At 69.3% G+C, this 57,671-nt stretch carries 48 protein-coding genes (1 of these 48 only partly in view); 24 read left to right on the top strand and 24 right to left on the bottom strand.

Annotation, left to right across the window (positions count from 1 at the left end; all coding sequences use genetic code 11):
- On the top strand, positions 1 to 135 hold the end of the coding sequence (locus IT359_04665) for a hypothetical protein (protein ID MCC6928269.1). The gene continues 1,077 nt to the left of window position 1, outside the view; only the last 135 of its 1,212 coding nucleotides appear in the window; the start codon falls outside the window, past its left edge; it ends in the stop codon at positions 133 to 135.
- Between the two features lie 3 nt (positions 136 to 138).
- Positions 139 to 1,758 carry a PDZ domain-containing protein gene (locus IT359_04660; protein MCC6928268.1) on the top strand — a complete coding sequence of 540 codons (1,620 nt, stop codon included), beginning with the start codon at positions 139 to 141 and terminating at the stop codon, positions 1,756 to 1,758.
- 63 nt (positions 1,759 to 1,821) lie between these two features.
- Here the strand turns inward: IT359_04660 and argH are convergent, their stop codons facing one another.
- Both argH and IT359_04650 read right to left on the bottom strand, forming a co-directional pair.
- Positions 1,822 to 3,144, bottom strand: a complete 1,323-nt coding sequence (argH, locus tag IT359_04655) for an argininosuccinate lyase (protein MCC6928267.1) — start codon at positions 3,142 to 3,144, stop codon at positions 1,822 to 1,824.
- Positions 3,145 to 3,525: 381 nt separating this feature from the next.
- Entirely contained in the window at positions 3,526 to 3,984 is a 459-nt protein-coding gene (locus IT359_04650; protein ID MCC6928266.1) for an arginine repressor, read from the bottom strand.
- Positions 3,985 to 4,113: 129 nt separating this feature from the next.
- Here IT359_04650 and IT359_04645 point away from each other — a divergent pair, with 129 nt between their 5' ends.
- The 3 genes from IT359_04645 to IT359_04635 all read left to right on the top strand — a co-directional run bounded on the left by IT359_04645 (position 4,114) and on the right by IT359_04635 (position 7,111).
- Positions 4,114 to 5,073 (top strand): N-acetyl-gamma-glutamyl-phosphate reductase, encoded by a 960-nt coding sequence (locus IT359_04645; GenBank protein MCC6928265.1) that lies wholly within the window; start codon positions 4,114 to 4,116, stop codon positions 5,071 to 5,073.
- Positions 5,070 to 5,849 carry an acetylglutamate kinase gene (gene argB, locus IT359_04640; protein MCC6928264.1) on the top strand — a complete coding sequence of 260 codons (780 nt, stop codon included), beginning with the start codon at positions 5,070 to 5,072 and terminating at the stop codon, positions 5,847 to 5,849. The genes IT359_04645 and argB overlap by 4 nt, the downstream gene beginning before the upstream one ends.
- Before the next feature lie 77 nt (positions 5,850 to 5,926).
- Positions 5,927 to 7,111 carry an acetylornithine transaminase gene (locus IT359_04635; GenBank protein MCC6928263.1) on the top strand — a complete coding sequence of 395 codons (1,185 nt, stop codon included), beginning with the start codon at positions 5,927 to 5,929 and terminating at the stop codon, positions 7,109 to 7,111.
- A 153-nt stretch (positions 7,112 to 7,264) separates the two neighbouring features.
- On the opposite strand, the gene IT359_04630 is transcribed toward IT359_04635, so the two are convergent.
- A complete protein-coding gene (locus tag IT359_04630) occupies positions 7,265 to 7,978 on the bottom strand; it encodes a hypothetical protein (protein ID MCC6928262.1) in 714 nt (237 codons plus the stop codon).
- 130 nt (positions 7,979 to 8,108) lie between these two features.
- On the opposite strand from IT359_04630, the gene IT359_04625 reads away from it, so the two are divergent.
- From IT359_04625 to IT359_04615, 3 genes are read left to right on the top strand one after another with little or no spacing between them, the layout of a single operon-like run.
- Entirely contained in the window at positions 8,109 to 9,701 is a 1,593-nt protein-coding gene (locus IT359_04625; GenBank protein MCC6928261.1) for an alkaline phosphatase family protein, read from the top strand.
- Between the two features lie 2 nt (positions 9,702 to 9,703).
- A complete protein-coding gene (locus IT359_04620) occupies positions 9,704 to 10,327 on the top strand; it encodes a Smr/MutS family protein (GenBank protein ID MCC6928260.1) in 624 nt (207 codons plus the stop codon).
- A gap of 51 nt (positions 10,328 to 10,378) precedes the next feature.
- Positions 10,379 to 12,547, top strand: a complete 2,169-nt coding sequence (locus IT359_04615; protein MCC6928259.1) for a M20/M25/M40 family metallo-hydrolase — start codon at positions 10,379 to 10,381, stop codon at positions 12,545 to 12,547.
- Positions 12,548 to 12,567: 20 nt separating this feature from the next.
- Here the strand turns inward: IT359_04615 and IT359_04610 are convergent, their stop codons facing one another.
- On the bottom strand, positions 12,568 to 14,760 hold the full coding sequence (locus IT359_04610) for a hypothetical protein (protein MCC6928258.1): 2,193 nt from the start codon (positions 14,758 to 14,760) through the stop codon (positions 12,568 to 12,570).
- A 393-nt stretch (positions 14,761 to 15,153) separates the two neighbouring features.
- Here IT359_04610 and IT359_04605 point away from each other — a divergent pair, with 393 nt between their 5' ends.
- The 5 genes from IT359_04605 to IT359_04585 all read left to right on the top strand — a co-directional run bounded on the left by IT359_04605 (position 15,154) and on the right by IT359_04585 (position 20,271).
- Positions 15,154 to 16,056 (top strand): alpha/beta fold hydrolase, encoded by a 903-nt coding sequence (locus IT359_04605; protein ID MCC6928257.1) that lies wholly within the window; start codon positions 15,154 to 15,156, stop codon positions 16,054 to 16,056.
- Between the two features lie 476 nt (positions 16,057 to 16,532).
- Entirely contained in the window at positions 16,533 to 17,123 is a 591-nt protein-coding gene (locus IT359_04600) for a hypothetical protein (GenBank protein ID MCC6928256.1), read from the top strand.
- Between the two features lie 88 nt (positions 17,124 to 17,211).
- A complete protein-coding gene (locus tag IT359_04595; GenBank protein ID MCC6928255.1) occupies positions 17,212 to 17,970 on the top strand; it encodes a hypothetical protein in 759 nt (252 codons plus the stop codon).
- Positions 17,971 to 17,980: 10 nt separating this feature from the next.
- The gene (locus IT359_04590; protein ID MCC6928254.1) at positions 17,981 to 18,625 is read left to right on the top strand and encodes a hypothetical protein; all 645 of its coding nucleotides are present in this window, start codon (positions 17,981 to 17,983) and stop codon (positions 18,623 to 18,625) included.
- A 5-nt stretch (positions 18,626 to 18,630) separates the two neighbouring features.
- Positions 18,631 to 20,271: a hypothetical protein gene (locus IT359_04585; protein ID MCC6928253.1), complete on the top strand. Its 1,641-nt coding sequence runs from the start codon at positions 18,631 to 18,633 to the stop codon at positions 20,269 to 20,271.
- A 32-nt stretch (positions 20,272 to 20,303) separates the two neighbouring features.
- Here IT359_04585 and IT359_04580 read toward each other — a convergent pair whose 3' ends face one another.
- Entirely contained in the window at positions 20,304 to 20,867 is a 564-nt protein-coding gene (locus IT359_04580) for a hypothetical protein (GenBank protein MCC6928252.1), read from the bottom strand.
- A 289-nt stretch (positions 20,868 to 21,156) separates the two neighbouring features.
- Between IT359_04580 and IT359_04575 the strand changes: the two genes are divergently transcribed.
- The 4 genes from IT359_04575 (at position 21,157) to IT359_04560 (ending at position 24,854) form a co-directional block, all read left to right on the top strand.
- The gene (locus tag IT359_04575; protein MCC6928251.1) at positions 21,157 to 21,435 is read left to right on the top strand and encodes an oxidative damage protection protein; all 279 of its coding nucleotides are present in this window, start codon (positions 21,157 to 21,159) and stop codon (positions 21,433 to 21,435) included.
- 158 nt (positions 21,436 to 21,593) lie between these two features.
- Entirely contained in the window at positions 21,594 to 23,501 is a 1,908-nt protein-coding gene (locus IT359_04570; GenBank protein ID MCC6928250.1) for a hypothetical protein, read from the top strand.
- Positions 23,502 to 23,681: 180 nt separating this feature from the next.
- A complete protein-coding gene (locus IT359_04565; protein ID MCC6928249.1) occupies positions 23,682 to 24,311 on the top strand; it encodes an NUDIX domain-containing protein in 630 nt (209 codons plus the stop codon).
- A gap of 195 nt (positions 24,312 to 24,506) precedes the next feature.
- The gene (locus tag IT359_04560) at positions 24,507 to 24,854 is read left to right on the top strand and encodes a hypothetical protein (protein MCC6928248.1); all 348 of its coding nucleotides are present in this window, start codon (positions 24,507 to 24,509) and stop codon (positions 24,852 to 24,854) included.
- Between the two features lie 144 nt (positions 24,855 to 24,998).
- Here the strand turns inward: IT359_04560 and IT359_04555 are convergent, their stop codons facing one another.
- The 15 genes from IT359_04555 to IT359_04485 all read right to left on the bottom strand — a co-directional run bounded on the left by IT359_04555 (position 24,999) and on the right by IT359_04485 (position 41,925).
- On the bottom strand, positions 24,999 to 25,286 hold the full coding sequence (locus IT359_04555) for a hypothetical protein (GenBank protein MCC6928247.1): 288 nt from the start codon (positions 25,284 to 25,286) through the stop codon (positions 24,999 to 25,001).
- A 286-nt stretch (positions 25,287 to 25,572) separates the two neighbouring features.
- Entirely contained in the window at positions 25,573 to 25,779 is a 207-nt protein-coding gene (locus IT359_04550; protein ID MCC6928246.1) for a cold-shock protein, read from the bottom strand.
- 778 nt (positions 25,780 to 26,557) lie between these two features.
- Positions 26,558 to 27,541 carry an HD domain-containing protein gene (locus tag IT359_04545; protein MCC6928245.1) on the bottom strand — a complete coding sequence of 328 codons (984 nt, stop codon included), beginning with the start codon at positions 27,539 to 27,541 and terminating at the stop codon, positions 26,558 to 26,560.
- Positions 27,542 to 27,575: 34 nt separating this feature from the next.
- On the bottom strand, positions 27,576 to 27,797 hold the full coding sequence (locus IT359_04540) for a hypothetical protein (GenBank protein ID MCC6928244.1): 222 nt from the start codon (positions 27,795 to 27,797) through the stop codon (positions 27,576 to 27,578).
- A 6-nt stretch (positions 27,798 to 27,803) separates the two neighbouring features.
- Positions 27,804 to 28,853 carry an SPFH/Band 7/PHB domain protein gene (locus tag IT359_04535; GenBank protein ID MCC6928243.1) on the bottom strand — a complete coding sequence of 350 codons (1,050 nt, stop codon included), beginning with the start codon at positions 28,851 to 28,853 and terminating at the stop codon, positions 27,804 to 27,806.
- A 195-nt stretch (positions 28,854 to 29,048) separates the two neighbouring features.
- Positions 29,049 to 30,164, bottom strand: coding sequence for a PD40 domain-containing protein (locus IT359_04530; GenBank protein MCC6928242.1), 1,116 nt, complete (start codon positions 30,162 to 30,164; stop codon positions 29,049 to 29,051).
- A 101-nt stretch (positions 30,165 to 30,265) separates the two neighbouring features.
- Positions 30,266 to 31,849, bottom strand: a complete 1,584-nt coding sequence (locus IT359_04525; protein MCC6928241.1) for a S41 family peptidase — start codon at positions 31,847 to 31,849, stop codon at positions 30,266 to 30,268.
- A gap of 214 nt (positions 31,850 to 32,063) precedes the next feature.
- Positions 32,064 to 32,945, bottom strand: coding sequence for a replication initiator protein A (locus IT359_04520; protein MCC6928240.1), 882 nt, complete (start codon positions 32,943 to 32,945; stop codon positions 32,064 to 32,066).
- Positions 32,946 to 33,016: 71 nt separating this feature from the next.
- A complete protein-coding gene (locus IT359_04515) occupies positions 33,017 to 33,757 on the bottom strand; it encodes an SDR family oxidoreductase (GenBank protein ID MCC6928239.1) in 741 nt (246 codons plus the stop codon).
- Entirely contained in the window at positions 33,754 to 34,194 is a 441-nt protein-coding gene (locus tag IT359_04510) for a hypothetical protein (protein MCC6928238.1), read from the bottom strand. Before IT359_04510 ends, IT359_04515 begins: the two co-directional genes overlap by 4 nt.
- A 234-nt stretch (positions 34,195 to 34,428) precedes the next feature.
- Complete coding sequence (locus IT359_04505) at positions 34,429 to 34,851, bottom strand: response regulator (GenBank protein MCC6928237.1); 423 nt, start codon at positions 34,849 to 34,851, stop codon at positions 34,429 to 34,431.
- A gap of 158 nt (positions 34,852 to 35,009) precedes the next feature.
- A complete protein-coding gene (locus tag IT359_04500; protein MCC6928236.1) occupies positions 35,010 to 35,801 on the bottom strand; it encodes a hypothetical protein in 792 nt (263 codons plus the stop codon).
- A 345-nt stretch (positions 35,802 to 36,146) separates the two neighbouring features.
- A complete protein-coding gene (locus tag IT359_04495; protein MCC6928235.1) occupies positions 36,147 to 37,241 on the bottom strand; it encodes a response regulator in 1,095 nt (364 codons plus the stop codon).
- Positions 37,238 to 40,852, bottom strand: coding sequence for a GAF domain-containing protein (locus tag IT359_04490; protein MCC6928234.1), 3,615 nt, complete (start codon positions 40,850 to 40,852; stop codon positions 37,238 to 37,240). The genes IT359_04495 and IT359_04490 overlap by 4 nt, the downstream gene beginning before the upstream one ends.
- Before the next feature lie 206 nt (positions 40,853 to 41,058).
- Complete coding sequence (locus tag IT359_04485; protein MCC6928233.1) at positions 41,059 to 41,925, bottom strand: zinc ribbon domain-containing protein; 867 nt, start codon at positions 41,923 to 41,925, stop codon at positions 41,059 to 41,061.
- 151 nt (positions 41,926 to 42,076) lie between these two features.
- Here IT359_04485 and glnA point away from each other — a divergent pair, with 151 nt between their 5' ends.
- Entirely contained in the window at positions 42,077 to 43,420 is a 1,344-nt protein-coding gene (gene glnA / locus IT359_04480) for a type I glutamate--ammonia ligase (GenBank protein MCC6928232.1), read from the top strand.
- Between the two features lie 69 nt (positions 43,421 to 43,489).
- Here the strand turns inward: glnA and IT359_04475 are convergent, their stop codons facing one another.
- On the bottom strand, positions 43,490 to 44,980 hold the full coding sequence (locus IT359_04475) for a L,D-transpeptidase family protein (protein ID MCC6928231.1): 1,491 nt from the start codon (positions 44,978 to 44,980) through the stop codon (positions 43,490 to 43,492).
- 212 nt (positions 44,981 to 45,192) lie between these two features.
- Here IT359_04475 and IT359_04470 point away from each other — a divergent pair, with 212 nt between their 5' ends.
- On the top strand, positions 45,193 to 46,206 hold the full coding sequence (locus tag IT359_04470; protein ID MCC6928230.1) for a threonine/serine dehydratase: 1,014 nt from the start codon (positions 45,193 to 45,195) through the stop codon (positions 46,204 to 46,206).
- Between the two features lie 67 nt (positions 46,207 to 46,273).
- Here the strand turns inward: IT359_04470 and IT359_04465 are convergent, their stop codons facing one another.
- The 3 genes from IT359_04465 to IT359_04455 all read right to left on the bottom strand — a co-directional run bounded on the left by IT359_04465 (position 46,274) and on the right by IT359_04455 (position 52,095).
- A complete protein-coding gene (locus IT359_04465; GenBank protein ID MCC6928229.1) occupies positions 46,274 to 47,797 on the bottom strand; it encodes a hypothetical protein in 1,524 nt (507 codons plus the stop codon).
- A gap of 333 nt (positions 47,798 to 48,130) precedes the next feature.
- On the bottom strand, positions 48,131 to 50,350 hold the full coding sequence (locus IT359_04460) for a glutamine synthetase III (protein MCC6928228.1): 2,220 nt from the start codon (positions 50,348 to 50,350) through the stop codon (positions 48,131 to 48,133).
- 260 nt (positions 50,351 to 50,610) lie between these two features.
- Positions 50,611 to 52,095, bottom strand: a complete 1,485-nt coding sequence (locus IT359_04455) for a response regulator (protein ID MCC6928227.1) — start codon at positions 52,093 to 52,095, stop codon at positions 50,611 to 50,613.
- A 160-nt stretch (positions 52,096 to 52,255) separates the two neighbouring features.
- On the opposite strand from IT359_04455, the gene IT359_04450 reads away from it, so the two are divergent.
- The 5 genes from IT359_04450 (at position 52,256) to IT359_04430 (ending at position 57,648) form a co-directional block, all read left to right on the top strand.
- Positions 52,256 to 53,359: a hypothetical protein gene (locus tag IT359_04450; protein MCC6928226.1), complete on the top strand. Its 1,104-nt coding sequence runs from the start codon at positions 52,256 to 52,258 to the stop codon at positions 53,357 to 53,359.
- 98 nt (positions 53,360 to 53,457) lie between these two features.
- On the top strand, positions 53,458 to 54,801 hold the full coding sequence (locus tag IT359_04445; GenBank protein MCC6928225.1) for an amidohydrolase family protein: 1,344 nt from the start codon (positions 53,458 to 53,460) through the stop codon (positions 54,799 to 54,801).
- Between the two features lie 18 nt (positions 54,802 to 54,819).
- The gene (locus IT359_04440; GenBank protein ID MCC6928224.1) at positions 54,820 to 55,575 is read left to right on the top strand and encodes a (Fe-S)-binding protein; all 756 of its coding nucleotides are present in this window, start codon (positions 54,820 to 54,822) and stop codon (positions 55,573 to 55,575) included.
- Between the two features lies 1 nt (position 55,576).
- The gene (locus IT359_04435; protein MCC6928223.1) at positions 55,577 to 57,004 is read left to right on the top strand and encodes a lactate utilization protein; all 1,428 of its coding nucleotides are present in this window, start codon (positions 55,577 to 55,579) and stop codon (positions 57,002 to 57,004) included.
- On the top strand, positions 57,001 to 57,648 hold the full coding sequence (locus IT359_04430) for an LUD domain-containing protein (protein ID MCC6928222.1): 648 nt from the start codon (positions 57,001 to 57,003) through the stop codon (positions 57,646 to 57,648). Before IT359_04435 ends, IT359_04430 begins: the two co-directional genes overlap by 4 nt.
- Positions 57,649 to 57,671: the final 23 nt, after the last annotated feature.

The raw sequence follows: 57,671 nt of genomic DNA, 5'->3' as shown, positions 1-57,671 counted from the left end.
GTGAAGCACGATGCCGCCAAGGCGGCGAGTGCCCTGGAGCGCTTCCTCGCCCTGGCGAGCCAGTACGATCCCCAGCGCCCCGCCATGCAGGCGAAGCTCGCGGAGATGAAGGAGTACCTCAAGCAGGACAACTGAGCGATGCGACGCCTCACGCTCATTGCCGGGCGCGTGCGACCTTCGATCGTGGCCATGGCGTGGCTGCTCGTGCTCATGCGTCCGCCCGCGGTGTCCGCCCAGGATTCACTGCGCGCGCCCACCCGTCCGCGCACCACGGCCGAGGACCTGCAGCTCTTCAGCCAGGTCTTCAACCAGCTGCGCGTCAACCATCCGGACTCGCTCGACGCGCATGCGTTGATCATGGCGGCGGTCCGCGGCATGGTACGCGCCGCCGATCCGCACTCGTACGTCATGACGGCCGTGCGCCTCTCGCCCGAGCTCGAGGAGCTGCAACGCAAGGGGAAGCTCACGCCACTCCCGGTCGTCTTCACCTTCGTGGGGGGAAGCCCCGTCGTGGTGTCGATCGCGCCAGGGACCAAAGCGGCGCAGCAGGACATCGTGGTGGGAGACGAACTGGTGGCGGTCGATGGCCGCGACGTGACGGCTGAGTCGAGCGAGGAGCTCGACCTCGTCCTGAGCGGGGGCCCGGGGAGCGCCGCCACGCTCACGCTCGATCGGCGTCGCGCCGATGGAACGCGCGCCCGGCTGGAGCGGCGCATCGTGCGACAACACGTCGACGACGAGACGGCGGTGCCCGTGGCGACGATGCTCGAGCCGACCACCGGCTACGTGCGTGTCACGACCTTCGCCAATACGAAGGTGGCCGAGGACCTGCACGATGCCCTTGGGCGACTCGAGGAACGAGGCATGAAGCGGCTCGTCCTCGACTTGCGCGACAACGGCGGCGGCATCATCTCGCAAGCCGCCAAGGTCGCCGGGGAGTTCCTTCCGGCAGGCACTGTGGTCTATACCTCGGCCGGACGAAAGAAGGAGATCATCGACACAGGACGCGTGAAGCGCTCGTTCTGGCGATCCGAACGCCGCTATCCGATCGTCGTGATGGTGAACCCGGGAACGGCGAGCGCGTCGGAGCTCGTGGCGGGGGCATTGCAAGACCACGACCGTGCACTGATCGTCGGACGTCCGACGTTTGGAAAGGCGCTGCTCATGCAAGGGCTCCCACTCTCGGACGGCTCGCTCATGATGCTCGTCGTGGGGCAGGTGCACACGCCGTGCGGGCGCGTCGTGCAACGGGCCTATCGCGCACTCACGACCCGCAACTACTACCGCCTGGCCGGCGAGGCGCGCGACACGGTGGGGCGCCCCTCCTGCAAGACCGACAACGGACGACAGGTCTACGGCGGCGGCGGCGTCTTTCCGGATGTGGTACTTCCGCCGCCAGGTGATCCTCCCAGCTGGATGTCACGCCTCAATGAGGGCGACGTCTGGCTCGAGTGGCTTGGCAGCTTCCTCCCTGGTGAAGGGGCGCGCCTGACGACGCTCGAGGCGTTCCTGGCCGACGATCGTCCATCGGCGACGGCGATCGCCTCGTTTCGCGCGCTGGCCGCTCGCCACCAGGTCGATATCCCGGGCGCCGCCGATGAACAGTTGTGGCGCGCGATGCGCGGTGTGATCGCTGGCGCGAAATGGGGCGAGGGTGGCGCGCTCACCGTGCGCGCGTACGCCGACAGCCAGGTGCGCGCCGCGCTCGAGAGCTTCACGCGCGCGGCGGCGCTGCTGGGCCCCGAACACAAGGAGTAGAACGACGAACGGCCCGCCGAGGAGGAAGGCCGTTCGCCGTGTGACACCTGCTGCCGTGCGCGCCTAACCAGCCAGCGCCGCCCTCGCTCGCGCAAGCTGCGCCTTCACTGCATTCGGCCCGGTTCCCCCTTCCACCTCGCGTCGCGCCAGTGAGCGCTCGGGCGACAGCGCCTCGTAGACGTCATCGCCAAACGCCGCGTGCGCCTGCGCGTATGCCGTGCGCGGGAGCGCGTGCAACTCCAGTCCCGTCGCCTCGCTCTCACGGACCACCGCGCCAACCGCCTTGTGCGCCTCGCGGAAGGGGATCCCCTTCCCGACGAGGTAGTCGGCCAGGTCGGTTGCCATCATGGCGCTCGAGACCGACGCCCGCATGCGCGCGCTGTCGAAGGTCAGCTCCGCCACCGCCCCAGCCACGGCCGGGAGGACGAGCAGCATCGTGTCGACGGCGCCGAACATGGCCCGCTTGTCGTCCTGCAAGTCCTTGTTGTACCCGCTCGGCAGTCCCTTGAGCGTCGTGAGCAGCGACACCAGGTCGCCGAGCAGGCGTCCCGCCGAGCCACGGGTGATCTCCAGCGCGTCCGGGTTCCGCTTCTGCGGCATCATGCTCGACCCGGTGCTGTAGCCGTCGCCGAACTTGACGAAGGCAAACTCGCTCGAGCCGAAGAGGATGAGGTCCTCGGCCAGCTTCGAGAGGTGCGTCGCCATCATCGTGCACGTGAAGACGATCTCCACACAGAAGTCGCGATCGGCGACGGCGTCGATCGAGTTGGGCGATACCGTCTCGAAGCCCAGCGCGTCGCGCAGGAAGTCGCGCGGCACCGGGAAGGCGCACCCGGCAACCGCACCCGAGCCTAACGGGAGCGTCGCCGTATGGCGCGCCGCAGCCGCCAGGCGCTGGCGGTCACGCTCGAGCGGCCAGAAGTGCGAGAGCATCCAGTGCGCCGCCGAGACCGGGATGGCGCGCTGCATGTGCGTGTACGCGGGGAGGATCGCCTCCTGCAGCGACACGGCTTGGGTGACGAAGACCTGCTGCACCTCGCGCAGCGCCGCGTCGAGCCGTGCACAGGCATCCATCGCCCACAGCCGTGAGGCCGTCGCTACCTGGTCGTTGCGCGAGCGGCCGGTGTGGAGCTTGGACGCGGGGGCGCCGGCCTCCTCGTGCAGGAGGCGGTCGATCATCGTGTGAATGTCCTCGTCCGAGTCGATCGGCGACTCGCCAGCCGCAAGACGCGCCGCGACCTTGTCGAGCCCAGTTCCGATCGCGCTCGCCTCACCCTCGGTGAGGACACCGGCCCGCGCCAAGGCGAGCGCCCACGCCTTGGAGAGCCGCACGTCGAACGGCCAGAGCCGGAAATCGACGCCGATAGAGCGGTTGACCGCATCCATGATCGCCGCCGACTTGGCGTTGAAGCGCCCGCCCCAGAGACGGTGCCCACCTGCGGCCGCTCCACCCGCCAACGGCACCGCCGGCGCCTCGCCAGGATTCGCCCCCTGACTCACGCGCGCACTCGCGAGGGCTTTCTCGCCTCCCTCGCGCTCCCCTTCAGCTCCCCTCTCCCCGTTCCGGGGAGCGCGGCCCTGGCGGCTGCGCGTGGATCCAACGTCACACGAACACAGGTCTCGGTCATTGAGTCGTCAGTCCCGCCAGGCTTGGCACGGGTACAAGTCTGCATGGTTAGCGGAGGGCGCGAGATATTCTACCACTCGCGCTGCATAATCTACCAAGCCGAATAGGCGAGTCAATCGCGCTCGGGGGTGAGCGCCCGCCTATGCATCCGCGGAGAGTTTCTGGATTCGCTTGTGCAGCCGCTCGCGCGCGTCGTTGGACCGGCAGATGATGAGCACCGTGTTCTCGCCGCCGATGGTACCGACGACTTCGCTCCAGCCGGCTGAGTCGATCGCCTCGGCCACCGGCTGGGCGCCTCCGTAGATCGTCTTCACCACCAGGAGCTCGCTCACGCCATCGACCGAATCGACGAACTGCGGCAGGACGTCTTCGACGAGCGTTCGTTCGTCCTCGCCTGCCAGCGACTCGGGAGACGCGTACCGCGGCCCGTCGGGTGTGGGGATGCGAACGAGGCGCATCTCGCGAAGGTCGCGCGACAGCGTCGACTGCGTCACGTCCCAGTCGCGCTCCTTGAGGAGCTGGCGCAACTCCTCCTGGCTCCCCACCGGCTGCGCGGCGACGAGTTCGCGAATGGCGGCGTGACGGTCGCGTTTGTTCACGAAAGGGTGGGGTGAAGGGTGCGCCGCAGATTTAGCACCGGCTGAGCGCGACAACCACCCCCGCACCCGGCGCCTTCCGGATTCGGCCCACCAATTGACACGCAGCGAGTGGGTAAGTATGCATTATGTGTGCATAGAATCCCTGTTGGCGTCTTTGGCGCGAGCGGATATGCGGGGCGCGAGCTCTGCCGTCTGGTCAATGCGCATCCCCAGTTCGAGTTGGCCTACGCCACCGCGAACGCGCAGCGAGGCGAGCGCGCCTTCCTTGGCGGGCGCGAGGTGACCTTCGTGGCGCCCGATGATGCGAACATCAAGGAGGCGGAGCTCGTCTTCAGCGCCCTCCCGCACGGGGCGTCGGCCGCCTGGATCGCGCGCGCGCGCGACGAGGGGGTGCGCGCGATCGACCTGTCGAGCGACCTGCGCCCGGGGCACAGTGCGCAGCACGTTCCCTACGGCCTCACCGAAGTGGCGCGCGAGGAGCTGCGCGGCGCCGAGGTGATCGCCAATCCCGGGTGCTACCCAACCGCCATCCTGCTGTCGCTCGTCCCGCTGCTCGAGCGTGGCCTCATCGCGACGGCGTCCACGATTGTCGTGGACGCGGCGAGTGGCGTCACCGGCGCGGGCAACTCGCCCAAGCCGGAGCTCTTGTTCGGCGAGGTCACCGAGAACTACCGCGCCTATGGCGTGGGGAACGAACATCGGCACCTCCCGGAGATGCGCTCGCTGGTGGCGCGGTACGAGCGCGACGTGGACCTGCTCTTCACGCCGCACCTGCTCCCGGTGGCGCGCGGGATCCTGGCCACCGTCACCGTGCAGCTGACGGAAGACGTGGACCAACCGCTCGCGCTCTGGCACGAACACTATGCGGGCGAGCGCTTCATCGAGATCACCGAGCAGCTTCCGGCGCTGCGCGACGTGGTGCATCGCAACGCGGTGCGCATCACGGTGCGCAAGGCCGCCGGGCTTCGCACGCCGACGCTCATCATCCTGTCGGCGATCGACAACCTGGTGAAGGGTGCGGCGGGACAGGCGTTGCAGAATGCGAACGTCTCGCTCGGGCTTCCCGAGGCCATGGGGCTCCCGCTGTGAGCCGTGCGTCGCTTACCCGTGTCATCAAGCTGGGCGGGCGTGCGCAGGGCGACCCGGCGCTCCCGGCGGCGATCGCCGGCGCGGTGCGCACCGGCGCGCGCGTGGTCGTGGTGCATGGCGGCGGCGACGAGGTCACGCAGCTGCAACGCCGCATGGGCGTCGAGCCCACCTTTCACAACGGGCGGCGCGTCACCACCGAGGGCGACCTCGCCATGGTGCGCATGGTCCTGTCCGGGCTGGTGAACAAGCGGCTCGTGGGCGCCTTTGCCAGCGCGGGCGTGAAGGCCGTCGGCATTTCCGGGGAGGATGGCGGGCTCCTCACGTGCCGGCTCTTTGGTGACGGGAGCCTCGGCGTGGTGGGGGAGCCCGACGCGGTGGAACCGGCGGTGCTCACGGCGCTTCTCGACCGCGGATTCACGCCGGTCGTCTCGCCGCTCGGGCGCTTCGCCGATGGCCAGGGGTGCAACGTGAATGGCGACGATGCGGCGGCGGCGATCGCTGTCGCGTTAGGCGCCGACGAACTTCTCCTCGTGGCCGACGTCCCGGGCGTCCTCGCCGTGGATGGCGAGCGCATTCCGCGGTTGGACGGTGACGGCATGTCGGCGCTCATCGCCAGCGGCGCGGCCACGGGGGGAATGATCGCCAAGCTGGAATCGGCGCGCCTCACGCTCGAGCGCGGCGTGGCCTGCGTCCGCATCGGCGACTTTGCCGCCATTGGCGACGCGTCGGCCGGCACCACGCTTCACCTCGCCCCCGCCGAGCGACGATCCCGCTAGCGCGCGCAACGCGCGCACGCCACTCCGCTCCTCCCTCGTCATCTCGTCTTTCCGTTCTCTCGTCTTCCGAGGTTCCCATGGCCACCACCCTCGCCACCACCGTCACCGAGTCGCTGCTCCCAGTCTACAAGCGCGCACCGATGGAGCTGGTGCGAGGCGAAGGGGTCGAGCTCATCGACGCCGAGGGGAAGCGCTACCTCGACTTCACGAGCGGCATTGCCGTCAACGCGCTTGGCTATGGCGATGCGGGGCTGGCCGATGCCATCAAGCACGCGGCCGATGGATTGATCCACACGTCCAACCTCTTTCGCACACAGCCGGGAGAGCAGCTGGCGGACAAGTTCGTGGCGTCGTCATTTGCCGATCGCGTCTTCTTCTGCAACTCGGGCGCCGAGGCCAACGAAGGGGCCTTCAAGTTCGCGCGTCGCTGGGCGCGCTCGATTGGCGGCGCGGCCAAGCACGAGATCTTCTCGCTGCGCGGGGCGTTCCACGGTCGCCTCTTCGGCACCGTTGCCGCCACCGACCGTCCACAGTATCGCATGCCGTTCCGCCCGCTGGCGGGTGGAATCTCCATCCTCGAACGCGATCTGGACGACCTCGACATCTCGCTCAACGCGGAGACGACGGCGGCGCTTATCCTCGAGCCGATCCAGGGCGAGGGTGGCGTGCGAGTCCTCGACCCGGGGTTCGTGCGGGCGGTGCGCGAGCTCACGCGGGAACGTCGCATCGCGCTCATCTTCGACGAGATCCAATGCGGGCTGGGGCGCACCGGCTACCTGTACGCCTATGAACGTTTAGGGGTCACGCCCGACATCCTCACCCTGGCGAAGCCGATTGCCGCAGGGCTCCCGATGGGAGCGATCCTGGCGACGAACGAGATTGCCGCGGCCATGCAGCCGGGCGATCACGGAACGACGTTCGGCGGAGGGCCCTTCGTCGCCTCGGTGGCGTTGCACGTGTTCGACCGCCTGTCGGATCCGCAGATGCTGTCGCACGTGCGCGAACTGGGGGGGTGGTTCTCCGACCAGCTGCACGGCATCGCGTCGCGCACCGGGAGGATTCGCGCCATTCGCGGGGCGGGGCTCATGTGGGGGGTGGACACGGTGGAGCCGGCGGCCGAGCTCATCGCCCGCGCGCGTGAGGCGGGGCTCCTGCTCGTCTCGGCAGGAGAGCACACCGTGCGCATCCTGCCGCCACTCGTCATCACGCAGGACGACCTGGGGCGCGGGCTGACCATCCTGGAGCACGTCCTGTCGGCCTGACGGCGGTCGTCGGTGCTCGTCGGTGCTCGCCGGTGCTCGCCGGTGCTCTCCGGCGCTCGCGCCCGCCCGACCAACGAACAGCGAGGCGGGGCGCGACACGGCGGTCGCATCCCGTTGTTGTAGCTGACGGAAGCGCCTCGCGGCGCCGCGCGATCAGAACACCACGCCGATCGTGAGGGGGGCGAGCTGCGCGTCGCTGAAGTACGCCCGCCCCGCCTCGATCGAGAAGCGCTGCAGTCGAGCCTCGACAAACCCTTCCACACGGCCGAGCCGGGTGCGCCACCCGAGTCCGCCCCCGTACGCGAGGGCGTTGGCGTTGAGCGCATCCCCTGTCGTGGCGTCGGTCGTGCGCACGCGTGAAAGTCCCACGCCGCCGATGAGGTAGCTCCCGCGGGCCAGTGGCAACTCGACGTTCGCCAGCGCCGTGACGAGTGCCGTGTGGCGAGGTTCGGTGGCGACGTCGCGCGCCACCACGGCGGCCCCCGCCGAGCGTCCCTTTGCCCGTGCTTCGAGTGGGCTCACCGCGAGCGGATCGACGTTGCCGGCGCCCGTCCTCTCGAGGCGGAAACGCGCGTAGCTCACCTCGGGACGAAAGCGCATTCGCTGGCCGGCAAGACGCACGAGAAGCGAGGCCGTCCCCTGCGTCCCCTGCCCGTGCGTATCGCCAAACTCACCCGTCGGGAGGGCAATGCCACCACCGACCGCCAGCGCGAACGGTCGCTCGCTGCGCTGTGCCTGCAAGCTCGCGGCAGGGAGCGCGCCGAGGGACGCGATGGCCAGGGCGGCCATGACGACGCGGGCGCCGCTGCCGCGCGGCGCGCGACGGCCGCCGAAGAGTTTCTCCGGGAGAAAGCAGTGCCGGCTCATGACGCGATGACGAAGGTGAGGCGCACACGGATGCACACTCGAGGCGCCACGTGCAGAATGCACGAACGCCCGACGGGCCGCCACCATGCCGGGGGTGTACATTCTGCGTCGCCCTAGCCGACTCCACACCATGCGCCGCCACCTCCTCGTCCTCGCTCTCGCCTCGCTCGCGCCCGCCTGTCGCGGGGCCACGGCCCAGCCGCCGTCCAAGCCATTTCGCCCGACGCTCGTCGTGCACCTGGCGGTGGACCAGCTGCGGCCCGACTACCTCGAGCTCTATCGGTCGCAGTTTACCGGTGGACTGGCCCGGTTGATGAACGGTGGCGCCTACTTCCCCAACGGGTACCAGGATCACGGGATCACCGAGACGGCGCCGGGGCACTCCACCATGATGGCGGGGCGCTTTCCGCGTGGCACCGGGATCGTCGCCAACGACGCCGGTGTGCTCGATCCGCAGATGCCGCTCATCGGCACGCCCGGCGATCCGGCGTCTCCCTTCCGCTTTCGCGGCACGGTGCTGGGGGACTGGCTGCGCTTCAACGATGTGCGCTCGCGCCTGGTCGGGGTGTCGCGCAAGGACCGCTCGGCCATCCTCCCGTTAGGCAGAGCCAAGGGCGAGGCCTACTGGTACGCCCCCAGGTCGGGCTTCTTCACGACGAGCCGCTACTACGCCGACACGCTCCCCGAGTGGGTCCAGCGCTTCAATGCACGGCGACTCCCGCAGGCGCAGTTCGGCACCACGTGGGACCTTCTCCTTCCGCCATCGGCGTATGCCGAGGCCGACAGCGTGGAGGCGGAGTCGAAGGGGAAGGACTTCACCTTCCCGCATCACGTGCCGACCGACCCGGCCATCGCCAACGAAGGCTTGAAGGACTTCCCGGTGATGGACCAGATCATCGCGGCGCTGGCGCTGGAGGCGGTGAACGTGCGCGAACTCGGCAAGGACCCGACGCGCACCGACTTCCTGTCCGTGTCGTTCTCCACCACGGATGCCATCGGACATCGCTACGGCCCGGATTCGCGCGAGATCCATGACCAGATCGTGCGCCTCGATCGGACGCTCGGCGCCTTTCTCGATTCGCTGTACAAGTTGCGCGACTCGTCGTCGGTGATCTTCTCGCTGACCGCCGATCACGGCGTGGGGCCCTTTCCCGGCAAGGACCTCGTGACGCGCTACCGGACCACGGCGGCCGGCCGCTTGAATCCGCGTCCGGTGGTGAGTGCTCTCACCGAGTCGCTCACCAAGGCTGGCGTTGATCCGGCCGGCTTCCTGTGGGACATGGGGGTGCTGTACCTGGATCCCGTGTACTTCAAGCGCGCGCGTGTGAATCGCGACTCGGTCGCGCGCTCGTTTGCGCGCGCGATGGCAAAGCTCGACGGCGTCATGCGCGCCGACGTGTACACCGACCTCGTGAAGCGTGGACCCAAGGCCGACGACATCACGCGCCGTTGGCTGCAGATGTTTCCCGAGGACGTCCCGGTGGCGGTGGTGGTGACGATGCGCCCGTTCTGGTACTGGCAGTTCCAGGTGGACGCGTTGCACGGCACGCCGCACGACTACGACGCGCGCGTTCCGGTCATCTTCTACGGCGCCGGAATCAAGCCGGGGCGCCACACGGACAAGGTGCGCGTGGTCGACATCGCGCCCACGCTGGCTGCGGCGCTCTCCATTCGACCGATGGAGAAGCTCGACGGCCGCGTCCTGACGGCTGCCCTTCGTTAGGGATGGCCATCCGGCGTCGCCCGGAGGTCCAGCGTGCCTTCGACGAGGTCCGCTTCGGGGCGACGCGCATCCTGAATGTGCGCGACGCCCTCCTCTCGGGGGCGGAGGCGGTCCGGCGTGTCGACGGATGGATTCGCGCCAAGCAGGTCGAGCAGGCCGACGAGGTGCTCGTGATCACCGGGCGCGGGAACCAGAGCGTGGGACAGGTGGCGGTGGTGCGCGAGGAGGTGCGCAAGCTCCTCAATCGCCTGCGCCGCGCGGGCGTGGTGTCGTCCATCAACGAACACACCGCCGGATCGTTCGCCGTCACATTGGCCTCGCTCCGCGCCATGTTCGATGCCCCGCCGCGCTCGCGCGACGGCCACACGGGGCGCCAACGCCACCCGCCACGCGGCAACCCGCAGGCGCTCGCCGGACTGGATGAGGAGACGCTGGAACTGCTGCGGCGCGTGGCCCTGCACTCGCTCGACTCGTTAGGAATGCCCGACCCTGACGAGCCCTTCATCCTGGGCGAGATGGAGCGCAACTTCTCGCTCCTCGCGCGGGCGCTGGGCGCTGCCCCGTCGGAGGTGGCGCTGCGCACCGCGATTGCCCGCGCCCTGGCCGAGTACGAAGACGCCGACTGACGCCGCCCGCCACACCTGCTGACCGTGCGCGCCCCTTTCCATCCCCTGCCCATGCCCGTGCTCCCACACCCGCTTCCCGACACCTCTCCTGCGCGCGCATCGCGCTCAACGCGCGCGGCGATCGCCTTGCTGCTCGCCTGCACGGCGCGCCCGCTGGCTGGGCAGGGCCTCACCGGCTTCTCGCGCGCCAACGGTGAGCGCCAGCGCCTGCTCGAGCGCGCGGCGGTTGCGATTCCAGCGCCGGCGCGCGCCGAGGCGCATTCGCGCGTCTTGTCGGCCGAACCGCACGTCGCCGGAACCGCCGCCCAGGCGCGCACGCGCGACTACGTGATCGAGCAGATGAAGGCGCTGGGGATGGAGACGGAGGTACGGAGCTACGACATCTGGATGCCGCACCCGACGAGCGTCCGGGCGTGGCGCGTGGATGGTGCGGCGCGCGAGCTCGACCTGCGCGAGGGGAGCGTTCCCGGAGATTCAACGTTAGGCACGACCGGCGAGGTCCTCCCCATCAATGGCTACGCGGGGAGCGGCGACGTGACGGGCGATGTGGTCTTCGTGAACTACGGGCTCATCGAGGACTACCAGCAGCTCGCGAAGCTGGGTGTCTCCGTGCGCGGCAAGGTTGCCATCGCGCGCTACGGCCGTTCGTTCCGCGGCATCAAGGCGCGCGAGGCGGAGAAGAACGGCGCGGTGGCGCTCATCATCTACTCCGATCCGCAGGACGATGGCTACGTGCGCGGCGATGTCTATCCCGAGGGACCGATGCGCCCGCCGCAGGGGATCCAGCGCGGTGGCGTGGCCAACGGAAACGGCGACCCCACCACGCCAGGGTGGGCGAGCCGTACCGGCGCCACGCGCATTGCAGCTGCCGAGGCGAACGTTCCGCACATTCCGGTCGTCCCGATGGGGTACGGGAACGCGGCGTTGCTGCTGGCGGATCTGCGCGGGACACCCATTCCGCCGGGCTGGCAAGGGGCGCTCCCGTTTCGGTATCACGTGGGCCCGGGGCCGGTAAAGGCGCGCGTCGCCATCGCGACCGACACCGCCACGCGTCCGCTCAAGACCATCTGGAACACCTTCGGCATCATTCGTGGGCGCGAGCTGCCCGACGAGATGGTCATCGTGGGCGCGCACCGCGACTCGTGGGGACCTGGGGCCGCCGACAACGTCAGCGGGACCGTGAGCGTCCTCGAGGCCGCGCGCGCCGCGATGGAGCTGGTGAAGAAGGGAGATCGTCCGCGTCGCACGATGGTGTTCGCCACGTGGGATGCCGAGGAGTGGGGGCTGATCGGGTCGACCGAGTACGTCGAGGATGATTCGCTTCGCCTCCTTCGCGGCGCGGTGGGCTACCTCAATCAGGACGTGTCGGCGCAGGGGAGCGCGTTCGGGGGCGGTGGATCGCCGAGCCTGCGAGCCCTGCTGCGAGATGTCGCGAAGCAGATCGATGACCCGCGCGGTGGGAGCGTGTACGAGCGATGGCGCGCCGCGGCGAAGCTGGCGAGCGACTCCCTGGAGCCGCCGATGGGCGATCCCGGTGGCGGCTCGGACTTCGCGGGCTTCTACAATCACCTGGGGATCCCGCACGCCGACTGGGGGTTCGGGGGTGGCGGCGGCGTGTACCACTCCGCCTACGACTCGTTTGCCTGGATGAGTCGCTTCGGCGACCCCGGCTTCACCTACCACGCGATGGCGGCGCGAGTCGGGGCGGCCATGATGCTTCGATTGGCCAACGCCGATGTCCTGCCCTACGACTACGTGGAGTACGCGCGCACCATGCGCCGCTACCTCCCCTCGCTGGATCGTGCCATTGCAGCTGCCGGCGGCGGCGTTGACGTCGCGCCGCTCGCGGCTGCCTTCAAGCGCATGGAGCGCTCGGCGCGAACCTTTGCCGCCGCGCGCGATGCGGCGTTGGCGGGGACTCAGCGCGGTGCGCCCGCGCCCGCCACGTTGCGTGCCGCCAATTCGGCGCTCCTCGGCGTCGAGCGTGCGCTCACCCGACCGGAAGGGCTGCGGACCCGCCCCTGGTTCCGCAACCTCATCTACGCCGCCGATGAAGACAACGGCTATGCGACCATCGTCTTCCCGTCCATCAATGAGGCGCTGCGCCGTGGCGACCTGACACTCGCGCGCGCCGAGCTGGCCGACCTCGCGGCGCGATTCGATGCCGCCAGCCGCAAACTGGACGAGGCGCGGACGGCGCTGCAGGGAGGCGCCCCGTAGGATTATCTGCCTGACCGCGCCTACCAGGGCGCGGTCGGGGCCCGGAGAAAGACGATCGCCAGCACGACGAGCAGCGCCACCACTGCGATCGCCAGCGCAACGAAGCGCAGGAGTGAGCCAAGCGAGCGTCGCTCGCGCGGTGGCGGAACCTCGCGCGCCACGATGCGCGGCGGCTGCGATGCTCGTTGCAGCTGGGCGTGCCGTCGCAACCTCGCCAGCGCTTCCTCGCCGGTCAGCAAGTCCAATGGTGGGGCTGCAAACGCAGGCGGCATCGGCGGTCTTGCCGGCGCGGGCGGCGCCTCGGGCGCGAGCACCTCGCGCGCGACACCCATCGGCGCGTTGTCGACCGTCGTGAGCTCCCCCTTCACCGTCGCGGGCTCTACCGGCGCTACCTCATGCGGCGGGAGCTCACGCGGCGCTACTTCACTCGGCGCGAGCTCACTCGGCGCGAGCTCACTCGGCGCGAGCTCCTCCGGCGACACCTCCAGCGCCGTCTCCTCCCCCAACGCGCCTTCGACATTCACCAGCTCCGCCGACACCACCTCCACCACCTCCGCCACCACCTCCACCTCCACCTCCAACGCCACCTCTACAGGCGAGAGCGCTCCCGCAGGCTCCGTCTCCACCGGCGGAGCGCTCGACTCCACAACGACGGGAAGCAGGAGCTCCGACTCCTCGACCGACACGACCTCGGTCGGGCGCACTCCAACCGGCGTGTGCCGGATATAGGCGCGGGGGAGTGTCCTCCCTCCAGACTGTGCACGAGGATGCGAGCTGGCGCGTGAGAGGTGGAAGCGCTGCGGCACGCCGCCCCGCCGCCCCGCCTGCCGCACCTCCGGCTCGATCGAGACCGGCTCCACGACCTCGCTGTCGTGGGGCGCCGGACTCTCAGGCGGCCCGTGAGCGCTCACGGGAGTTGGGGCTGCGCGCTCGAGCGAGGACGGCATCCCGAGTTCCGCATACGTCCCGGCTCTGGTGACGAACGGATGAAGCTCGGGCGCCGAGAGCGCAGGGTTACGCGCAATGGTCGCTGCCGGCGTACGGAGCGATGGTCCCGCTGGCGGCTCCAACGGCGCGGAAGAGGTGAGCGGCGGCGCGGACGGCGTGACCGATGGCGCGGACGGCGTGACCGATGGCGCTTCAGCCTTGCGCGGTGGCGCCGGCTCCACCGAAGGTGTGCGCCCGCTCGCTGGCGAATCGACCGCAGGGGAACGCGCGGGCATTGCGGCTGGCGGCGTGATGGCGATGCGCCGCCTCTCGCCCCGCTCCTCGGCGCGGGCTCGGGCTTCCGCGATTGGCGAGGCGCCGGGCAGCCGAATGGTCTCCGGTGTCGCGCGCCCTCCGTGCGCGGGGCGACTCCCCGGCAGGGGAAGCTCCGGCCGCGCCGACGGGTCGGTCGGCGCCACGTCGACCGACACTTCGATTTCCAGGTCGATGACCGGCGTGCGCGCGCGCGGTGGTTCGAGAAGAAGGATCTCGTCACGACCCGACGGGCCCCAATGGTCCCCCGTCGGCGGGCCGCCGCAGCAGGTGCAACCAAGGCGCGGCGACAGGTCGATGAGCACGTTCTCGCCGCTAAGCAGCAGCTCGGCGAGGTCGGTCGAGAAGGCGTCGTCGGTGATCGTGACCAGGCGCCGGTCGGGGGCGCGCGTCACGAGCGCCTTGGGGGCGGGACATCCCCCCGGAAGGGAGAAGTAGCGGCGCCGGTCGGGCGGGAGCACGGAGTCGAAGACAGCTGGCTGGCGCGTGAGCGACACGCCGCGATTGACGAGCAGGCGCAGGAAGTCGTGCGCCCCGATCCTCGTGTCGATCGAATCGTCACGTGCGCTGGGGCAGCCGCCAATCGTCGTGATGCGAAGCGGTGCCCCCGCATGCAGCGCGCGCAGGTAACGTGCGGCCGCGACCGCGGGAGACACCACGGAGATCAGGTACGGCGCCAGTTCGTTCCCCGCCGCCAGGAGACGCGCCCGCAGCGCCGGGCAGGCGCAGAAGATGGCGGGAGCGCTCCCGCGCGCCGCGATCGCGCGCAGCGTATGCTCGGCCAACACCTCCTCTCCCCAACTGACGGGCACGACAAGGTCGTACCCACACGCGAGAATCGCGTGGGCCAGCTGGATCGGACGCGCCGGAAGTGCTGCCAGGACGGCGTCGTTACCGACGATTGCGACTTCGAATGGTCGCGGAGGGGTGTCGACCGTGGCGCGGTGCGACATCGGGGGGAGGGACTGCGAAACGAGCTCAGCGATTCGGGAAAGGAAGGTGAAAATGCAGAGCCTGTCCAGACAAGTCTCCCGGTACTTTCTGCCCATGGGCTCGCTTCGCTGGTCAGCCACCCGTGTGGCGCAAGGAACCGATCCACCGCGGCCGCACTTTGATGGTCGGGAGCAGGGCGTCTGACCCTGATTTCTGAGACGGCCGTAACCTCAACATGCGCAATGGCTTGCACACTGATGATCCTGGTGGTCGTGGCGCAGCACCTTCTCACGGTGGCTGACTCACCGCCCTTCGCTCCCGCCGGGCCTTGGCCGGGGAAGTTGTCGGCGGGCGTTAACCGCGGCGCGGCGGCTGGGGATCCGTCGCTCGCACACGGCTGAGTCGGGCGACACATGGGGACGCCGTTGGTCGCCTTGTGGGCCACGATCGCGGCGCTGGCGGCCGCGGTGGCGGCGCTCGCCGTTAGGCAGATCGGCAGCCGACGCGCGCTCCGGGCGCGCGACGTCCGGTGGTGTCAGGCGCACCCCGTCGGTCCCGACGGGATCCTCGATGGTGCGGCACCGATCGCGCTCGATGCCGCCGGCTCGCGCGCCTGCCTCCTCCTGCATGGCTTCGGCGACACACCGCAGTCGCTGTCACGGCTGGCGCACGCGTTGCACGCGGCGGGATGGACGGTGCGTGCGCCACTGCTTCAGGGGCATGGCCGAACGCTTTCGGCTTTCAACGACACCGATGCGGAAGACTGGGACGGGACGGCCCGGCAGGCGTACGCGGCGCTCCGGGGGACGCACCGCACGGTGGCACTCGTGGGCCTCTCGATGGGTGGCGCGCTCGCCACGAGACTTTCGGTCGACGGTCAGGCGCCGGCGGCGCTCGTGCTGCTGGCTCCCTATCTCCAGGTCTCCCGCCGAGCGCGTCTCCTCACCGCGGTGTGGCCGCTGTGGGCCCTCGTGCGCCCCTGGGTGCCCGGTGATTCCGATGCCTCCATCCGCGACCCCGAGGCGCGGCGAGCGTCGTTAGGCTACGGCGGCGCAACACCGCGCCTCCTGCGCGAACTCCGCCGGGTGGTCGATGGTGCCACCGCGGCATCCGCTCGGGTGACAGCTCCCACGCTGGTCATCTTCTCGAAGCACGACTACCGCATCCCCATAGAAGCAGCGCGCGCGGCGTTCGATCGACTGGGCGCGCCGGTCAAGGAAGTGCACTGGGTCGAACGCTCGGGGCACGTGATCACCGCCGACTACGACGCGGACGCCGTCGGCGAGCGCGTCGTGGAGTGGCTGGAGGGTCGATAGTCGGCGCCACAAGAGCGCCCTCCGCGTCCCCCGCGCCCGCACATCCAGAAATCTCCGCCGTTTTGTCGCGTCATCGGAGAAGCGACGGATGGCGCACGGCTGCAAGCGACAGGCACTCGTGGCAAATCGCCTCAGGTGCGCTTGGCGGCACGAGAGCACCGTCGGCTGCAGCGCGGGCGCCAGTATCGGCATTACCTCCGGCGAACTGAAGCGTCTGGATTGCAGCGGGTTAGGGTAACAAGGCCGGCGGCTGTTCCGGGTGTCGATATTCGAGGCAGCTCCGACGTCGACTCCACGCCGCGGCAGTGAGAAGTCGAAGATATGTGGCGTTTTGCGGCAGTCGTGACGCGGATGTCCGCGGTACCGTCAAGAAACGTGGCACTGTGCAAGGTCGTGACGGCTATAGGGATCGCTCGTCGAATCGGCGGACAGCTGGCATCACCTCACTTCCGTCTCCTCCGTCCGAGGCTTCCACCATGCGCACCCTTCGAACTGTCGTCGTCGCCCGCTCGATCCGCCGCGCCGCCCTCCTGCTCGCCGTCACGGCGGGCGCTGCACAGGCGCAGTCCGGTCTTCTCTCCAACACGGCCACGGTCACGATCAACGCGACCAAACAGGCTGCGCTCACGATCGCGATCAACTCCGGTGGCACCCAGACGATGAGCAACCTGAGTGACAACGCCGTCAACAGCTTCTCCACGCCGGTGAACATCACCACCACGTGGGACATCAACCCCTCGGCGGCGTCGGTGGTGCTCGTCGGCTACTTCAGCAACCCGTCGCAGGCGCTCGCGAACGGCACCGACTTCATCGCGTCGTCGCTCGTGAAGGGGCGCATCGGGACGAGCGGTGCCTTCAACCCCTTCAGCGGCGCCGTCGTGACCGGTGGCGCAAGCTCTGTCGGCGTCGCGGGTGGCACGCTCTCGCTCTTCTCCCAGGCCATCACTGGCGCCAACAAGAAGTCGAGCCGCACCGACGACCTGTACCTGCAAATCGACCTCACCGGTCAGTCGGTGACCGCCGGTACGTACAACGGGACGCTCAACCTCCGCGCCATCACGCAGTAGCGCCCACCCACCACGCGCCCGTCGTTCCCGGCATGTGGCGACGGCGCGTTCGGTGTCTCGTTCGCCTCCCCGAGTCCATCCAGCCTCCATGCCCCCGCTCCGCCAGTTCCTCGACACCGTGATGGTCGCCTCGCTGGCCGTGGCCAGCGTGGCGGGGCTCGCCCCGCGTGCAGCGCAGGGGCAGAGTGTGCGGCCGTCCGTCGTGGAGTACCCGGTGCAGGGGCGCGGCCGGTTCGAGTTGGTGAACGAGACGCTCTTTCCCCTCACGGTGGTGCTGGAGCCGCGCGGCTTCTCGGTCGACGAGCAGGGGAATCTCACCGACCTTCCGTTGGACACGACCAACGTCGAGTTGCGGCTGTCGGCCATGTCATTCCGGATTCCGCCGTTAGGCACGTACACGGTCTCGTATGAGGCGCGGGCGCGGCAGCTCCCCGCCTGGTTCATGGTTCTCGCGGCGATGACCGGGGCGCGCACCAGCACCGGGCTGAACGTCCGCCTCGAACTGCCGCACGTGGTCTACCTGCTGCAGAAGGACCCGCTGGCGCGTTCCGCCGTCGCCGTGCGCTCGTTCGACTTCGATAGCGCGGGCAGGAAGGCCGTCCTCGAACTCGAGAACACGAGCGACGCGCTGGGGCGCGTCCTCGCCTCGGAACTGAGCGTCGACGGAAAGCATGGCGCCCCGTTCGGCGGCTTCCCGCTCTTCCCGCGCAGCCGTCGCCGGGTGGAGGTGCCGTGGGATGGCAGCGGACAGCCGGACCGCGTCGTGCTTCGCTTCGCGCGGTTCACGCTCGACGAGCACCGTCCGGTGATCGCCGCCGACGAGCGCCGCGCCGGCGCCCAGCGTTAGGCTCCCTTCCATGCGGCGCGTTGCACGCGTGACCGGCGCCTGGCGCACCCGCCTTGCATCTGTCGTGGGGGGCGCCGGCGTCGTGGTCGCGCCCTGGTGCACGGCGCTGGCGCAGGTGAGCACGGTGACCACGGCCACGCCCGCACTCTCGCCGGTGGGGCTGTGGCAGACGGCGGCGGCGGGGAGCGGCCCTGCCGCCGCCGCCAACACGCTCTCGCTGCGCATCAACAGCGGCGCCGTCCAATCGCTCCCGTCCATCGCCGACAACGCGCTCAACACCTTCCCGTCGCCGGTGAGCATCACCACGCAGTGGGATGTGTCGATGATCATCGGGTATGTCGACCTGGTCGGCTACTTCGCCACACCGACCGCGGCGCTCACCGGACCCGCCGCCACCCTCCCGTCGAGCCGCGTGCTGGGCCGCATGTCCACCGGGCGCGCAACGGCGTTCACCGGGTTCACCGGGAGCGCCGTGAACGGCGTCGGGACCGCGGGCGCGTCGTTGCACCTGTACCGCCAACTCATCATCGGCCCGTTCAACGGCGTCGGCCAGCGCACCGACAATCTCGAGTTGCAGCTGGACCTGCGCGGATTGCTGAACCTCGCCGCCGGGACGTACACCGGGACGCTGACGCTGCGCGCGATCGCGTACTGACCGCCATGTGCCCGCGCCGCTCCCCCGCCTGCGTCCTTGCCGCCCTCGGCGCGGTGCTCGCGGCCGCCGCGCCCCCCGCCGGTGCCCAGGTCTTCCAGCTGCAGGGCGGCGGGTCGTCGCTGTTCGAGGGCTACGGCGGGGTCGTGAACGTGTGGGGCAACGGCTACGAGGCGTCGTTAGGCGTGGGATACCTCGATGGTCTGCGCCTTGGCTGGTCGGCGCGTCGCCTCCTGTCTGGGCGCGACACCCTCCGCCTGGGCAACGATGCCCTTCCCTTCGTGCTCGAGACCGACGTGTTCGGTGGGGGGAGCGCCATCCTGGCCCAGGGCGCCTCGGTGCAACGGCGCCGCGGACGCACCACGCTGCAGGCCTTTGCCGGTGCGAGCGCCAACGCCGTCGCTGCCCCGTACTTCGCCTCCAACACCCCGTCGCGGGCGATGGCGTACCTGCGCACCACCTACGACATCCGCCGGTCGCTCTCCTTCGTTGGGCATGCCGTTGCCACCAACCGGCAGACGCTCCTCGGGTCGCTGCGCTGGACACCAGCGTTAGGCGTGACGACGAGCGCCACGGCGGGCGTCGGGAGCGACCGTCCCTACGGTGCCCTGTCGATCGACGCGCGCTCCAGCCGCCTCGACGTGAAGGGCGTCTATGCCGCCATGTCAGGCGGCTTCCGTCGCGCCTCGGCCCCGATGCCGCTGCAAAGCGAACTGGAACGCGAGAACGTCCTCGTCACCTGGCGAGCCACGCAGGCGCTCACCCTCTCCGCGGGACGCCAGCACTTCCGGCAGGACTCGGCCTTCCAGGGCCTCCCGCAACGTGCAACGCTCAACCAGGTCTCGGCCAATGCCCGACTCCTCGGCGCGACCATCTCCACCGGGCTCTTCTCGTCGCAGGCCGGAGGGGTGCGCAACCTGAGTTCGTCGTTCAGCGCGCGTCGCGACCTCACGACACGCCTGCAGGCCGAGTTGTACCTGCTGCAGGTGTGGCGCCCCACGCCGTCGCGCGTAACCACCCCGGTCCTCCTCCTGCGCGAAACCATCAACTCGCGGCTCTCGCTCCTGCAGGTCATCACGCGTGAGCACGGGCGAACGGCAGTGAGCGTTGGCGGTACCGTCGCGACAGGGCTCACGTCGCTCTCGCTCGACTACCAGGTGGCGCATTCGCCGTACCTGACACGCAATCCCTTCGTGCAGTCGATCGGCCTCAACGCGCGCGTGCAGCTTGGCAACTACGGCTTCACCGTCGGCAGCTTCGTCACGCCGGACGGCAAGGTGCACTACTCCGCGCAAGGCAGCACGTTCGTCTATCGCGGGATGGGCCATGCGATGGGGCCGCTGGCGGGGAATCCCGGGGGGCGTGTCGACCGTTTCGTGCTGAACGGACGCGTGGTGGATGAGGTGGGTGCCCCCGTGGAGGGCGCCGCGGTGGACGTGGGTGGGGAGGTCGTCTACACCGACTCGCGCGGGCGCTTCTTCGTGCGTCGCCCCGTGGGGAAGGCGCTCGCGCTACGCGTGGTGCTCGACGATTTCCTCGTGGCGGGAACGTTCGAGGTTGTGCAGGCGCCTCGCGCCGTGACGCCGGTCCGCGACGAGCGCGCCGCGCCAGTCACCATCGTCGTGCGTCGCGTCCCCATCGTTCGCTAGCAGCCGGCGCACGACGGGCGGCGCGCGGCGCGCTATCGCCGATCGGGGACAACCAGGGCGACGCTCCGCTCCACCTGCCCGCCAGCTGCATCGGCCGACGCGACGCGGAGTCGAATGCGCCATGTGCCCGCGTCGAGCGGCGCCCCTCCCAGCGACGCGAGGCGAACGCCGATCGTTCCATCGCTGGACCTCGGTGCGGCTGAGACCCAACCGTCACCCAAGGGAACGAACGAACCATCGGTGCCTCGCAGCGCGAGCGTGCCGTCGCCCCCTCCCGACTGCTCCAGCCGGGCGGTGACGAGCGATGCGCCCCACGGGGCCGCTGGCACGGGAATCCGGAAGTCCGCGACCGATTCTCCCACGCGCTCCGCGGTGACGGCGCCGCCCTCCGTAACGCCCATCGCACGCGGCGGTGCCGTGACGCGAAGCGTGACCGCCACCTCGCGCGAACGCACCCCCTGTGCGCCGGCCAATCGCGGCAGGATGAGCATCAACGCCAGCGTGCCTAACGCGACGAGCCACCAGCGCCGGGCGCCGTCCCATGCGGCGGTCCGCGCGCTGCGCCGCCCGCGCTGCTGAGGGGTCCGCGGCGGCACGCGTCGCCCGCGTACACCCGCAATGGGAATCCCGGCGCCTGGTCCCCCGCTCCACGATGCATGTCGGTCCATACCCCAGATTCTCGGTCGCGCAGGGGGTGGAACTTGACCGCGCCGCACGAGCGTGGGGAAGGCGGCCATTCGCGCTCCGTGGTTGGTTGGCGGGGGTCCCGACGCTCCTTACATTCCGGGTTCGCCACCCTGGGGCCGCATCGCTCCAGATGGTGCGCGCGCGGGGCGCCACGCGCCCGCCCGCCGCGCTGCGCCGGCGCTCCCACCAGAGGTTGCCATGCCCGACATCACCTGTTCCCGCTGCGGCCAGACGCGCGCCGGTTTCGAGCGTCCCCCATTTCCAGGCGCCATCGGTTCGCGCATCGTGGCCGAGACGTGCCAGACCTGCTGGGGCGACTGGCTCAAGCAGCAGACGATGCTCATCAATCACTACGGACTGAACGTGATGGACCCGCAGGCCCGCTCGTTCCTCACCAAGAACATGCAGGCCTTCCTGTTCAAGGCGGGACAGGGTGAGGACGTCGACACGACGAAGAAGGGAACCATCGAGTGGTAGCACGCAGTGCCGCGAGGCGCCTCGTGCGAGCTGCGGCGCATGGCCTGACGCGGTCGCTCTCGCGGTCGCTCGCGTGGTCGCCCTGGTGTTGGATGTTGCTGCTGGCGGGATGCGGAGGAGCGCAGGCGCCCACTCCAGCGCCGCGAACAGATAACCGCATGGCGGCACCGGCCGCCACACCGGCCGCCACACCGGCCCCCACACCGGCCGCCGCGACAGTCGCCACGACAGCCGCCGCGGCACCGACGCATGCGGCCGCAACGCCCGTCCCCGCCGCGAGCCCGGCTTCGCCAGCTGCGATTTCACTTCGCGCGCGCGAGGATACAGGGCTCGCCGCCACATCGCCACCGCAACGCCTCCCCGCGGAGCGCGCCGACCTCGCCTGGGCCGACTCGGTGATGTTCACCCTCCCGCTGCGCGACAAGGTCGCGCAGCTCGTGTGGCCGTGGATCCTCGGTGACTACGTCGCCGAATCCACGGCAGAATGGCGCCGGATCACCGCGCTGGTGACGGAGCAGCGCGTGGGTGGCATCATCGTCTCCGTGGGGTCGCCGACGGACGTTGCAGTGAAGCTCAACGCGCTACAGCGCCAGAGCGCACTCCCGCTGCTGGTCAGCGCGGACCTGGAGACGGGGGCGGGTTTCCGCTTCCGCGGTGCGTATTTCCTCCCCAATGCGATCGATCTCGGTGGTGCCACGACCTTCCCGTGGCAGATGGCGCTTGGCGCGATTGGCGACACGGCACTCGCCTACGACGTCGGACGCGTCACCGCCGAGGAGTCGCGCGCGCTGGGGATCCACGTGGCGTACGCCCCCGTTCTCGACGTCAACAACAACCCGGCCAACCCGGTCATCGGCTCGCGCTCGTTCAGCGAGGATGCGTCGCTTGCGGCGCGCCTGGGGGCGGCGATGGTGCGCGGGATCCAGGACCACGGGATGCTCGCGACCGGCAAGCACTTCCCCGGACACGGTGACACCGAGACCAACTCGCACCTGGCGCTGGCCGCCGTCACTGCATCGCGTGCGCGTCTGGATTCGGTCGAGCTGGTCCCGTTCAAGGCGGCGATCGCCTCCGGGATCGGCGCGATCATGACCTTCCACGGCTTCCTTCCGGCGCTCGACTCGACGCCCGTCCCCGCCACGCTCTCGCCCGTGGTGATGACGACATTGCTGCGCGGTGAACTCGGATTCGACGGGCTCCTCGTCTCCGACGCGATGGATATGGCGGGCGTGGTGCAGCGCTTCGGGGCCGCCGAAGCGGCGAAGCGCGCCATCGCGGCGGGGAACGACGTACTCCTGATGCCCGCCGACGTGGCCGGGGCAATCGACGCCGTGGTTGCCGGTGTCGCCGAGGGTCGCTACGACGAGCGGCGCATCGACGCGTCCGTTCGCCGCGTCCTCGCCCTCAAGCATCGCTTCGACTTGCCGAAGCGGCGCACGGTCGATGTCGATCGTATACGCGCGGTGGTCGGGACAGAGGCGAACCAGCGCGTGGCCGATGCAGTCGCGTCGCGGGCATTCGTCCTGGCGAAGGATTCGTTGCAGCTGGTACCGCTCCGCGCCCGCGTTCGCACGCGGCGCCCTCGCGTGCTCTCCGTGACGTACGCGCGTCGCAGTGACCTGGGCGCGGGGGTCGCCTTCAACAGCGAGATGCGTGGCGGTGGACAGGGGGTGCGCACCGCGTTCGTGAACGCGGACGACGCGGTCCCGGATTTCCGCGCGGTGCTGGCGCAGGCCAGGTCCGTGGACGTCGTCGTGCTGGGATCGTACGTGAACATCACCTCCGAGTCAGCGACTGCCAGCGCGCCGCGGGCCTTCGCCGATTTCGTCGCGCGGCTGCAGCGGCAGCGGGCCAAGGTGATTCTTGTCTCGTACGGCACGCCGTACCTGCTGATGCAAGCGCCGTCGGTCGGTACGTACGCGATTTCCTGGGGCGGGAGTGCGGCGTCGCAACGCGCGTCGGCGCGTGCGCTGCTGGGACACGCCGCCATCACGGCGCGGCTTCCGATCTCCATTCCGCCGTTGCTCCCGATCGGCGCAGGAGAACGGCGGGAACTCGCGCGTTGACTCGGCGCTCAGGCACTCGTACAATGCGCGACGCGTGCCGATGGCGTCGTGGAATGTTGGCCCCTTGACTTTAGTTTCGCATCGGCACTAATTCGCGCGATCATGCGCGACCGGATCTCCTCCGCATCCAGCCCGTCACCGCGCGCGCCGCGGCGACGCTCTCAGTTCTCCATCGAGGTTGTGCTCTTCACCCCGCGCGGCAAGCAGCTGGCGGTGTTGTGCGAGCGTGCCGGTGATCCGCGTGCGCGTGAGCGGTGGCAGCTGCCGGCGGGCTGGGTGGAGGGGGACGAAACGCTGGAGCGCGCGGCGCAACGCCTGGCCACAACCGCTGTCGGTGGCGAGCCGACCTGGATGGCGCAGGTCGGGGCGTTTGCCGACGGGTTGCCACATCCGGCCGATGCGGAGCTGAGCGTGGCGTTTGTCGCGGTGGTGCCGGCGTCGCGGCTCGAACGTGCAGGTGGCGATGCGGCCTGGTTCAGCATCACCGAACCACCCACGCTTCCGATCCGCCATCGGACCATGCTCGATGCCGCGGTCGCGGCGCTACGAGCGCGCGTGGACGACGCTCCCATCGCCTTTCGCCTCCTGCCGAAGCTGTTCACGCTCACCGAGTTGCAGGCGATGTACGAGCTGCTGCTCGGGCGTCGCCTGCACAAGGCGTCCTTTCGCCGTGCGCTGCAGGCCGCCGAGCTGGTCGAGGCCACCGAGGAATGGCGCAGCGAGGGGCGCGGACGTCCGGCGCAGTACTTCCAGTTTGCCGCACGGCGCCGACGGGAGGGACCGCGCGCCGTTCGCTTCGACCTGTTGTAGGCGCGCCGCTGAACCCGAACGCTCTGCGCACACTTCGCGCGGTAACGTGCCGATACTCCTGTACGGGACGGGATCGTCACACGGCGGTGATGCAGACGAGGCAGTTTCCTGACGTGCCGTTGCGGGAACTGGACTTGACCGTCCCTGGTATTAGTTGCAAAGTGTCAATTACACATCCTGCGCAGGAGAGCTCCCGTGCTCGCCTACCTCGAAGCCCTGTGTAACGCCCTGAAGGGGAGAGACGCGCTCGCGATTATCGCACTGCTTCGGCATCCGTTGGCCTCGGCGCTGCCGGCGCAGGTCGTGGATGAGGCTGAACGCATCGCTGCCGCGGGCTCCGGTACCGACTTCATAGCGCCGATTCACGCCTTCCGGCTGTATCATCAGACGGCGCATCTCCTGGGTGTGTGCACCGATCCAGCCACACGGCGCCGACCGGCGGGCCACACCCGCTCCACGGTGGCAGCCAACGCCGCAATGGACGACGCTGAGTCCGCGCCTCAGATCGAACTCGAGCTGCCGCTCCGCATCGCTGTCGCCTAGGCGGCGCCGTGACGGTAGCTGCGGGACAGAAGGCGAAAAGCTGACGGGCCCTCGCGGAATCGCGACGGCCCGTCTTTGCGTCTGCCAGCCGGGATGCCAGCCGGCACACGATTGAAGGTGCGCCGGAAGCCCGGCTTTCCCGAGCTAGAACTTCGCCGTGCCGTCTCCCCGCCAGCGCAGGAGGCCCTTGGCGATCGCCACGTTGTCCTGGGCGATGCGCAGGAGTTCACCGAAAACGCTCTGGCTGCTGCGCCCCTCGGCGCTGGCAATGACCGGCGGTTCGTGACCGTCGCGTCGCGTGGGATCGGTGCGGCGCTCCACCGTGATATGCGCGCGATGCGTCTCGGTCTCGTGCAGCGACGACTCCTCGGCCACATGGACGTAGCCGCCGCCGGGAAGCTCACGCTGATAGAGGATTCGCGAATCGTTCATCTGCACGTCTCGACAGGCCTCGACGACTACGGTTCTCGATCGACTGGATGGCTCCATCGCGCGGGCGGCCGTGCTCCCTCGAATGACTCGCCGCTTCATGGAGGACGATCCCGACGTTGCACCGGTCACCGCGTTGGGTGGCGGCTCGGGTGACATCCGGCACCACGAAGTACACGCGACCGACCGCAAAGTTGGGGCTGTCGGTGGTGGCGTGCTGAGACGTAGGTCGCAAAGAAAACGGTCCCGGTACGCATTGCGCACCGGGACCGCCACTCCGCGTCGAGGCTCAGGCCTTCAGGACGTCGGCGGCCTGCGGCCCCTTTTGTCCTTGAACGATCTCGAACTCGACCTTGTCTCCCTCCGCAAGGGACTTGAAGCCGGGCTGGTTGATCGCGCTGAAGTGCACAAACACATCAGGACCGCCCTCGCGCGAAATGAAGCCGAAGCCCTTCGCGTCGTTGAACCACTTGACCGTGCCAGTAATGCGTGCCATGGAACCGTTCCTCTTCCCCTGCGGGGTGAAACTGTGGAGCAGATCGGCAGGAACAACGCCCTCGCGTTCACACCTGCCGATCGGGATGCGGAAGCTGGCACCTCTGCCAAACCTCCCGCGAAAAAAACTCGCGCACTCGTCAGCGACCGAGTGCGCGAGCACGTGCGATCGACCTGCTATCTCTCAATCCCGACTAAGCTGCTCCCGCAATATAGCGGGCCGTCCGTCCGCACGCAGTACACGTCAATGTCACATGCGAGCGCGGAGCGGGCGGAAAGTGATCGGGAGACCTCTCGATGGAGCCACTGCACGACGGACAACTGAGGGGCTCACCTGTACGATCGCTGGCAATGAGATGCAGTGCCTGCGCCGGATTGTATGTCGCCGGCCGTGGCTTTCTCATGAGACCTCCTGGGCAGTAACGAGTCACGCGTGCGGTAGCGCCAATGCCGCCACCTTGAGGAAGCTAACCGCCAAAGGCTGCAAATCAAAGCCGCACATCTATTTGCAGCCCAGAGCGGCCAGCATGCCGCCAGAACACCACCCTCCGTCGCCCCAGCAGACCGCCCCCCAACGCCGACCCGTACCCGGAAGTTCCCGGATAGCAGCGTGAGCGTGGCCTGTCATAGCAACGCGCGCAGACTCGCAAGTGTTGTACGTATCCGCAGGAATTCGGTTCCACCGGAAATGATTCCCGAGACCGGTTACAGATGACATCGCTTTCGGGTCTCCGGGGACGTGGATCGGGTGACCGAGAAGGTCGAAACGAGGCTCGGGACTACTCCCAGCCGTGCGGCCGGCGCCAAAGTCGGCGCCCCACTCGCCACGGCCGCCGCTCGCTCACCTCCCCGTCGCCAAAGTGCTCATCCTCCGCCAACGATTCCGCGACATCGTTCCCCTTGGCCGAGGTCTCGTCGGCCCAGTGCAGGAGCTCCGCCTCCACCGTCATGGGCTGAACCGGGCTTCCAAACTCCAGGGAGCCGTGATGCGAGAGGATCAAGTGCAGCAGCTCGAGGCGCTGGGATGCGCCGATCTCGCCAAGCGGGACGTCGCGCAAACGCTCCTGCAGCATGAGGGCGCCCAGAACGACGTGTCCAAGCAGCGACCCTTCGGGCGTGTGGGCGAAGCCGGTCGGCGTGACGGCGTAAGCCCGCACCTTCCCTATGTCGTGCAGGAGCGACCCGACCACCACGAGATCCACGTTGGCGCGCATCACTCGAGCGGCGGTGCGCGCGATGGTCGCGACTTCGGTCACGTGCAGGAGTAGCCCGCCCACCGCTGCATGATGACCGGCGACCGACCCAGGTGTGCGCTCCAACTCGACTCGGAAGGCGTCGTCGCCATAGAACAGGTCGACGGCGCGCCGCAGCGCGTTGGAGCGAATCTCGGCGCGGGCGCGATCGACCCAGTCCCACAGCGATTCCGCGGGCATCGGGACGCGCGGAAGGAACTGCTCGGCGCGTACGAGGGCGTCGGGGATGACGCGCAGCGGGGCGGTGAGGCGGACTTGCCGCTTGCCGTGAAAGACGGCTACCTCGCCGATGGCTTGCACCACTTTCCCTTTCTCGGCACCGGCGGCCCAGTCGAGCTGGTTGTTCCAGATTGGCGCGGTGCCGAGCCGACCGGTCGCATTGCCCAGCGTGAGCAGGACGAACGGGTCCCCGTTGGCGAGGCGCTTCTCCTCGCGATCGATGATGAGGAACTCATGCTGCAGGCGGTCGCCCACGGCGGCGCGCGCGATGTCGAAGACGGAGGTAGCCATGCCGGTGCAGGGGAACGAGGGTGCCGGCGCAGGATCAGCCCAGGAAGACGATGTCGCCGTCTTCGTCGAGCCCCATCTCGGACTCGAGGCCGCAAATTCCGCAGACACGCTTCACCACCCATACCGCCAGCAGGGCCTTGAACTGCGCCTCGCTGGCGGGCCGCACCTGCACCTTCTTGTAGTTGTACTCGTGACAATGCGAGCAGTCGTGCGCGCGCGCGATGATCTCCGCGCGTTCTCTCGAGATCGGGTTCAAGCGCTCCTACGGGTTGGACGGATCGACGGGACCCGCACCGAGCGCGCGATGCGCCGACGCCGTGCCGGGCTTGGGTGCGGGCTCGCCGCCGCTCCTGGCGTTCAGCAGCTCGCGTAGCCCGCCTAACGCGCCCAGGACACCGGTCGCCTCGGCCGGGAGGAAGATGGTCGATCCCTTGCCCTGCGCGATGGACGGGAGCGCGTCGAGGTACTTCTGCCCCAGCAGGTAGGTGGACGCTTGTCCTTCGGGGAGCGACTCGGCCATCCGACGAATTGCCTCGGACTCGGCGTTGGCCATGGCGAGGCGTGCCTCCGCCTGCCCCTGCGCCCGCAGAACCGCGGCGTCCTTCTCGCCTTGTGCGCGCAGCACCTGCGCCTCGCGCACCCCTTCGGCCTCGAGGATTGCGGCGCGCTTCGTCGCCTCGGCGTTGGTCACCGCCGCGCGACGCTCGCGCTCGGCGCGCATCTGCAGCTCCATCGACTGCTGGATGTCGCGCGGCGGTTCGATCGACTGCAGCTCGACGCGAGTGACGTCGACCCCCCAGCCGATCGAAGCATCCTCGATGACTTCACGCATGCGCTTGTTGATGATGTCGCGCGACGTGAGCGTGGCGTCCAGCTCCATCTCGCCCACGATGTTGCGCAGCGTGGTCCGCGTGAGCGTCTCGAGGGCGTACGGGAGATTCTGCACCGAGTAGGTCGCCTTCTGCGGATCGGCGATGCGGTAGTACACCACGGCGTCGATGTCGATCGTCACGTTGTCCTTCGTGATGACGGGCTGCGACGGAAAGTTGAGGACTTGCTCGCGGAGGTCGATGCGGGCGGTGGCGCGCGACGTGATCTTCCGAACCCCACCGACGTCGCTCTCCAGATAGCGCACGTCGAGTTCCTTGGGACGTTCAAGGATCGGAATGAGGATGTTGAGTCCCGATCGCGCGACCCGGTGAAAGCGTCCCAGTCGCTCGATGACCATCACCTCGGCTTGGCCAATGATCTTGATGGACCGGAACAGGAGATAGGCGGCCGCTACGACGAAAATCAGCGGGACGTACTGCATGGCGTTCTCCGGTGGGAATCGGGTGCGTGGATGTTACGGGGGGCGGGGGGGAGAGTCGAGGGGCGCAGCGGTCGTCACGCGCTGAAGCGCCCAGCGCAAGGTGCCCAGCGTGCGCGCGCTTCGAGGAGCGGGCAAACGAAAGCGGGCCCTCATGTGCGAGGGCCCGAGCGTGTGGCGCGCCGATGCTCTACCGGCTCACCACGTCCAGTCGGCCATGTAGAGGTTGGTCTCGGTCGCCAGCCTGGAATGACGGTTGGAGGCCCAGAGCAGCTTCTTGCCGTCGGGCGAGAACATCGGGAATCCGTCGAAGACTGGGGTGAAGGTGACCTGCTCGACCTGGTCGCGCCCTGCCTTGGTGGCGTTGGCGTCGACGAGATAGAGGTCGAAGTTCCCGCTTCGTGGCGCGACGTGGTTGGTGGCGAAGATGATCTTCTTGCCATCTGGGGACCACGACGGGCCGAAGTTGGCGCCGCCCAGTGCGGTGACCTGCCGTTGGTCGCTGCCGTCGGCATTCATCACGAAGAGTTCGACGCGGCTGGGGCGAATCATCTTGCGTGCGAGCAACGCGCGGTAATCGGCGAGCTGCGCCGAGTCGGCCGGATGGTGGGCGCGATACACGATCTTGCTCCCGTCGGGCGACCACCATGGCCCGCCGTCATAGCCCGGCGTGTGCGTGAGGCGCTGCACGTTCGTGCCATCGACGTTCATCGTGTAGATCTCGAGATCGCCGTCCTTGAGCGACGTGAAGACGATGCGCTTGCCGTCGGGGGAAAGGACGCCCTCCGCCGTATACACGTCGTAGTTGGTGAGTCGCTTGAGCCCCGTGCCATCGCGGTTGACCGTGTAGATGTCGAACGGGTCGAGCGGCCAGACATAGCCGGCGGACGGATCGGGTTTGGGGGGACAGAGCGAGTCGTGCGCGTGCGATGATCCGAAGAAGAGGCGTTTGCCGTCGGGGAGGAACCACCCGCACGTCGTCTTGCCGTTGCCATTCGAGACGCGCTTCACGTCGGAACCGTCGGCACGCATGACGTACTGCTGGTCGCAGGTGCGCCCGTCGCGCGAGGACTGGAAGGTGATCCACTTTCCGTCGCGACTGAAGTACGCCTCGGCGTTCTCGCCGCCGTCGGTGAGCTGGCGGATGTTGGAGAGATGACGTTCGCCCGCTGCGGGCAGAACGGTCTCGTTAGGGGCGCTGGTGTGGGCGGGGGCCGCGCTGCCGGACGCACCGCCGGAAGCCGTACCGCCGCGCGCGCAGGCGCCGGCGACCATGAGCGTCATGGCCGCAACGAAGGGTTTGAATCGAGTCATGACGGCTGAATCTATTGGCGCTTCAACTGATAGTCGACGGCGGCGGACTCGCACTGCGCGAGTCCGCCGCCGTCTTTCCAGGAGACCCGCGAACGACGCTGCTACTTGCGCGAGAACTGCGGGGCGAGTGCGAAGAGATCCTTCTGGTTCTGCCCCTTGCGCAGGATCTCCAGCGCCTTCTGGAGTTGGACATCGTCGTCGAGCGAGCGACGGCGCGCGGTGGAATCGCCAAAGGCGAGGCGTGCGACGCGCTGCTCGAGCATGCGATCGATCTGCGTCTGCGCGCCGTCGAACAGCTTGCGATCGACCGTCACTCCCTTCTTCGCCAGGCGGTTGTACAGTTCGTCGCGCCACGAAGGCGAAACGGTGAAGTTCGGGTCTCCCTTCACCTGCTCCTTCAGTTCCATCGCGTAATCGTACGTCGTGACATAGACGTCCTGAGACTTGGACGCGGTGGCGCGCAGGAACGACTGTTCGGCCGACGTGAACGTGTCGGGGCGGACGATCACATCGGGGGTGATGGCGCCGCCACCGTACACCACGCGTCCCGCATCGGACTTGTAGGTCGGGCGCGCCTTTCGTGCCGAATCGCTCTCCAGCGAGTCGGGGTGCACCTCGATGAACTGCCCGTCGGGGGTGAGCTTGCGCTCCTTCTGGATGGTGCGCCCGCTGGGCGTGTACCACTTGCCGGTCGTGATCTTGAGTGCGTAGCCGCCATCGAGCTGGAAGAGCGTCTGGACGAGCCCCTTCCCGAACGAGGTCGTGCCAAGGATGAGCGCGCGGTCGTGGTCCTGCAGGGCACCGGCAACAATCTCCGACGCCGAGGCGGTGTACTGGTCGGTGAGGATGACGAGCGGCACGTCTGGCGCCACGGGCTTCTCGCGCGCTGTATATGCCTGGTTCTCCTGGTTGCGCCCGCGCACCGATGCCAACTCCGTCCCTTGCGGCAGGAAGAGGTTGGAGATGGCGAGCGACTGCTCGAGGAAGCCGCCGCCGTTGCCGCGCAGGTCGAGGACCAACCCCTTGGCACCATCCTGCGTGACGAGCTTGCGCACCGCCGCCGCCACTTCCTGCGTGGACGACTCGTTGAAGCCCTGCAGTGGGATGTAGCCGATCTTCTCAAAGGTGATGGCGTACGGCACGGCCGGGACGCGGATCACGGCGCGCGTGAACGTCGACTTGATGGGCTCGGCGACGCCGGGGCGCGCGAACGAGACCGAGACCTTGGAACCCGGCGTGCCGCGCAGCGAATCGGCGATGCGGGTCGACGACCAGCCGCGCGTGGTCAGCGTGTCGATGGCGACGATCATGTCGCCCTCGCGCGCGCCGGCCGCCTCGGCGGGGGTGTGCGGGAAGACCTTCGAGACGACGACGCCCTTGTTAGGCTGCTCCTCGATCTGCAGCCCCAAACCGCCGTAACGTCCGGCCGTGGTCGTGTTGAACTGCGTGAGTTGGCGCGGCGAGAAGAGCTCGGAGTACGGGTCCTGCAACTGCGAGACGAGGCCGCGCGCGGCCTTCTCGTACAGGAGCGCCGTGTCCACCGAGTCCACGTACCGGCTCTCGACCAGGTCCAGGACCTGTCCGAAGAGGCGCCCCCCATCGAGCGATGCGCGCTCCTGCACGACGAACGCTCCAGCCGCGAGCGGGATGAGCACGGCGCCGAGGATGGCGAGCTTTTTCTTCATGAGTGGACGAGTTGTCAAGAAGTCGGGAAGCTTGCCCCAGCGACGGCTGGGGACGGGAAGACGAGAACGCCCGCCCTCCTATTTACCTGCTGATGCCCCGGTTGGGTTCCGTTGGAGTTGCGCTCCGGGGTGCGTACACGGACTGATGCCTGCACTACGCGTCACTGGTCGCGCTCGCTCGGGACGAGAGGCCGCGACCGGCGCGCGCCGACTGTCACGTGGGACGAACGGCGAGCACGTAGTCGACGAACCACTGTTTCCTGATCTGGTGCACCTTGGCATCGCGCACGATTCCCGCCGTTTGCAGCATCTCGTGCGCGGGTTGGAGGACGCGTTGCAGGTGCGACGGATAGCGTTGCACGAGCGGAACCTGCTCGGCCAGCGCCTCCAGCTCGATGCGCCATGTGACGGTATCGTCGGCGCGGGCGACCTCGAGGAGGCGATAGAGACGGCGCGCCACTGGCGACGACAGCCCTTGGTAGAGCTGCGGTGAGAGCGTGGTGGTGTGCCCCTCCTGAATGTTGGCGCGCAGGAGCGGGGAGAGCGTGACCCGCGCATCGCCGGGTTCGGAGGCGGTGAAGGTGGGGAAGAGGGCAAGCTGCTCACGATCGGCGGTGCGGCGCCGATCGATCGAGACGGCCGAGAGGATGGAGAAGCGCCCTTCGAGCGCGGCGCCGGTGGTGGCGCTCCAGTACGCCCCGTACGACTCGAGCGATGTACGCTCCAGCCGGTTGAGCGCGGCGCGGAGCTGCTCGTACGTCCTGCCGTCGGCGCGGCGGCCGATGGAGCGGAGGAAGGCGTGCAGCGTGAAGGTGATGGCGCCGTCGGCCGGCGCGAGCGCATCGAGATAGCGTCGGCAGATCTCGACGTAGACGTCCTGGTCGAAGGTTCCCGGGAGGCGATCGCCGGGCGACGGGAGGACGCGCCATCGCCCACCAGCCGGCGGGGTGTACAGGATGGTCGTCTCTTCGGCCGAGTCGCTGAGGCGGAAGAGAGGGAGCGCCTCGAGGGCGCGATCGAGGAAGACGGCACGCCCAGGGGGACGCCGCGGATGCGACGGGCGCGGAGAGTGGTGGAAGGCGGGGTCCCCTGGCACGGCGTCCTAACGAGTGATGGTTTCGGGAGAGTGTGCGGTGTGGCGTCGGTGCATGGTGCTTCGCGGATCGGTCATCCCAGCTTCACGAGCTGTCCGGTGACCGGACCGGCAGCGGGCGAGCAGAGAGAGGTCACCCAGTCGGCCACGGTCTCGCGCTCGACATACGACGCGGTGGCGCCCATCGCGGCAATGTTGGCGTCGGTGCGAATGGCGGTTGGTGCGAGTGCGTTGGCGCGCACGCCGCGCGCGCGCTCCTCGGCGGCGACGGCGCGCATGAGCGCCGCGACGCCGGCCTTGGCCGCGCCATACGCGGCGATTCCCTCGACCGAACCGCCAGGAGCAACGGCAGCCGAGGCGAAGTAAACGATGCTGCCGCGCGCGGTCCGCAGCGCGGGGAGGAAGGCGCGTGTGGTGGCGTACGCGGTCGCGAGGTTGACGGCGAGCATGCGCTCCCACTGGGCGGGGGCACTCTCGCCCACCGGTCCGAGGGCGCTGAATCCGCCGGCGAGGCAGACGAGTGCGGTGGCCCCGCCGGGGTGGCGCGTCGCCAGCTGCGCCGCCACCGTGCCTAACGAGACATGATCGGTGAGGTCGCACCCCCAGGCGGTGGCCGAGATGCCCACGGCGCGCAGCTCGGCGGCCCGGGCTTCTGCCTCGAGCGCGTCGCGGTCGAGGAGCGCGAGGGCGGCCCCGCGCTCGCCGAAGGCGCGCGCGACCGCCTCGCCCACCTGCCCGCGACGGGCAACGCCGGTGAGGACGGCCAGGCGGCCGTCGAAACGGTAGTCGACGCGAAGCGGGAGCGGCGACGTCACCGCGCCTCCACCCTGCCTAACGCAATGCGCACCGCCTCGCGCATGGCCACGATGGCGTCCTCGCGGGCGACGGCCGAGTCGTCGCGCAGGTGCAACTCGACGCCGTCGGCCACCGGGACACGGCGCCACGACACCACGGGGTCGGCGTCGTGACGCGCCGCCTGCTGCACGCCGACCATGAGCACGGCGGCCAGCGACTGCGCCACGCGGCGCTCCAGCGCGTCGCCCGTGACCTCGCGCATGTCGCGGCGAATGGTGTCGAGCGACATCCCCTCGCGCTGGCGCATCTTGATGGCCAGCAGCTGCAAGAAATGCCGGTAGTTGTACGTCGCCGAGGTGCCGAGCCCCTCGGGGCGATCCATCAGCTTGTTGGCGACGTAGAACCGCACCGCGCGCGCCGATGGTGCCGCGCGCGCCGATGCATTCGTGGGTCGCACCCCCGCCGCGTCGACGAGCGAGGCGACATGGGCTGCGAGCCCGCGGGCATTCCACGGGGCTTGGCGCGCATGCGCGCGCAGTAACGCGACAGGAGACTCCGCCATGGGCGAAGATTACCCCGGGTCCCGGCACCGGCGCCAGCACGACGCCACTCCTTGCCTGCCATCACGAGTGCAACGCCGGCCGAGCGCGCGCGATGCACACAAACCGCGAAAGGTGTCGCCGATGCCGCGTCAACGCGGCGGGTTTCCGTCGGCCTCGATCGATGCGGCGTTGGGAACGATCGACGACGGGATACCGTGCCGGGCGGCGACCGTGGCGATGGTCTCGAGGTCGACCGGCTTCTCGAGGAAGTACGTGGCGCCGAGCCGCTCGGAGGCGAGGCGATTGTCCTGGTCGGGATACGCGGTGAGCGCGATGACGACCGCCTCGGGTGAAAGGAGTCCCGCGGCCGCCATGACCTGGAGCCCGCCATCACGCTTTCGGCCCAGCCGGATGTCGCTCAGGATCAGCTGATACGGCTCCACGGCCAGCGCCTGCTTGGCCTCGTCGAGCGTTGCGGCGCTCGTCACGCGGGTGCCATCGACCTCAAAGAGCTCGGCGAGATTCTCGAGGACGCTGGGCTCGTCTTCGACAATGAGAACGCGGCGGGGCATGAGGGAGAGGCGGGAGGACGAGGAGATGGGAGGACGGGGGGGCGTCGGCGTTTTTTTCGCGCAGTGTAAGACTCTGATGGGGCCGGCGCGGTTCCAAGGCACAACGCGGGGCGCATCGACGATCGATGCGCCCCGCGCGCGAGAGCGTCGGTAGCGAACTACCGCTTCTTGCTCTTCGACGCTCCCTTTTTGGGAGCGGCTTTCTTGGCCCCCTTCTTGGCGGCGGCTTTCACGACCTTCTTGGCTGGCGCCGGCTTCCGGGCTGCTCCTTTCTTGGCAGCGGCCTTTTTTGGCGCGGGCTTCGCGCCCTTGCTGGCGACCTTCTTTGGCGCGGCTTTCTTGGCCGCCGCCTTCTTGGTGGGGGCCTTCTTGGCTGCCTTTGCAGGCGCGGCCTTGGCCGGCTTGGCCGCCTTCGACGGAGCCTTGGCGGGCGGCTTGGCGGGCGCCTTTGCTGCCGCCTTAGCCGGTGCCGCGGCCTTCTTGGGTGCGGCGGCTGTCTTTGGCTCCTGCTTGGCTGGGGCGGGGACGGCCTTCTCGGCGCTGGCGGGCGCACCCTTTTTGGCGGGCGCGGGCTTCGCGCCCTTTGCCGGTTCGGCGGCAGCAGATGCGGCGGGGGCGCTTTCGGCGATGGGTGGTGGCGGGGGGGCAGGGGGCTTGGGCTTCGGCGGACGGCCACGGCGAGCCGGTGCTCCGAAGACCACTTCCTCCTCCTCCTCGACCTCGACTTCGTCCTCGACGTCGTCGTCGCTCAGCACATCCGCGTCTTCCTCGTCCTCGAGCGCGGCTTCCTCGGGCTCGTCCCACAACCCGCCGTCGCGAGAGGAAGATCCGCCCCAACCATCATCATCATCGTCATCATCGTCAAACGACGACGAGCCGCCGTACCCGATATCGTCCTCGTCGTCGTCAGAGAACTTCAGCGTCTCGTCCCACGCCTCGCCACGCGGCATGAATGCCTCCTGCTATGTAGTGATCGACGGTCCATGTGCCATCGGCGGGCGGGCCTCGTGCAGCGACGGTCCGGGGGGCGTCCCCGTCAGGTCACGGTCACCGGCGCAGCATCGCCGAGGAGCGACCGCATGGCCGCTCGTTTTGGGAACTTCCTTTTACAATCGAGGGCTGTCGGCGTCAAGCGGGAAATCAACGCAGTATCTCCGCCTCGCGTCGCATGACGCTTTGCACGCACACAAGCGCGCCGAGTTCGGCATGCGCGGCATGCGCGGCGTGCGCGACGTGCGCGACGGCGACCGGCGCGTCATTGCCGTGTGCGTTGCAACCGCTCGCCTCGGAGCGGGTCAGTCGGCGATGAGCCCGAGGACGCGGCGTTCGCTGACCACGGTCTTGAGGGCGGCGTACACCGATGGGTCGAGCAGCCCGCCGGCGTGCGCGGCGAGGTAGTCCACGGTGTCCTCGATCGACATCGCCGGGCGATAGGCGCGCCGCGACGTGAGGGCGATGAACGCGTCGGCGCAGCAGAGGATGCGGCCACCTAACGAAATCTGGTCACCCATCGCGCCGCGCGGATAGCCGGTGCCATCCCAGTGCTCGTGATGGTCGCGCACGAAGTCGAGCACCTCGCGGAGCTGCGTGAGCGGCGACAGGATATCCAGCGCCACGCGCACGTGGTCCTTCACGTGCTCGTACTCCTCGGGGCTGAGCGCTCCCGGCTTGTTCTGGACCGACTCCCGGAGGGCGATCTTCCCCACGTCATGCAGGCGCGCGGCGACGGCAACCTGCTCCACCAGTGCAGCATCGAGCGACATCACCTCGCCGATCGCGCGCGCCAGCGCACTCACGCGCAGCGACGTCCCCGAGAGATAGGGATCCTTGGCCTCGTGCATCGCCACCAGGTGGGCGATGGAGTCGATGGCGGACGCCACTACGGTGCTGCGCTCGCGCTCCAGGTCGGCGGTGCGGCGCGCGACTTCGGATTCGATCAGCCGTTCGACGTTCCGCTGCTCGACGACCAGGTCACGCCGGTGCGCGACGCGCTCGATGGCGGCCAGCAGGTCCTGCAGGTCGACCGGCTTGGTGAGGTACTCCATCGCCCCCACGGCGATCGACTCCGATGCGGTGGGGACGTCGTTGACCGCGCTCAGCATGATCACGGCGAGGTCGGGATGAAGGGCGCGCGCCCTGGGGACGAGGTCGAGCCCCGACATCCCCGGCATCCGGATGTCGCACAGCATGAGCGAGAAGGGCCCCGGCTGCAGGAGCGCGAGCGCGGCGTCGGCCGACTCCGCCGTCTCGACGTCGAAGCCGCGCGACCGGAGGAACTTGGAAAGCGCCAATCGAATCGTCTCCTCGTCGTCGACCACGAGGAGGCGCCGGGTTTCCGGGCCACCGATGATGCGGTTGCTGAGGGCGCCGCTGCGTGCGGATTCACTCATGACGGAGGAGCGGAGGGGAGCGGTGCTCCCGAAGCCGGAAGATAGATGCGGAAGAGCGAGCCGGATCCGAGTTGGCTCTCCACCGAGATGGTCCCGCCATGTGCCTGCACGATGCCGTACGACACACTGAGGCCCAGCCCGGTTCCCTGTCCCGCGGGTTTGGTGGTGAAGAAGGGTTCAAAGATGCGTTGCCGGGTCTCCTCCGTCATCCCCGAGCCTGTATCGGAGACGGTGAGGAGGACCCCTTGCTCGAACGCTTCGGTCCGGAGCGTCAACTGCTTGACGCTCGCGCGCTGCATGGCGTACTCGGCATTCACCACGAGGTTGAGCAGGACCTGTTGCAGCCGCTGGTCGTCGCCGTGGATACGCGGCGCGCCAGGCGCGAGGTCGACCGAGACGTCCACCTCGGCGCTCCGCAGGGAGTAGTTGCGGAGGCGCAGGGTGAGCTCGATGATCTCGTTGAGGTCCACGGGCGAGCGCGTGGGTCCCGCCTTGCGCGAGAAGATGAGGAGGTCGCGGATGACGCCCACGGCGCGATCGGCCTCGCGCTTGATGAGGCGCACCGACTCGCGCTGCTCGCGCGTGATCGAGTCCTCCAGCAGGAGCTGGGCAAACGCCGAAATGCCGGTGAGGGGGTTGTTGAGCTCGTGCGCGACGCCGGCCACCAGCTCGCCTAACGCGGCGAGCTTCTCGCTCTGGCGCAACTGTTCCTCCATGCGCCGTTCATCGGTGAGGTTGCGGACATTCATCACCTGTCCCACCGGGGCGCCGCCGTCATCGCGGATGTAGCTGAGCATGACCGACGCCGGGAACTCGGACCGGTCGCGCCGCCGGTGCACGTGCTCGGCCAGCCAGACACTCGTGGACGTGGCAAGTCCCAGCCCGCCCACCGCGGCCCCCACCGCGGCCCCCACCGCGGCCCCCGCCGCGGCGCCCACCGATTCGTGGCCGACGCGCCGGGCGGGGACCGCAGAGGCCACGAGCGTGTCGAAGGTGAGCGCGACCAGCTCGTCGCTGCTGTAGCCGTACTCGCGCGCCGCGGCGGGGTTGGCGTACCAGACGCGCCGGTCGAGCCCGAGGACGAAGACGGGCTGGTCCATGGTCGCCAGCGCGGTGGCGAGCATGCGTTCGCGCTCGCGGCGCTTGCGCTCCTCCTCGCCCAGCAGCAGGACGTCGGCGGCGAGTGCCACGTGCGCTGCCAGGCGCCCGAGTGATTCGACTTGCCCCTGACGGACACGCGCCCCGGCCACCGGGACGCTCCACATCACGCCCAGGAGCTGGTCCTTGGCGATGAGCGGGACCACGACCGCGCCGTCGGGAATCACGTCGCGCTCCTGGATCGTCGCCAGCGCGTCGTGGGACGGCGTGATGACCGTGGCGTGCGTCCCGACAAGGCGCGCGGCGCTCTCACCTCCCGGAATCGCGCGCTGCTCGAGCGCGATGAGCGCCCCGATGGCGCTGACGTAGGTGAGCGTTTCGCCGCCATCACCCATCAGCGCCAGCGCCTTGCCCGTGGACGGGACCACGGAGTCGACCGCGGCGAGGATCTGGCGTCCCGACTCGTGGGGTGAGTTGGCAAAGAGGGCGGCGCGCGCGATGGCGGCGGCCGCCTCGGCTATGGAGCGGGCCTGACGCTCGGCGTCGAAGAGGCGCGCGTTCTCGATCGCCGCGCCGGCCTGGCGCGCGATGAGCGACAGCACGGCCGCGTCTTCCTCGCTGAAGAGACGCCCTTCGTCGCCTTGCACGACGAGGACGCCGAGGATCTCCTCGCCGTGCACGATGGGAACGGCGATTTCGGCCTTCGCGTGTGCGCGTCCCGCGCGTCCGGCCACGATTTCGGACCACGAAAGGACGGGGGCGTTGCTGATGTGGGCGCCTCCGTCGCGCAGCGCCTGCGAGGCGCCGCAGTCGCCCAGCGGGACGCTGGGAAGCGCGGACGCACCGGTGCTCACCCCGTCGACGACGATGAGCTGCGGGAGGAAGTGCGTGCGTGCCGGGTTCGCGAGCAGGAGGGCGAAGACGGAGATGCGTGGAATGGAGCTGCGCGCGGCGCGGTGGACCTCGCCATAGACGTCGCCGAGTTCGGTGCGAGAGATGGCTTGTTGCACCTGTGCCACCGCCGCGAGTCGCGTGGCGCGCCGTTCGAGGTCCTCGAGGAGCCCGGCGTTGCGCAGGGCGATGGCGACGTGCGTGGCGAAGTCGCGCAGGAGGTCGACTTCGGCCTCGTCGGGGTAGCGGCGCTGGAACCAGCGCATCACGAGGAGGCCGCGCACCACGCGATCGACCACGAGCGGGAGGAAGGCGATGGCCGAGACGCCCGCCAGGCGCAAACCGTGCAACGGCTCGGAGAGTTCCTCGTCGGGGAGGGCGTGGAGGTCGGGAAGGATGGCGTTCTCACCGCTCTCCAGGGCCCAGCCTGGGCGCCCGGTGAAGATCCTGGGGGCGATGTCGGAGACCTGCTCGGTTCCCAGCCCGCGCGAGTGCTGCACCCACGCGGTCTTCCGCTCGATGTCCACCGAGTAGACGGTGAAGCCATCGGCACCGAGCTGCTGCTTGGCCACGCGCTCGATGCCGTCGAAGACATTGTCCGATGCGAGGACGGAGGCGAGCGTCCGCCCCGTGGCTGCCAGGATCTCGGCGTGCCGCGTGGTGCGCGCGGCGGCGCGATACAGCCGGGCGTTCTCCACCGCGACGGCGGCGTGCGAGGCCAGCGCCTGCAGGAGCTCCTCGTCGTGCTCGTTGAAGTCGCGCAGCGCGTTGCCGTACACCAGCACCGTGCCAATCGCGCGATCGCCCACGAGGAGCGGCGCCGCCACGGCATTCGGGGCGACGTCGCTGAGCAGTTCGGCGGACCGTTCCCAGCGGGGGAAGAGGCGCAGGTCGGTGGTGCGCACGGGTTGGCCGCGTCGCAGCGCCTCGCCGCTGAAGACCCCCTGTGTGGGGAGTGCGCCCACGAAGCGACCGATCGCATGCCCCGCGGCTCCAACGATCTGCAGCGCATCCCCGTCCACCACCGTGACGGTGGCGCCGGCGCCGTGCAGCAGGTCGGCGGCGTGCTGGGCGATGAGGGTGAAGACGCGCTCCACCTCGAGCGACTGGTTGAGGTGCTTCACCACGTCGGCGAGGGCGGTGGCCTCGCGCGCACTGCGACGTTCCCGCTCCAGGAGGCGCTCGCTGCGCACGGCGGGGGAGCCAAGCTCGGCGACGCGCTGCAGGAGCGTGGCGTCGGTCTCGTCGAATGCATCGCGGGGGCTGTTCACCGCGAGCAGGACGCCGAAGGCGCTTCCCCCCGCGATCAGCGGGGCAGCGGCAACCTGACGGACGCCGAAGGCGCGATGGTGCGCGCTGCCAAGCACCGACTCCCCGCCCAGGTCGTTGGCGATGAGGACCCTGTTCTCGTGCAGCGTGCGCAGCGCGATGGATGGCTCCAACCGACTGCGCTCCCCTCGCATCGCGGCAAGGCTTCCCGCAGCCGCATCGACGCGGAAGTAGCCGTCGGCGAGAGAGGAGACGAGGCAGCCCTCCGCGCCGAGGAGCGAGACGATACTCTCGGCGAGGATCGTCGCCGCCTCGTCGCTACTCTCGGCGGCAAGGGCAAGCCGACGTGCCACCGCCAGCAATTCGGCAGCATCCAGCGACGGAGCGCGAGACTCGACACGCGGCGTGTGCGACACGGAGTTGACGCTCCGGATGGATCGTGAGAGACTGGCGACGACACCGCCTGACGAGTACCGCGGACGAGCGAGACAACGAAGGAGACAACGAAGGAGACGACGAGCGAACGGACGAGCCTGAGCCTTGGAGCGGCGCGACGCGGCTACTTGATGGTGCGCGCTTCCTGGAGTGCGGCGTCGATGTCGCCCTGGTGCCTGGTGTACTCCTCGATCGACTTGGCGCGTTCCGTCTTCTCGGCCGCCACGAGCTTCTTCATGAACTTTCCGTATCCGGCCTTGTCATTCTTGAGCTGGGCGACGCGGGCGCTGAGGATGAGTCCCAGTAGGTGATCCGGGTTGTTCGCCAGGATGGCGTCGGCTTCCTTCTGCGCGGATGCGAGGTCGCCCGCCATCTCGGACATGCGTCCGTGGTCGTACTTAAGGTCATCGTCGAGCGGGCCCAACAGCTCGTACGCCTGCGATGCCATCGTCGCGAAGAAGGAGGCGCTGTCGCTTTTTCCTTCGGAGGCGAGACGCATGACGCGATCGTAGAGCCGGTCGGCGCGCTCGCGCGGCGACATCGACGAGATGTCGGGGGCGCGGATTGCGCCGCTGCCACCCGCCGGCGCCGCGAACGGATTCCCGGCACCGCCCGCGCCACCGGCTGCACCGCTGCCATCGAGCGAGGTATTCGCGCCCATGGTCGTGGGCGCGGCGTCGCGCTGTTGCACGGCGATGACGATCACCAAGCCGAGGACGGCGAGGACGCCGATCGCCCACGGCAGGACGCTGCGCGGTGGCGGGGCTTCCGCGGTAGCGGCGCCACCACGCGCGCGAGGGGCGGCTGCGCCGCCGGATCTCCCGGCCTGGGCGCCGCAGTTGTGACAGAACTTGGCGCCCGGAGTGATCGGGGCCTGACAGGAGGCGCAGGTGACACCCTGCAACGCGGCGCCACACTCGGCGCAGAACTTTCCCCGGGACATGGTCCCGCACGACGGGCACGTGGTGCCGGCATTGGAGGCTTTCGACATGCGGAGAAGATGGGGGCGGGGAATGCGTGACGGGAGAGCGCGCTTTCCAACGGGCGCGCGTCGAGGGAAGGGGGGCGCGTCCGTTGAGGGGGGAGGGGGGAGGCCCTAACGTTCGCTCTTCGCCGCTTTCCTTTCCTCGATCTTCGTCACCATGCGCCACGCTCTGGCCGGTGCCACCGCCTCGGACATCCTCAAGCTTGCGTCGGAACAGGGGGTGAAGTTTCTCCGCCTCCAGTTCACCGACATCCTCGGCGTGAACAAGAACGTCGAGATTCCGCGCTCGCAGTTCGAGAAGGCGTTGGCCGGCGACATCCTGTTCGATGGCTCCTCGATCGAGGGGTTCGTGCGCATCGAGGAATCGGACATGCTCCTCGTCCCCGATCTGTCGACGTTCCTCGTCTTCCCCTGGGGGGAGAACGACAGCAAGGTGGCGCGCCTCATCTGCGACATCCACATGCCCGACGGAACGCCATTCGCCGGCGACCCGCGCGCCGTGCTCAAGCGCCAGGTGGCGCTGGCGGCGTCGCGCGGCTACGTGATGCATGCCGGGATGGAGGCCGAGTTCTTCATGTTCAAGCCGGGGCAGGAGGGGCAGCCGGCCACGGTGACGCATGACGTGGGGAGCTACTTCGACATGGCGCCGGCCGACCTGGGCGAGGATGCGCGCCGCGCAATCGTGTCGACGCTCGAGCAGATGGGGTTCGAGGTGGAGGCCGCGCACCACGAAGTCGCGCACGGGCAGCACGAGATCGACTTCCGCCACGCCGATGCGCTGACCACGGCCGATTGCATCGCGACGTTCCGGTTCGTGGTGAAGTACGTGGCCGGGCGCTTCGGGCTCACGGCGTCGTTCATGCCCAAGCCGATCTTCGGGCAGAGCGGGAGCGGGATGCACACACACCAGTCGCTCTTTGCCGAGGGGACGAATGCCTTCTATGCTCCCGACGCGAAGTGGCAGCTGAGCGACGTGGCGCTGCACTACATCGGCGGGCTGTTGCGCCATGCGCGCGGCTTCTGCGCCATCACCAACCCGCTCGTGAACTCGTACAAGCGACTGGTGCCGGGCTTCGAGGCGCCGGTGAACGTGGCGTGGTCGATGCGCAACCGGTCGCCGCTGATTCGTGTGCCGGAACGGCGCGGAACGGGGACGCGCGTCGAGGTGCGCATGCCCGATCCTTCGGCCAACCCCTACCTCGCCCTTGCCGTGATGCTGGCGGCCGGGCTCGACGGCCTCGCCACGAACGCCGATTTCCGCGAGCCGGTGGACACGAACATCGTCGAGATGTCGTTCCGCGAAAAGCGGCGCCTGCGCATCGACGACCTTCCGCTCGACCTCAACGAGGCGTGCGACGAGCTGGAGAAGGACGATGTGATCCTCGAGGCGTTAGGCGAGCACGTGGCGCGCCACTTCCTGCAAGCCAAGCGCGAGGAGTGGCGGGAGTACATCACGCAGGTGCATCAGTGGGAGCTGGAGCGGTACCTGCTCAAGTACTAGGCGCCATCTCGTGCAAGGCCGCCAGCGCGCCGCCGACCGTGCGCCACGTCCGCCGTCGCGGCCGGCTGCCTAACGGGGATAGGGATAGCCGCGCGCCAGCAGCGCCGCCAGCTGCCGGTCGTGTCCGTAGATGTCGGCGTAGAAGCGCATGTCGCCGTTGCGCTCGGCGATCGCGGTGCCGTAGAGGATGAGGACCGGGATGTGCTCGGTGACCGGCACCTCGAGCGGGGTGCTGCGGGTCATGGCCGAGTCGAGGGCCTCCTGCGTCCACTCCGGGCGGTCGCGCAGCACCCAGCGCGCGAGCTCCACCGGTTGCGACAGGCGAATGCAGCCGTGACTGATGTCGCGGCGCGCGCGCGCGAACGCCTGCTGCACCGGGGTGTCGTGCATGTAGACGTTGTGGGGGTTGGGAAAGAGGAACTTGACCCGTCCCAGTGCGTTGTCGCGCCCCGGGAGCTGGCGCACTCGCACCGACGTGCCGATGGCGGCGATGTTGGCGGCGGTGGCGGGGACGACGCGGTCGCCGCTGCCTAACAACACGTAGTGGTGGCGCGCCAGGTAGGAAGGCGCACGCAGCGCCGGCGGCCGGATCTCCTTGCGCGCGATGCTCGTCGGCACCTCCCAGTACGGCGAGAAGTGGAGGACGCGCAGCTCGTTCATGAAAATCGGCGTCCTGTGGTCGAACGCCTGTCCCACCACCACGTCCATGCTGAACAGGTCGGTGGAGTCGGGGGTGAGGCGGTCAAAGACGTGCAGCCGGAACTCGGGGATGTTGACGATGAGCACTCGCCCCGGGAACGAATGGGGGAGCCAGCGCCAGCGCTCGAGCGAGAGTTCGATCTTCGTGATGCGCTCGGCCATGCGCTTGCGAGGTGCGAGCGACGTGCTGTCGCGCGCGAGTTCGCGCTGGCGTGCGAGCTGTGCCTTGAGCAGGCGGTAGTGGAGGAGCGGCGGTTCGGCGGCGTTGAAGATCGCCGTGGGGTCGGTGCCATCGGCCATCTCGCGCATGGCGTCGGCAACGTCGTAGTCGAAGCGCGGAATGCGAAACTCCTCGTGCACATCGCGCGGGTTCACGCGCCCCCACTGCAGCGCGGCCAGGACGCGGGCAACGGCGACGCTGAGCAGCGCCTCGAAGCGGGGCGCGTGGGACGGTGCCCCACGTCGCTCGACCAGCGCCTTGGCGAGTGAGTCGAGGCGAGCGGCGTCGTAGTCTTCCGCGTGCAACCCGACCGTTTCGACGAGCGTGAGGTAGCGGACCGCCCCCATGGCGGTCGCGGTGGGCTGTCCATCTCGCAGCCAGAGCGGGCGCCACGCGGCGCTGTCGTACAGCTGCGAAAGGTCTTCGCGCACGTCGCCAAGGCGTGGCCAGCGCGCCCCCGCGAGGCGGCCGGATGCGAGCGCGGCGCGGATCAGCGCGGTTGCCGCGGAGTCGGCCGTGACCGTCGCTGACGTGACCGTCGCTGACGTGACCGTCGCCGCAGTGGCGCCAGTTGTCGATTGCGCCGACGCACGAGCGGGGAGCGCGAGCAAGAGGAGCGCACCGGCCAGGCCGCAGGTCACGGCATGCGCGCGCGCTCGCGCCCTTTCCCTCCTGGGCAGGGCGGGGGAGAGACGGGTGACAAGCGCGCGAGTGGTGGGAATGCGCGGTCGCATGAATGAACCCTATCGTCCCCGCCGGATGGAGGCAAAGGCCATTGCCCGCGCGCCGTGTTGGGCGTGCGCGATCGCGCCTGCGAGGTGTGCCGGCGCGATCGCGATGCCAGATTTCAGGAATGTCGACCATCGACCTCGCAGTGCTGCCCGCGCAGATCCGTGCGGCGCGCGAACGGCTGCGCGACCACATTCGGCAAACGCCGTTCGACCTGAGTCTCCCGCTGAGCGAGCGCCTGCAGGGGAATGTGCGGCTCAAGGGTGAGCACCTGCAGCACACCGGCTCGTTCAAGGCGCGCGGGGCGCTGCACAAGGTGCTGTGCCTAACGCCGGAGGGGCGTGCTCGCGGTGTGGTGGCCGCGTCGTCGGGGAATCACGGCGCCGGCCTGGCGTGGGGGTGCCGGCTGGTTGGCGTACGCGCCGTCATCTACGTCCCGGAACAGGCATCGCCGGCCAAGGTGGCGATGATCCGGCGCCTGGGCGCGGAGGTGCGATGCTTCGGCACCGACGGCCTGGACACCGAGGAGCATGCGCGCGCCGTGGCGGAACGGGAGGGGATGACGTACGTGTCGCCGTACAACGACCTCGAGGTGCTGTGCGGGCAGGGGACGATCGGAGTGGAGATGGCGGAGCAGCTTGCAACTGGCGAGACGCTCGACGCGGTGATCGTGAGCGTTGGCGGCGGGGGACTGATAGGCGGCGTCGCCGCCGCCCTCAAGGCCGCGATGCCCACGGTGCGCGTGATCGGTGCCCTCCCCGCCAACTCACCCGTGATGGCGGAGTCGGTGGCCGCGGGGACGATCGTGGTGCGCGCGTCGTTGCCGACGCTCTCCGACGGGACCGCGGGAGGGATCGAGGCAGGAGCGATCACCTTTCCGGCGTGCCAGGCGCTCGTGGACGAGTGGGTGCTGGTGAGCGAAGCGGAGATTGCCGCGGCAATGCGGCGCTTCGTCGAGGAGCATCACCAGTTGATCGAGGGCTCGGCGGGGGTGGCGCTCGCCGCGCTGGAGCGGATTGCGGCTGTCGGCGGCACGCGCGGGCTCGATGGCCAGCGCGTGGCGGTGGTCCTGTGCGGCGCGAACATCACCACCGAGACGCTCGTGGACGTGCTGCGCGTGCGCCCAGACGCTGGTTGAGCGACGCCAGCGCCGCGTGTGGCGCTGACGTCGCTCGTGCCGGGCGAACTACAGGTGCCGCGCGTGCCTAGCCGTCGACGCGGCGGTGGCGCCCAGCGATAAACTCGGCGGCAATGCCGCGCCTCGCCGCCAGCATTCCTCCACTAGTGCCGAGTGGACGAGGTGCGGGCGCCGCCATCGCGAAGCCGCGCCCACTGCGTATCCTGGGCGATGGCGGGGCCACCACGATCAGCGTCAACGTATCCTGCCGCGACGTGATGCCCGTTCCCGAGGCGGTCACCGTCACCGTTGCCGTCCCCACCGTGGCGCCCGCGGTAACGGTCAGCGACACGGTCGCCGAGTCGCCAACTGTGGAGGGGGCGCTCGCCGTGATCCCCGCCGGGAGTCCGGCGATGGCAAAGTGCACGCTGTCCGTGAAGTTGGTCCGCGTGAGGTGGACCACGAACGTGGTATCGACCCCCTGCGTGGCGGTGAGCGAATCGCGGGCGATGGACAGTGCGATGGCCGGCGGTGCGGCGGTCACCGTCAGGCGCAACGTATCCACGGCCTCGGGACGACCGGACGAGTTGCCGCGCACGACGACGGGGTAGTTACCCGGCGTCGCGGTGGCGCCGATGGCGAGGGCGAGCGCGGTGGTGTCACCCGTCAGCGTCGTCTGGCCGAGGGTGGCGGTGATGCCCGCTGGGAGCGAATCGACCGTGAGCGCCACCGGGGCGGTGAAGGTGGAATCTCTCGTCAGGCGCACGACGGCGCTGCCGGATTGTCCTTGCGCCAGGTGTGCGCTGTCAGGAACCAGCGCCAGCGCGAAGCCCGGGCGCTTGGTGACCGTGATGGCGACGGTATCGCTGCGGGGGGTGAGTCCGGTGGCCGACGCGGTGAGGATCGCCGCGTATGGCCCGGGGGCGACGCGCGTCCCGACGGTGAACGTGACCGACGAGCTGTCACCGGCCAGGGAGGGCGTGGCGACGGCGGCGACGATCGAGTCCGGGAGCCCGGTCACCGCGAGCGCGATGGCCCCGGTGAAGCCGCCGGTGCGCGTGACGCGCGCCAGCGTGACGGAGACGGAGCCCTGCTCGATGCTGATGGCATCGGGGCTCGCCGCGAGGGTGAAGGATGGCGCGGCGGTGACGGTGACCGTGGCGGTGGTGGTCTGGTCGGACATCCCGGTCGCCTTGGCGCGCACGGTGACCGGGTAGTCGCCAGGCGCAACGGACGCGGCGGCGGCGATGGTGAGGGTGCTGGTGGTGGCCGTGCCGGCGACGGTGTCGGACGAGAAGGTGCCGGTGATGCCAGCCTGCGCGTTCTCGAAGGAGAGCGCGACCGGGCGGGCGAAGGGTGCCACGCGGGTGATGGTGGCGGTGATGGTCTGGGTGGCGCCCTGCACGACGGAGACCGCCACGGGGGCGATCGAGAGGGTAAAGGAGCCGGTGGGTTGTGTCGCGTTGCCGCCATCGTCACCGCATGCGGTGGCGAGCACGGCGGCGGCCGTGACGGCGAGCGTGAGCAGGGTCGGCCGGCGATGGTGCCTGGCCGTGGCGTGGTCGAGTTTGCCTAACGCGCCATGGTGGGACGTGGAGCCGGTGGTGCGCATGACGAGTCCTCTCTCCGGGTGGATGGCCGCACGACGCGTGCGACCGGAGGATGTAGCCATGCTCGCGCGTTGCGCCCTGCGGCGCACGTCACAATCCACGCGCAATCATGCGAATTTCGTTAGGCAGAGTCTGGTGGCCACGGCCGCGCCTGCCTAACGCGGTGCGCTGTCGCACATCGCGCGTGCGATCCGCGCGATGTTGCGGCCGCCAGCCGCTGCCGGCCTCGACACTGCCCCGCATTGCAGCTCCACGATGCGAAGAGCCCGCCGGCATCGTGCGCCGGCGGGCTCCCTTGCCCCGAGCCTTCGCCCCGGGCAGGCGTTCGGTACTGTTCAGACCGGGAAGAGCATCTCGCGGTACTTCGGCAACGGCCAGTAGTCGTCGCCCACGATGAGCTCGAGTGCGTCGCTGGCGGCGCGCGCCTCGGCCATGCGGTCGGCGCCCTCCGTGGTGAGCAATGCGGCGCAGGCGTCCAGCTGCTCATGCATCCCCTCGGCCTTGTCGATCACCCTGGCCAGCGCGTCGCGCCTTCCCTTGAGCTGCCGCGCCAGTGCCCCGATCTCGTTGGCGCGCTCCACCTGCGGGATCTCCTTGATCCCCGCGGACTTCGCCTGCGCAGCATTGGCGGCCAGCGTCCCCTGGTAGGCGTACACCGCCGGGAGGACGAGCGTATCGATGAGCTCCTTGATCGTGTGCAGCTCGATGAGCATGTCCTTCACGTAGCGCTCCACGCGGACGTGATAGCGCGACTCGAGCTCTTCCCTGGTGAGGATGCCAAGCGAGGTGATGACGTCCTTGGTGCGCTTCGTCGTGAGCTGCTTGAGCGCCTCGGGCGCGCGGCGGAGGTTCGGCAGGCCGCGTCGCTCGGCCTCCACGACCCACGCCTCGGAGTAGTTGTTCCCCTCGAAGCGGATGTTCTTCGTGTCGCGGAAGACCTTGCGCACGACCTTCATGACGGCGTCGGCAATCGACTTGGTCGTCTTCCGCTCGAGCTTGATTTCCCCGACGATCTCCGTGATGGCGTCGGCCACCGCGGCGTTGACGAGGGTGACGGGGAAGGCAATGGACTGCGAGCCGCCCACCGCGCGGAACTCGAACTTGTTCCCCGTGAAGGCGAACGGCGAGGTCCGGTTGCGGTCGGTGTTGTCCTTCTCGATCTCCGGGAGCTTGTTGACGCCTAACGACATGAGCTGCTGCTCGGCGCTCTTGGCCGCCACCTTGCCGCTGGCAATGTCCTCGATCACGCGCGTGAGCATCTCACCCATGAAGACCGAGATGATGGCCGGCGGCGCCTCGTTGGCGCCCAGGCGATGCTCGTTCCCCGACGTGGCAATGCCGGCGCGCAGGAGCCCGGCGTGCTTGTGGACGCCCTTGAGCACCGCCGCCAGGAAGACGAGGAAGCGGATGTTCTGGTGCGGTGTCTTCCCCGGCTTGAGGATGTTGATCCCGTTGAGCTCGTTCTCCGAGGTGATCGCCATCGCCCAGTTGCAGTGCTTGCCCGTCCCGTTGACGCCGGCAAACGGCTTCTCGTGCACGATGGCCTGCAAGCCGTGGCGCAGCGCCACGCGACGCAGCACCGACATCACGAGCTGGTTGTGGTCCACCGCGATGTCGGTCTCCTCGTACATGGGTGCCATCTCGAACTGGCAGGGCGCGACCTCGTTGTGCCGCGTGATGATCGGCACGCCGAGCTTGTAGAGCTCGTGCTCCACCTCGGCAATGCATGCCTGCATCCGCTCGGGGATCCCCCCGAAGTAGTGATCCTCGAGCTGCTGCCCGCGCGGCGGCGGTGCACCGAGGAGGGTGCGGTTGGCCATCACCAGGTCGGGACGCAGCGCGAAGTGCGTGCGGTCGATCAGGAAGTACTCCTGCTCCGGGCCCAACGTGGTATAGACGCGCTGCACTCCCTTGTCCCCAAGGAGGGAAAGCAGCTCGATCGCCTTCTCGGACAGCACATCCGACGACCGCAGCAGCGGCGTCATCTCGTCGAGCGCTTCCCCGTTGTAGCCAATGAAGACCGACGGGATGCACAACGTGCGCACGTTCCCCGACTCGATGATGAAGACGGGCGACGCGGGGTTCCACGCGGTGTAGCCGCGCGCTTCCCACGTGGCACGCAACCCGCCCGACGGGAACGACGAGGCGTCCGGCTCCGACTGGATGAGCTGCGACGCCGAGAACTGCTCGATCGGCTGCTGGTTCTCGTCGAAGGTGAGGAAGGCGTCGTGCTTCTCGGCGGTGAGCCCGGTCTGCGGCTGGAACCAGTGCGAGAAGTGCGTAGCGCCACGCGTCACGGCCCAGTCGCGGATGGCCTGGGCAACGGTGGGGGCGATGTCGGCGTCGAGCTTCTTTCCCAGGCGAATGGAGGCACTGAGCTTGGCGAAGACGTCCTTGGGCAGCTTCGAGCGCATCTGCTTGGCGCCGAAGGTATTGATGCCGAAGAACTCCGAGACGCTCGCCTTGTCGCCCGAGGGTGACGGCGCCGGCTTGGCACCGCGCGTGGCGATCGCCGCGAGGGCGGCCTTGCGCGCGCTGTGGTTCGAGCTGGACATGGGATCGGAACGGGGGAGAGGTGGGACGACGAGGAGCACGGACGAGCGCCGCGTATGACACACGACCGACTGACTGGCGAGAAGCGTGCCGCCCAGTCGAAGTGTGCAGCCGAACGTGCAAATCACGCACGATTCGGTGAGCGCCGCGCAGAAATTAAGCGAGTACGACCGGCAGAACGCAATCGGGCGTGCTCAATCCGCACAAAATGTCGTACAGGTGGGGTGGTACTGACGGCCGGGACGCGCCGCACCCGAGCGTCCTATAGACCGAAGATCGATCGCACCCGGTCGCCCAACGCCTTGGGAGTGAATGGCTTGGGAAGGAAGGCCGCCCCCCGCGGGAGGCGCGAGGCGTCACTGGCGTCCAGCGCCGACGCCCCGGACGAGAAGAGGATGCGCACATCGGGGCGGGCGGCCACCATGCAGCTCGCCAGCTCCACGCCGCTCAGCCCGGGCATCAGCACGTCGGTCACCAGCAGGTCGGCCACCGACGGGTCGCGCGAGACGAGCGCCAGCGCCTCGTCGGCGCCCGCCGCTTCCGACACGCGGTACCCCTCGCGGCGCAGCGTGCGTGCGGCGATGCGTCGCACGACCTCCTCATCATCCACCACCAGCACCGATCGGGAGAACGCGGGGACGTCGAGCGCGCGCGCCGGGGCGTCGGCGAGCGTCGGGAGGTAGAGCGCAACCGATGTCCCGTCGCCGGGGCGCGAGTCGCACGTCACGTAGCCGCCCATCTGCGCCGTGGCGCCAAAGACGAGCGACAGCCCCAGCCCCTCGCCGCCGCGCGTGGAGAAGAGCGGCTCGAAGCAACGTTCGAGCGTGGACGCCGCCATCCCGTGTCCGGTGTCGCGAACCTCGATGCAGGCGTAACGCCCAGGGCGCATGACCGCGTGCACCGCGCGGCGCGGCGTTTGGCAGTCGATAGCGCGCGCCACGATGCGCAGCTCACCGCCATCGGGCATCGCGTCGCGCGCGTTGCGCGCCAGGTGCAGGATCGACGCCTCCAGCTGCGAAAGGTCGATGACCCCCTGTCCGGCGTTGGGGGCAAGGTCGAGCACCAGCTGCACGCGATCGCCGGCGATGCGATGCACCGTGGTCTCGAGCGCGGCAATCGCGCGCGCGATGTCGATGCGCTGCGGCGCGGTGGTGCGCGTCTGTGCGGCGCGCGACAGTTCGCGCATCAGCACCGCGGCGCGCTCTGCCGACTCGCGTATCGTCTCCACGTCGCCACGCACCCGGTCGCGCGGTGCCAGTTCGCTGGCAATCAGGTCGGCCGAACCCGAGATCGCCGTGAGCAACTCGGAAAACTCGTGCGAGAGGGCAAGCGCCAGGCGCCCCACACGTTCCAGCGTGCGCGCCTCGCGCAGCGACGACTCCAGCGCGCGCACCTCTCCCAGGTCGCGCAGTTGTGCGGAGCGCCATCCCGGAGGTGCCGCGCCATCCATCGCGGCAATGGTGATGGCGACCGCGTGTACGCCCGATCCCTCGATCTCGCCCTCGGCGCACCACCGTTCGCCGGCACCCACGGCGCCATCGAGGACGATGCGCTCGCGCGTGGTGCTGCCGAACAGCGCGAGGAACTCACCGCCATCGCGCTGAATACCGCTCGATTCCATGAGCCGGCCGGCGGCGGCGTTGTGCCACTGCACGCGCCACCACTCATCGACAATGAAGACGGCGTCGTCCAGCGCGTCGGCGATCGCGCGAAAGGCGGGATCGGCGGGATATGGAGAAGGGACCATCGATGGGGAAACGCGCAGCGGGTGAGTCAGGCAACACGAATGGGTTGCGGTGTTCGCGGGTCACCGTTGCGCCGTGCGATGCGCCCTACAGTCGGCCCCGTCTCGTTAGGACCCGATCATCACATGAATGCCGCCTCCCGGCACCCATTACCTTCCAGACATGTCGCCCGACGCATCACCCGGCGCCGAGCCGGGGTCCTCGCCCGACGCTCCGAGCACTGCGACGCGTGATGCGCGCGATGCGCGCCGTGGCGCCCGGCCCACCGGGTCAGGGACGCTCGCGTCGTGGGGACGAAAGATCCTGATTGGTGTCGTCGCCCTGGCGGGGATCGTCGCGGTGGCCAAGTCGGTGAGCGTGGTGCGCGACCTGGTGCGCGGCGGCGACGGGGGAACGCTCTCCATCGGTCCCGGCGAGTTGCCGCCGATCCCCGATCTTCCCGCCTCGGCGAGTGTGTCGCTCCCCGACTCGTTCGCCGGGCATAGCGGAGCGCTCCACTTCCGGGCACTCACCGCGGCCGAGGCGCTGGCGATTCCGGGCTTCGTGCAGCGCTACGGCGAGCGAGCGCTCAAGCAACCGGGGGTGCACCTCACGTCGCGTGGCGCCGACTCGCTCCCGTTCGCCCTCATCGTCCTGCGTCCGTTCGGGAGCAAGCGCGGCGACGTGCTCAACGGCTACCGGCTGGGACGCTGGCCCGCCGAGCGCTGGATCATGGCGCGCAACTACTTCAATCCCGACGGCTTCGTGGAGGTGACGCCGGACAACGTCGCGTTGCGGCTGTCGGAGCACTTCACGCTGGGCGACTTCCTCACGCACGACCAGCGGGACACGTGGCCCAAGTACGTCGTGCTGGAGGAGAAGTTGATCGACAAGCTCGAGCTGGTGCTTGCCGATCTCGCCGCGCACGGGATTCCCACGGGGCACGTGGTGGTCCTGTCCGGCTTTCGCGCGCCGTACTACAACGATCGTGGCGTGGGCGAGGGAATGGCGCGCGCCTCGCGCCACCAGTTTGGCGATGCGGCCGACCTGATCATCGACGACGACGGCAATGGGCGGATGGACGACCTCAATCGCGACGGCGTGATCGACCTGCGCGACACGGCGGCGATCATCGCGGCCATCGCGCGCGTGGAAAAGGCGCACCCCGACCTGGTGGGAGGGTTGGGGACGTACCAGGCCACGGGGCCAAGCGGGCCATTTGCCCACATCGACGTGCGCGGGACGAGCGCGCGTTGGGAGAGCGGGTGGTGGAAGCGGCGCTCGTGATACCGTAGGCGTCGGCAGCCATGGCGTCTGCGACGCCGCCGAGTAGGATGAAGGCGACTCGCGCATCACGCGGAGTGATCCGGCCCGCCCACACGACCATGCCTGCCCTCGCCCTCGCGCTGCAGCTTCTCGCCATCACGCACGCCACGGTCATCGACCCTGACGCGGCCGCGCCGCGTCGCGACATGACCATCCTCGTACGGGCGACGCGCGTGGTGCGCGTGGCGCCGAGTGCGACCGTGCAGCTGCCGGCAGGGGCGCAGGTGATCGATGCCACGGGGAAGTTCGTGATCCCGGGCATGTGGGACATGCACGTGCATAACGACTTCTCGGGCGGGCGGGCGCTGCTGCCGCTGTACATCGCGCACGGGGTGACCGGGGTGCGCGACATGAACGGACGGTTGGCGACGCTGCGAGCCTTCCAGCGCGACATTGCGGCGGGGACGCTGGTGGGGCCGCGCATGGTGGTGTCGGGGCCGTACCTCGTGGGGCGCCCCCTCCCGCCGGCGTTCGGAATGGAGCACTTCGTCGTCACCGACTCGGCGAGTGCCGTGCGCGGGGTCGACACGCTGGTCGCGTTAGGCGTGGACTTCATCAAGGTCCACAACTGGATCCCGGCACCGGCGGCGCGCGTGATTGCCGCGGAGGCCAGGCGGCGCAACGTCGTGTACGCCGGGCACGTGGCGCTGCCGCGCACGCCGGTGCAGGCGGCGCGGGAGGGGCAGCGCTCACAGGAGCACCTCTACGCCTTCGTGAATCAGTGCTCGGCGTCCGACTCGGCGGTCATTGCCGGAGGCGCCCCGCTGCAGCGCTTCCTCATGGGCGGTTGCACCTCGTCGTCGCAGGCGAGCGTGTATGCGCAATTGGCCAGGGCGCGCCGGTGGGTCACGCCGACGCTCATCGTGCAGGAAGCGCTGGCGACGATGCGTCCCACGATCGTGGCCGGCGACAGCACGGCGCAGTTCTACAACGACACGCTCATGCGCCGCATCGCGCTGGAAATGGAACTCCCGAGCGAACCGCCACCGGCGACGGTGGCGGCGGGTGGGAAGCTGTTCGAGAAGCGGCTGGCGCTGGTGCGCGCGTTGCATCTGGCGGGCGTCCCGCTCCTCGGCGGGACGGATACGCCGCTGGCCGCCGGGGGGCCGGGGAAGGGGTTGATGGGGGAGCTGCAGCTGCTGGTGAAGGCGGGGCTGTCGCCGCGCGCGGCGCTGCGCACGGTGACCACCGAGCCGGCGCGATACTTCGCCACCGACTCCATCGGCGCGGTGGCGGCGGGGCGCCTCGCCGACCTCGTCATCCTCGACGCCAATCCGCTCACCGACATCGGCAACCTGACGCGCATCCACACGGTAGTGGCCAATGGCCGAGCGTATGATGCCGCGGCGCGCGGTGCGCTGGTCGACGGGGCGCGGCGCGCCGCGCGCGCATCGGGGCGCTGAGTCCGGCTCGCCCTCGCGATGCGCGCGGCCCTCTTCGCCCCCTGCTTCGTGGACCAACTGGCGCCCGGCGTGGCGATTGCCGCCGTGCAGCTGCTGGAACGACTGGGCGTCGAGGTGGCGCTCCCCGGCGGGGCGGCGTGTTGCGGACAGCCGCCAGCCAACGCCGGCGACGCCCGCTCGGGCGATGCCGCGTTGCGCCTCCTGGTCGAGACGTTCGCGCCGTTCACGCACACGATCGTCCTGTCGGGGAGCTGCACCACGCACGTGCGCCAGCATGCGGCGCAGGTGGCGCGCCTGGGGGGCCCCGTTGCGCAGCGGACGTACGAGTTCTGCGAGTTCCTGCACGACGTGATTGGCCTCGACCGCCTGCGCGCGCTGGCGGCGTCGGACACGCGGTGCGTTGCCGTGCATATCGGCTGCCATGCGTTGCGCGGTTTGCAGCTGGCGACACCGAGCGAGCGGATGCTCCCCGCCATGGACAAGGTGCGGGCCGTCCTGGGGACGGTGCGCGGCCTCTCCTTCGCGCCGCTACAGCGCCCCGACGAGTGCTGCGGCTTTGGCGGGAGCTTCAGCGTTGGCGAGCCCGCGGTGTCGGCACGCATGGGGCGCGACCGCCTGGACGACATCGGCGCCAGCGGGGCCGACGCGGTGGTCTCGACCGACGTGTCGTGCATGTTGCATCTGTCGGCTATCGGGCGCGCCGCGGGGCGGACGCTTCCCATGCTGCACGTGGCGCAGCTGCTGGCCACCGCGTCGGGGATCGGGGGAGCGTGACGTGACCGCATCGTCCACCGCCAGCCGCACACTCCCCATCCTCGACGCCCATGGCGCGGTGGATCATGCCGCCGGCGCCGAGCGATTCACGGCCGACGTGGACCGCACCACGTGGCACGACGGTGCGCTCTGGTTCGTGCGCGAGAAGCGAGACCGCGGCGCAGCCAGCGTTCCGGAGTGGGAGCGACTGCGCGACCTCGCGTCCGCAATCAAGTCGCACACCCTCTCCCGGCTCGACGAGTACCTGGAGCGGTTCGAACGGCGGGCCACGGCGCGCGGGATCCAGGTGCACTGGGCGCGCGACGGCGCCGAGCATAACGAGATCGTGCTCGGCATTCTCGCCGCGCGTGGGGCGCGGCGCCTGGTGAAGTCCAAGTCGATGCTGACCGAGGAGTGCGGGCTCAATGCGCACCTCGAGCGACACGGGATCGAGGTCGTCGACACCGACCTGGGCGAACGCATCGTGCAGCTGCGAAACGAGCCGCCGTCGCACATCGTGATGCCGGCCATCCACCTGAAGAAGGAGGAGATCGGCGCAACCTTCCACGAGAAGCTCGGCACGCCGGCGGGGCTCGCCGATCCCGATGCACTCACCGCTGCGGCGCGGCGCCACCTGCGCGAGCGATTCCTCGGCGCCGACGCGGCGATGACCGGGGTGAACTTCGCGATCGCCGAGACCGGCGGCGTGGTCGTCATCACCAACGAGGGGAATGCCGACCTGGGGACGGCGCTCGCGCCGGTGTACATCGCGTCGATGGGGATCGAGAAGCTCATCCCGCGTGCCGCCGACCTGGGCGTCTTCTTGCGCCTGCTCGCCCGGAGCGCGACCGGGCAGGCGAGCAGCGTGTACGCCTCGCACGTGCACGGACCGCGCCCCGGTCAGGCGATGCACGTCGTTCTGGTCGACAATGGGCGCAGTACGCAGTTAGGGCGCGGCGACTTCTGGGGGTCACTCAAGTGCATCCGGTGCGCCGCCTGCCTCAACACCTGTCCCGTGTATCGTCGCTCGGGAGGCTACAGCTACGGCTCGACGATCCCCGGGCCCATCGGCTCGGTCCTCACACCGGGACTCGACGTGCGGAAGTACGCGGCGCTCCCCTTCGCCAGCACGCTGTGCGGTTCGTGCAGCGCCGTCTGCCCGGTCAAGGTCGACCTGGACCAGCAGCTGTATCGCTGGCGCCAGCTGGTGATGGCGGCGGGTGGCGCGCCGCCGCTCAAGCGATGGTGGCTGCGTGCCATGGGCGGCGTGCTGGCCGACCCGGCGTTGTTGCAACTGGCGGGACGCGTCGCGCGCGGCATGCTGCGCGTGCTCCCGCCACGCCTGGCGCGGCGCCTGGCGGGGGGATGGGGAACGGGACGTGCCCTTCCGGAGCCCCCGCGCGGGAGCTTCCGCGACTGGGTGCGCGCCAACCGGCCGGGCCGATCGTGAGCGCGCGCGAGGAGATCCTGCGCGCGGTACGCGCCGCACGAGTGGCGACGTTTGGCAACGCCGCTCCCGCGTTACCGTCGCTGCCCACAGTTGGAGAATGGCCCGGCGGAGCGGACGGCGCGCAGGCAACGCGCTCGGCGCTCGTCGATCGCTTCATGGTATCGGCACAGGGGGCGGCAGCGCGCGTGGTGCGCACCACACGCGCCGGGGTGGCGCAGCTGGCGGCGTCGGTCGCCGACTCGCTCCGCGTGGACGGCGACGGTGCGCGCGACCCAGTGGTTCTCTCGATGGTCGACGCGGTGCACGGCAACATGGCGGTTCCCGATGACCCGCATGAACTGGCGACGCTCGACCTCTTCGTGTGCGAGGGGGAGATCGGCGTGGCGGAAAGCTCGGCGATCTGGCTTCCCACCTCGCGCCTCGGGCAGCGCGCGGCGCTGCTGCTCGCCACCGAGGTCATCGTGGTGCTCGAGTCGGCGGCCATCGTTGCCGACCTGCACGCCGCCTATGCCGCGGTCGATGTGGGACGCGAGTCGTTCGGGCTCTTCCTGGCGGGGCCGTCCAAGACCGCTGACATCGAACAGTCACTGGTCATCGGGGCGCACGGTGCCAAGGGGCTCACCGTCGCCCTCATCGACGGCTGACGAGCGACCGTCGCGCGTGCGCG

The organism is Gemmatimonadaceae bacterium, from assembly GCA_020852815.1.
Taxonomy (GTDB): Bacteria; Gemmatimonadota; Gemmatimonadetes; order Gemmatimonadales; family Gemmatimonadaceae; genus SCN-70-22.
The sequence above is the reverse complement of the archived record's forward strand: the minus strand, read 5'-3'. Positions and strand labels throughout refer to the sequence as shown.

Excerpts from the sequence above, each read along its gene's own strand:
- IT359_04660 (MCC6928268.1), top strand. The coding sequence starts at position 139 with ATGCGACGCCTCACGCTCATTGCCGGGCGCGTGCGACCTTCGATCGTG.
- argH (MCC6928267.1), bottom strand. The coding sequence starts at position 3,144 with ATGGATGCGGTCAACCGCTCTATCGGCGTCGATTTCCGGCTCTGGCCG.
- IT359_04635 (MCC6928263.1), top strand. The coding sequence starts at position 5,927 with ATGGCCACCACCCTCGCCACCACCGTCACCGAGTCGCTGCTCCCAGTC.
- IT359_04630 (MCC6928262.1), bottom strand. The coding sequence starts at position 7,978 with ATGAGCCGGCACTGCTTTCTCCCGGAGAAACTCTTCGGCGGCCGTCGC.
- IT359_04625 (MCC6928261.1), top strand. The coding sequence starts at position 8,109 with ATGCGCCGCCACCTCCTCGTCCTCGCTCTCGCCTCGCTCGCGCCCGCC.
- IT359_04620 (MCC6928260.1), top strand. The coding sequence starts at position 9,704 with ATGGCCATCCGGCGTCGCCCGGAGGTCCAGCGTGCCTTCGACGAGGTC.
- IT359_04615 (MCC6928259.1), top strand. The coding sequence starts at position 10,379 with ATGCCCGTGCTCCCACACCCGCTTCCCGACACCTCTCCTGCGCGCGCA.
- IT359_04610 (MCC6928258.1), bottom strand. The coding sequence starts at position 14,760 with ATGTCGCACCGCGCCACGGTCGACACCCCTCCGCGACCATTCGAAGTC.
- IT359_04605 (MCC6928257.1), top strand. The coding sequence starts at position 15,154 with ATGGGGACGCCGTTGGTCGCCTTGTGGGCCACGATCGCGGCGCTGGCG.
- IT359_04600 (MCC6928256.1), top strand. The coding sequence starts at position 16,533 with ATGCGCACCCTTCGAACTGTCGTCGTCGCCCGCTCGATCCGCCGCGCC.
- IT359_04595 (MCC6928255.1), top strand. The coding sequence starts at position 17,212 with ATGCCCCCGCTCCGCCAGTTCCTCGACACCGTGATGGTCGCCTCGCTG.
- IT359_04590 (MCC6928254.1), top strand. The coding sequence starts at position 17,981 with ATGCGGCGCGTTGCACGCGTGACCGGCGCCTGGCGCACCCGCCTTGCA.
- IT359_04585 (MCC6928253.1), top strand. The coding sequence starts at position 18,631 with ATGTGCCCGCGCCGCTCCCCCGCCTGCGTCCTTGCCGCCCTCGGCGCG.
- IT359_04575 (MCC6928251.1), top strand. The coding sequence starts at position 21,157 with ATGCCCGACATCACCTGTTCCCGCTGCGGCCAGACGCGCGCCGGTTTC.
- IT359_04570 (MCC6928250.1), top strand. The coding sequence starts at position 21,594 with ATGGCGGCACCGGCCGCCACACCGGCCGCCACACCGGCCCCCACACCG.
- IT359_04555 (MCC6928247.1), bottom strand. The coding sequence starts at position 25,286 with ATGAACGATTCGCGAATCCTCTATCAGCGTGAGCTTCCCGGCGGCGGC.
- IT359_04550 (MCC6928246.1), bottom strand. The coding sequence starts at position 25,779 with ATGGCACGCATTACTGGCACGGTCAAGTGGTTCAACGACGCGAAGGGC.
- IT359_04545 (MCC6928245.1), bottom strand. The coding sequence starts at position 27,541 with ATGGCTACCTCCGTCTTCGACATCGCGCGCGCCGCCGTGGGCGACCGC.
- IT359_04535 (MCC6928243.1), bottom strand. The coding sequence starts at position 28,853 with ATGCAGTACGTCCCGCTGATTTTCGTCGTAGCGGCCGCCTATCTCCTG.
- IT359_04530 (MCC6928242.1), bottom strand. The coding sequence starts at position 30,164 with ATGACTCGATTCAAACCCTTCGTTGCGGCCATGACGCTCATGGTCGCC.
- IT359_04525 (MCC6928241.1), bottom strand. The coding sequence starts at position 31,849 with ATGAAGAAAAAGCTCGCCATCCTCGGCGCCGTGCTCATCCCGCTCGCG.
- IT359_04505 (MCC6928237.1), bottom strand. The coding sequence starts at position 34,851 with ATGCCCCGCCGCGTTCTCATTGTCGAAGACGAGCCCAGCGTCCTCGAG.
- IT359_04500 (MCC6928236.1), bottom strand. The coding sequence starts at position 35,801 with ATGCCGCGTGGCGAGGCGTGGGACGAGACGCTGAAGTTCTCTGACGAC.
- IT359_04495 (MCC6928235.1), bottom strand. The coding sequence starts at position 37,241 with ATGAGTGAATCCGCACGCAGCGGCGCCCTCAGCAACCGCATCATCGGT.
- IT359_04485 (MCC6928233.1), bottom strand. The coding sequence starts at position 41,925 with ATGTCGAAAGCCTCCAATGCCGGCACCACGTGCCCGTCGTGCGGGACC.
- glnA (MCC6928232.1), top strand. The coding sequence starts at position 42,077 with ATGCGCCACGCTCTGGCCGGTGCCACCGCCTCGGACATCCTCAAGCTT.
- IT359_04470 (MCC6928230.1), top strand. The coding sequence starts at position 45,193 with ATGTCGACCATCGACCTCGCAGTGCTGCCCGCGCAGATCCGTGCGGCG.
- IT359_04465 (MCC6928229.1), bottom strand. The coding sequence starts at position 47,797 with ATGCGCACCACCGGCTCCACGTCCCACCATGGCGCGTTAGGCAAACTC.
- IT359_04460 (MCC6928228.1), bottom strand. The coding sequence starts at position 50,350 with ATGTCCAGCTCGAACCACAGCGCGCGCAAGGCCGCCCTCGCGGCGATC.
- IT359_04455 (MCC6928227.1), bottom strand. The coding sequence starts at position 52,095 with ATGGTCCCTTCTCCATATCCCGCCGATCCCGCCTTTCGCGCGATCGCC.
- IT359_04450 (MCC6928226.1), top strand. The coding sequence starts at position 52,256 with ATGTCGCCCGACGCATCACCCGGCGCCGAGCCGGGGTCCTCGCCCGAC.
- IT359_04445 (MCC6928225.1), top strand. The coding sequence starts at position 53,458 with ATGCCTGCCCTCGCCCTCGCGCTGCAGCTTCTCGCCATCACGCACGCC.
- IT359_04440 (MCC6928224.1), top strand. The coding sequence starts at position 54,820 with ATGCGCGCGGCCCTCTTCGCCCCCTGCTTCGTGGACCAACTGGCGCCC.